The 54,383-nt window shown below is 71.6% G+C and carries 55 protein-coding genes (2 of these 55 cut by a window edge); 28 read left to right on the top strand and 27 right to left on the bottom strand.

The window, feature by feature from the left end; genetic code table 11:
• Window positions 1-235, bottom strand: the 5' portion of a protein-coding gene (locus ACIPWY_RS18645) for a hypothetical protein (RefSeq protein WP_362907497.1). It extends 32 nt beyond the left edge of the window; the window shows 235 of its 267 coding nt (coding positions 1-235); it begins with the start codon at window positions 233-235; its stop codon lies beyond the left edge, outside the window.
• A 103-nt stretch (window positions 236-338) separates the two neighbouring features.
• Here ACIPWY_RS18645 and ACIPWY_RS18640 point away from each other — a divergent pair, with 103 nt between their 5' ends.
• Entirely contained in the window at window positions 339-773 is a 435-nt protein-coding gene (locus tag ACIPWY_RS18640) for a MarR family winged helix-turn-helix transcriptional regulator (protein WP_362907499.1), read from the top strand.
• Window positions 774-802: 29 nt separating this feature from the next.
• On the opposite strand, the gene ACIPWY_RS18635 is transcribed toward ACIPWY_RS18640, so the two are convergent.
• Window positions 803-1,522 (bottom strand): GNAT family N-acetyltransferase, encoded by a 720-nt coding sequence (locus ACIPWY_RS18635; protein ID WP_362907501.1) that lies wholly within the window; start codon window positions 1,520-1,522, stop codon window positions 803-805.
• A 194-nt stretch (window positions 1,523-1,716) separates the two neighbouring features.
• Here ACIPWY_RS18635 and def point away from each other — a divergent pair, with 194 nt between their 5' ends.
• Window positions 1,717-2,349 carry a peptide deformylase gene (gene def / locus ACIPWY_RS18630; RefSeq protein ID WP_362907503.1) on the top strand — a complete coding sequence of 211 codons (633 nt, stop codon included), beginning with the start codon at window positions 1,717-1,719 and terminating at the stop codon, window positions 2,347-2,349.
• Between the two features lie 19 nt (window positions 2,350-2,368).
• Here def and ACIPWY_RS18625 read toward each other — a convergent pair whose 3' ends face one another.
• Window positions 2,369-3,160, bottom strand: coding sequence for a VOC family protein (locus ACIPWY_RS18625; RefSeq protein ID WP_362907505.1), 792 nt, complete (start codon window positions 3,158-3,160; stop codon window positions 2,369-2,371).
• A 227-nt stretch (window positions 3,161-3,387) separates the two neighbouring features.
• Here ACIPWY_RS18625 and ACIPWY_RS18620 point away from each other — a divergent pair, with 227 nt between their 5' ends.
• Window positions 3,388-4,413 (top strand): NAD-dependent epimerase/dehydratase family protein, encoded by a 1,026-nt coding sequence (locus ACIPWY_RS18620; RefSeq protein WP_362907507.1) that lies wholly within the window; start codon window positions 3,388-3,390, stop codon window positions 4,411-4,413.
• 47 nt (window positions 4,414-4,460) lie between these two features.
• Here ACIPWY_RS18620 and ACIPWY_RS18615 read toward each other — a convergent pair whose 3' ends face one another.
• Both ACIPWY_RS18615 and ACIPWY_RS18610 read right to left on the bottom strand, forming a co-directional pair.
• The gene (locus ACIPWY_RS18615; protein ID WP_362907509.1) at window positions 4,461-5,573 is read right to left on the bottom strand and encodes a HAMP domain-containing sensor histidine kinase; all 1,113 of its coding nucleotides are present in this window, start codon (window positions 5,571-5,573) and stop codon (window positions 4,461-4,463) included.
• Complete coding sequence (locus ACIPWY_RS18610) at window positions 5,566-6,399, bottom strand: response regulator transcription factor (protein WP_362907511.1); 834 nt, start codon at window positions 6,397-6,399, stop codon at window positions 5,566-5,568. The genes ACIPWY_RS18615 and ACIPWY_RS18610 overlap by 8 nt, the downstream gene beginning before the upstream one ends.
• A gap of 123 nt (window positions 6,400-6,522) precedes the next feature.
• On the opposite strand from ACIPWY_RS18610, the gene ACIPWY_RS18605 reads away from it, so the two are divergent.
• From ACIPWY_RS18605 to ACIPWY_RS18595, 3 genes are read left to right on the top strand one after another with little or no spacing between them, the layout of a single operon-like run.
• On the top strand, window positions 6,523-7,257 hold the full coding sequence (locus ACIPWY_RS18605; RefSeq protein ID WP_393700580.1) for a glycosyltransferase family 2 protein: 735 nt from the start codon (window positions 6,523-6,525) through the stop codon (window positions 7,255-7,257).
• On the top strand, window positions 7,254-7,922 hold the full coding sequence (locus ACIPWY_RS18600; protein ID WP_401533935.1) for a DUF2064 domain-containing protein: 669 nt from the start codon (window positions 7,254-7,256) through the stop codon (window positions 7,920-7,922). Before ACIPWY_RS18605 ends, ACIPWY_RS18600 begins: the two co-directional genes overlap by 4 nt.
• Complete coding sequence (locus tag ACIPWY_RS18595; RefSeq protein ID WP_362907517.1) at window positions 7,919-8,572, top strand: class I SAM-dependent methyltransferase; 654 nt, start codon at window positions 7,919-7,921, stop codon at window positions 8,570-8,572. Before ACIPWY_RS18600 ends, ACIPWY_RS18595 begins: the two co-directional genes overlap by 4 nt.
• On the opposite strand, the gene ACIPWY_RS18590 is transcribed toward ACIPWY_RS18595, so the two are convergent.
• Together ACIPWY_RS18590 and ACIPWY_RS18585 are read right to left on the bottom strand one after the other, a co-directional pair.
• Window positions 8,527-9,075 (bottom strand): hypothetical protein, encoded by a 549-nt coding sequence (locus ACIPWY_RS18590; RefSeq protein ID WP_362907518.1) that lies wholly within the window; start codon window positions 9,073-9,075, stop codon window positions 8,527-8,529. The two genes, ACIPWY_RS18595 and ACIPWY_RS18590, sit on opposite strands and share 46 nt — an antisense overlap.
• Window positions 9,072-10,307: a molybdopterin-dependent oxidoreductase gene (locus ACIPWY_RS18585; RefSeq protein WP_383883630.1), complete on the bottom strand. Its 1,236-nt coding sequence runs from the start codon at window positions 10,305-10,307 to the stop codon at window positions 9,072-9,074. Before ACIPWY_RS18585 ends, ACIPWY_RS18590 begins: the two co-directional genes overlap by 4 nt.
• 228 nt (window positions 10,308-10,535) lie before the next feature.
• Here ACIPWY_RS18585 and ACIPWY_RS18580 point away from each other — a divergent pair, with 228 nt between their 5' ends.
• On the top strand, window positions 10,536-11,876 hold the full coding sequence (locus ACIPWY_RS18580) for a hypothetical protein (protein WP_401534334.1): 1,341 nt from the start codon (window positions 10,536-10,538) through the stop codon (window positions 11,874-11,876).
• On the opposite strand, the gene ACIPWY_RS18575 is transcribed toward ACIPWY_RS18580, so the two are convergent.
• A complete protein-coding gene (locus tag ACIPWY_RS18575; protein WP_393700573.1) occupies window positions 11,863-13,608 on the bottom strand; it encodes a phosphatidylglycerol lysyltransferase domain-containing protein in 1,746 nt (581 codons plus the stop codon). The two genes, ACIPWY_RS18580 and ACIPWY_RS18575, sit on opposite strands and share 14 nt — an antisense overlap.
• A 157-nt stretch (window positions 13,609-13,765) precedes the next feature.
• Here ACIPWY_RS18575 and ACIPWY_RS18570 point away from each other — a divergent pair, with 157 nt between their 5' ends.
• Both ACIPWY_RS18570 and ACIPWY_RS18565 read left to right on the top strand, forming a co-directional pair.
• Entirely contained in the window at window positions 13,766-14,992 is a 1,227-nt protein-coding gene (locus ACIPWY_RS18570; protein ID WP_362907521.1) for an alpha/beta hydrolase-fold protein, read from the top strand.
• A gap of 104 nt (window positions 14,993-15,096) precedes the next feature.
• On the top strand, window positions 15,097-15,582 hold the full coding sequence (locus tag ACIPWY_RS18565) for a DUF4440 domain-containing protein (RefSeq protein ID WP_362907523.1): 486 nt from the start codon (window positions 15,097-15,099) through the stop codon (window positions 15,580-15,582).
• Here ACIPWY_RS18565 and ACIPWY_RS18560 read toward each other — a convergent pair.
• Complete coding sequence (locus tag ACIPWY_RS18560) at window positions 15,579-16,304, bottom strand: class I SAM-dependent methyltransferase (RefSeq protein ID WP_362907525.1); 726 nt, start codon at window positions 16,302-16,304, stop codon at window positions 15,579-15,581. The genes ACIPWY_RS18565 and ACIPWY_RS18560 overlap by 4 nt on opposite strands.
• Before the next feature lie 409 nt (window positions 16,305-16,713).
• Between ACIPWY_RS18560 and rho the strand changes: the two genes are divergently transcribed.
• The 10 genes from rho to ACIPWY_RS18510 all read left to right on the top strand — a co-directional run bounded on the left by rho (window position 16,714) and on the right by ACIPWY_RS18510 (window position 25,554).
• Window positions 16,714-17,874: a transcription termination factor Rho gene (rho, locus tag ACIPWY_RS18555; protein ID WP_362907527.1), complete on the top strand. Its 1,161-nt coding sequence runs from the start codon at window positions 16,714-16,716 to the stop codon at window positions 17,872-17,874.
• A gap of 59 nt (window positions 17,875-17,933) precedes the next feature.
• Window positions 17,934-18,422: a GNAT family N-acetyltransferase gene (locus ACIPWY_RS18550; protein WP_362907529.1), complete on the top strand. Its 489-nt coding sequence runs from the start codon at window positions 17,934-17,936 to the stop codon at window positions 18,420-18,422.
• A gap of 48 nt (window positions 18,423-18,470) precedes the next feature.
• Entirely contained in the window at window positions 18,471-19,010 is a 540-nt protein-coding gene (locus ACIPWY_RS18545) for an inorganic diphosphatase (protein WP_362907531.1), read from the top strand.
• A 198-nt stretch (window positions 19,011-19,208) separates the two neighbouring features.
• Window positions 19,209-19,922 (top strand): YoaK family protein, encoded by a 714-nt coding sequence (locus ACIPWY_RS18540; protein ID WP_393700567.1) that lies wholly within the window; start codon window positions 19,209-19,211, stop codon window positions 19,920-19,922.
• 91 nt (window positions 19,923-20,013) lie between these two features.
• Window positions 20,014-20,583: a hypothetical protein gene (locus tag ACIPWY_RS18535; RefSeq protein ID WP_393700565.1), complete on the top strand. Its 570-nt coding sequence runs from the start codon at window positions 20,014-20,016 to the stop codon at window positions 20,581-20,583.
• Window positions 20,584-21,126: 543 nt separating this feature from the next.
• Entirely contained in the window at window positions 21,127-22,824 is a 1,698-nt protein-coding gene (locus ACIPWY_RS18530; protein WP_401533929.1) for a sensor histidine kinase, read from the top strand.
• A 118-nt stretch (window positions 22,825-22,942) separates the two neighbouring features.
• Window positions 22,943-23,362, top strand: a complete 420-nt coding sequence (locus tag ACIPWY_RS18525; protein ID WP_362907536.1) for a roadblock/LC7 domain-containing protein — start codon at window positions 22,943-22,945, stop codon at window positions 23,360-23,362.
• Complete coding sequence (locus tag ACIPWY_RS18520; protein ID WP_401533927.1) at window positions 23,359-23,718, top strand: DUF742 domain-containing protein; 360 nt, start codon at window positions 23,359-23,361, stop codon at window positions 23,716-23,718. The genes ACIPWY_RS18525 and ACIPWY_RS18520 overlap by 4 nt, the downstream gene beginning before the upstream one ends.
• Window positions 23,699-24,313, top strand: coding sequence for an ATP/GTP-binding protein (locus ACIPWY_RS18515; RefSeq protein WP_362907539.1), 615 nt, complete (start codon window positions 23,699-23,701; stop codon window positions 24,311-24,313). Before ACIPWY_RS18520 ends, ACIPWY_RS18515 begins: the two co-directional genes overlap by 20 nt.
• The gene (locus ACIPWY_RS18510; protein WP_362907541.1) at window positions 24,310-25,554 is read left to right on the top strand and encodes a cytochrome P450; all 1,245 of its coding nucleotides are present in this window, start codon (window positions 24,310-24,312) and stop codon (window positions 25,552-25,554) included. Before ACIPWY_RS18515 ends, ACIPWY_RS18510 begins: the two co-directional genes overlap by 4 nt.
• Before the next feature lie 55 nt (window positions 25,555-25,609).
• On the opposite strand, the gene ACIPWY_RS18505 is transcribed toward ACIPWY_RS18510, so the two are convergent.
• Window positions 25,610-26,833: a cytochrome P450 gene (locus tag ACIPWY_RS18505; protein ID WP_362907543.1), complete on the bottom strand. Its 1,224-nt coding sequence runs from the start codon at window positions 26,831-26,833 to the stop codon at window positions 25,610-25,612.
• Window positions 26,834-27,485: 652 nt separating this feature from the next.
• On the opposite strand from ACIPWY_RS18505, the gene ACIPWY_RS18500 reads away from it, so the two are divergent.
• Window positions 27,486-27,986 (top strand): transglycosylase SLT domain-containing protein, encoded by a 501-nt coding sequence (locus ACIPWY_RS18500; protein ID WP_383883593.1) that lies wholly within the window; start codon window positions 27,486-27,488, stop codon window positions 27,984-27,986.
• Window positions 27,987-28,053: 67 nt separating this feature from the next.
• Window positions 28,054-29,190 carry an LCP family protein gene (locus tag ACIPWY_RS18495; RefSeq protein WP_401533923.1) on the top strand — a complete coding sequence of 379 codons (1,137 nt, stop codon included), beginning with the start codon at window positions 28,054-28,056 and terminating at the stop codon, window positions 29,188-29,190.
• A 10-nt stretch (window positions 29,191-29,200) separates the two neighbouring features.
• On the opposite strand, the gene ACIPWY_RS18490 is transcribed toward ACIPWY_RS18495, so the two are convergent.
• Window positions 29,201-29,629, bottom strand: a complete 429-nt coding sequence (locus ACIPWY_RS18490; protein ID WP_362907549.1) for a hypothetical protein — start codon at window positions 29,627-29,629, stop codon at window positions 29,201-29,203.
• Window positions 29,630-29,734: 105 nt separating this feature from the next.
• On the opposite strand from ACIPWY_RS18490, the gene ACIPWY_RS18485 reads away from it, so the two are divergent.
• Together ACIPWY_RS18485 and ACIPWY_RS18480 are read left to right on the top strand one after the other, a co-directional pair.
• Entirely contained in the window at window positions 29,735-30,796 is a 1,062-nt protein-coding gene (locus ACIPWY_RS18485; protein ID WP_393700555.1) for a nitrous oxide reductase family maturation protein NosD, read from the top strand.
• A 52-nt stretch (window positions 30,797-30,848) separates the two neighbouring features.
• Window positions 30,849-31,901, top strand: coding sequence for a methyltransferase (locus ACIPWY_RS18480; RefSeq protein WP_362907553.1), 1,053 nt, complete (start codon window positions 30,849-30,851; stop codon window positions 31,899-31,901).
• Window positions 31,902-31,988: 87 nt separating this feature from the next.
• Here ACIPWY_RS18480 and ACIPWY_RS18475 read toward each other — a convergent pair whose 3' ends face one another.
• The 7 genes from ACIPWY_RS18475 to ACIPWY_RS18445 all read right to left on the bottom strand — a co-directional run bounded on the left by ACIPWY_RS18475 (window position 31,989) and on the right by ACIPWY_RS18445 (window position 37,306).
• On the bottom strand, window positions 31,989-32,321 hold the full coding sequence (locus tag ACIPWY_RS18475; protein ID WP_362907555.1) for a TcmI family type II polyketide cyclase: 333 nt from the start codon (window positions 32,319-32,321) through the stop codon (window positions 31,989-31,991).
• Between the two features lie 25 nt (window positions 32,322-32,346).
• Complete coding sequence (locus ACIPWY_RS18470) at window positions 32,347-32,823, bottom strand: SRPBCC family protein (protein ID WP_362907557.1); 477 nt, start codon at window positions 32,821-32,823, stop codon at window positions 32,347-32,349.
• A 1-nt stretch (window position 32,824) separates the two neighbouring features.
• A complete protein-coding gene (locus tag ACIPWY_RS18465; RefSeq protein ID WP_362907559.1) occupies window positions 32,825-33,100 on the bottom strand; it encodes an acyl carrier protein in 276 nt (91 codons plus the stop codon).
• A gap of 26 nt (window positions 33,101-33,126) precedes the next feature.
• Entirely contained in the window at window positions 33,127-34,374 is a 1,248-nt protein-coding gene (locus ACIPWY_RS18460) for a ketosynthase chain-length factor (protein WP_362907561.1), read from the bottom strand.
• The gene (locus ACIPWY_RS18455; RefSeq protein WP_362907563.1) at window positions 34,371-35,639 is read right to left on the bottom strand and encodes a beta-ketoacyl-[acyl-carrier-protein] synthase family protein; all 1,269 of its coding nucleotides are present in this window, start codon (window positions 35,637-35,639) and stop codon (window positions 34,371-34,373) included. Before ACIPWY_RS18455 ends, ACIPWY_RS18460 begins: the two co-directional genes overlap by 4 nt.
• Window positions 35,636-36,115, bottom strand: coding sequence for a cupin domain-containing protein (locus ACIPWY_RS18450; protein WP_362907565.1), 480 nt, complete (start codon window positions 36,113-36,115; stop codon window positions 35,636-35,638). The genes ACIPWY_RS18455 and ACIPWY_RS18450 overlap by 4 nt, the downstream gene beginning before the upstream one ends.
• Window positions 36,116-36,181: 66 nt before the next feature.
• The gene (locus ACIPWY_RS18445; RefSeq protein WP_362907567.1) at window positions 36,182-37,306 is read right to left on the bottom strand and encodes a SchA/CurD-like domain-containing protein; all 1,125 of its coding nucleotides are present in this window, start codon (window positions 37,304-37,306) and stop codon (window positions 36,182-36,184) included.
• 230 nt (window positions 37,307-37,536) lie between these two features.
• Between ACIPWY_RS18445 and ACIPWY_RS18440 the strand changes: the two genes are divergently transcribed.
• Window positions 37,537-39,291, top strand: a complete 1,755-nt coding sequence (locus tag ACIPWY_RS18440) for an FAD-dependent monooxygenase (protein ID WP_362907569.1) — start codon at window positions 37,537-37,539, stop codon at window positions 39,289-39,291.
• A gap of 227 nt (window positions 39,292-39,518) precedes the next feature.
• Here the strand turns inward: ACIPWY_RS18440 and ACIPWY_RS18435 are convergent, their stop codons facing one another.
• Both ACIPWY_RS18435 and ACIPWY_RS18430 read right to left on the bottom strand, forming a co-directional pair.
• Complete coding sequence (locus ACIPWY_RS18435) at window positions 39,519-40,304, bottom strand: class F sortase (RefSeq protein ID WP_401533918.1); 786 nt, start codon at window positions 40,302-40,304, stop codon at window positions 39,519-39,521.
• Window positions 40,305-40,567: 263 nt separating this feature from the next.
• The gene (locus ACIPWY_RS18430) at window positions 40,568-41,638 is read right to left on the bottom strand and encodes a hypothetical protein (RefSeq protein WP_401533916.1); all 1,071 of its coding nucleotides are present in this window, start codon (window positions 41,636-41,638) and stop codon (window positions 40,568-40,570) included.
• Between the two features lie 648 nt (window positions 41,639-42,286).
• Between ACIPWY_RS18430 and ACIPWY_RS18425 the strand changes: the two genes are divergently transcribed.
• A complete protein-coding gene (locus tag ACIPWY_RS18425; protein WP_401533914.1) occupies window positions 42,287-43,678 on the top strand; it encodes an MFS transporter in 1,392 nt (463 codons plus the stop codon).
• A 57-nt stretch (window positions 43,679-43,735) separates the two neighbouring features.
• On the opposite strand, the gene ACIPWY_RS18420 is transcribed toward ACIPWY_RS18425, so the two are convergent.
• The 4 genes from ACIPWY_RS18420 to lnt form a co-directional block, all read right to left on the bottom strand.
• Window positions 43,736-45,679 (bottom strand): helix-turn-helix domain-containing protein, encoded by a 1,944-nt coding sequence (locus ACIPWY_RS18420; protein ID WP_401533912.1) that lies wholly within the window; start codon window positions 45,677-45,679, stop codon window positions 43,736-43,738.
• 90 nt (window positions 45,680-45,769) lie between these two features.
• Window positions 45,770-46,561, bottom strand: a complete 792-nt coding sequence (locus ACIPWY_RS18415; RefSeq protein WP_401533910.1) for a 3-hydroxybutyrate dehydrogenase — start codon at window positions 46,559-46,561, stop codon at window positions 45,770-45,772.
• A gap of 55 nt (window positions 46,562-46,616) precedes the next feature.
• A complete protein-coding gene (locus tag ACIPWY_RS18410; protein ID WP_362907581.1) occupies window positions 46,617-47,096 on the bottom strand; it encodes an NUDIX domain-containing protein in 480 nt (159 codons plus the stop codon).
• A gap of 10 nt (window positions 47,097-47,106) precedes the next feature.
• Window positions 47,107-48,705, bottom strand: a complete 1,599-nt coding sequence (lnt, locus tag ACIPWY_RS18405) for an apolipoprotein N-acyltransferase (protein ID WP_401533908.1) — start codon at window positions 48,703-48,705, stop codon at window positions 47,107-47,109.
• A gap of 224 nt (window positions 48,706-48,929) precedes the next feature.
• Between lnt and ACIPWY_RS18400 the strand changes: the two genes are divergently transcribed.
• Complete coding sequence (locus tag ACIPWY_RS18400) at window positions 48,930-49,994, top strand: O-antigen ligase family protein (RefSeq protein ID WP_401533906.1); 1,065 nt, start codon at window positions 48,930-48,932, stop codon at window positions 49,992-49,994.
• 30 nt (window positions 49,995-50,024) lie between these two features.
• Here the strand turns inward: ACIPWY_RS18400 and ACIPWY_RS18395 are convergent, their stop codons facing one another.
• On the bottom strand, window positions 50,025-50,576 hold the full coding sequence (locus tag ACIPWY_RS18395; RefSeq protein ID WP_362907587.1) for a hypothetical protein: 552 nt from the start codon (window positions 50,574-50,576) through the stop codon (window positions 50,025-50,027).
• Between the two features lie 105 nt (window positions 50,577-50,681).
• The gene (locus ACIPWY_RS18390; protein ID WP_362907589.1) at window positions 50,682-51,470 is read right to left on the bottom strand and encodes an aspartate/glutamate racemase family protein; all 789 of its coding nucleotides are present in this window, start codon (window positions 51,468-51,470) and stop codon (window positions 50,682-50,684) included.
• Window positions 51,471-51,528: 58 nt separating this feature from the next.
• Here ACIPWY_RS18390 and ACIPWY_RS18385 point away from each other — a divergent pair, with 58 nt between their 5' ends.
• Window positions 51,529-52,704, top strand: a complete 1,176-nt coding sequence (locus ACIPWY_RS18385; protein WP_362907591.1) for a glycosyltransferase — start codon at window positions 51,529-51,531, stop codon at window positions 52,702-52,704.
• A 13-nt stretch (window positions 52,705-52,717) separates the two neighbouring features.
• On the opposite strand, the gene ACIPWY_RS18380 is transcribed toward ACIPWY_RS18385, so the two are convergent.
• Window positions 52,718-54,004 carry a TerD family protein gene (locus ACIPWY_RS18380; RefSeq protein WP_401533902.1) on the bottom strand — a complete coding sequence of 429 codons (1,287 nt, stop codon included), beginning with the start codon at window positions 54,002-54,004 and terminating at the stop codon, window positions 52,718-52,720.
• A gap of 259 nt (window positions 54,005-54,263) precedes the next feature.
• Between ACIPWY_RS18380 and ACIPWY_RS18375 the strand changes: the two genes are divergently transcribed.
• Window positions 54,264-54,383 carry the start of a DUF6643 family protein gene (locus ACIPWY_RS18375; protein ID WP_362907595.1) on the top strand. 315 nt of this gene lie beyond the right edge of the window, so only the first 120 of its 435 coding nucleotides appear in the window; the start codon lies at window positions 54,264-54,266; the stop codon falls past the right edge of the window.

Genomic DNA, 54,383 nt, shown 5'->3' with positions numbered 1-54,383 from the left:
ACGGCAGCTCCTCGCCGTCGACCGTCACGGCCTCGACGGAGCGGGTGAGCGGGTCGATCTCCACCTGCACCCCGTCGCCCGCGAAGCACGGATAGCCGGACTCGCCGGACGATCCCGTGGCCTCGACGGCCACCACGCGCAGGGGGTTGCCGTGCACGGGGTGGCCGTCCTTGTCGGCGAGTTGGGGTTTGACCAGAACCGTGTAACGGGCGGGCACATCACTGGAGGCGCTCATGCTCAGGAGGCTAGCTCCGGGCACGGGAACGCGCCTGCCCGCGACTCACCCGCCCCCTCGGTTGTAGAATGCAACGAGCAGCGGGCGAGACAGAGGACAGCACGTGACAGACCGTGATACGGCCGTCGAGACCATCCAGCGCGAGATGACCTCCTTCGCGCGGCGCGCCAGAGCGATGGCCGGACGCATGCACCCCGAGCTGTCGCTCGTGTCGTACACCCTGCTCAGCCACCTGGAGGAGAAGGGTGGCTGCCGGGCGACGGACCTCGCCACGCACTACGCCCTCGACAAGTCGACGGTGAGCCGGCAGGTCTCGGCGCTGGAGCGGGCCGGGCTCGTGATGCGCCGGGTGGACCCGGACGACCACCGCGTCCAGGTCCTCCATCCGACCGAGGCGGGCGCCGGCATCCTCGCCCAGGTCACCGTCAGCCGCCGTCAGGCGTTCCAGGAGCGGTTGGGGGACTGGCCCGAGGAAGACCTCGTCCGCTTCGCGGACTATCTCCTGCGCTACAACGCGCAGGCCCAGGAAGAGGCCTGAGCCCGCCCGGAGACCGTGCGCGCCGTCGCTCAGCCGGCGGCGACGTGCTCGAACTCCGGGACCCGGGCCGCCATGAACTTCGTGGTGCGCCGCAGCCGGAAGCCCAGCGACTCGTAGAGCCGGACGGCGTTCGTGTTGCGCGCGGCCGTGTGCAGGAACGGGGTCTCGCCGCGATCCCTGATCCCCGCCGCCACGGCGAGGACGAGGCGGGCCGCGAGCCCCTGCCCCCGATGGTCCGGGTCCGTGCAGACGGCGCTGATCTCCGTCCAGCCCGGCGGGTGCAGCCGCTCCCCGGCCATCGCCACGAGCGCGCCCTGCCTGCGGATCCCGAGATACGTGCCGAGTTCGACGGTGCGGGGCAGGAAGGGGCCCGGCTGGGTGCGCGCCACGAGATCCAGCATCTCGGGCACGTCGGCGGCGCCGAGGAGCACGGCCTCCGCGTCCGGCGCCCCGGCCACGCCGTCGCCGACGAGCTGGACCCCGTCCATGCTCATCGTGAGTTCCCAGCCCTGCGGCGGCGCCGTGCGCATTCCGGGCAGGGGGACGGTCTCGCCCGGCCCGGCGAGCGCCGCGAGATCGGCCCAGTCCTCGGGGCCCGGCTCGTCCGGCAGCGCGAGCCACGGCGACACGTCGAGCGGGTACCGCACGACCCGGCCCCGCCGTTCGGCGAAGTGGGCGTGCGGTCCGGTGAGGGAGGCGTACGCGGGGTTGTCGAGCGGGTGGGCGGTGGCGGCGGCCGGGACGGACATACGGCGGGCTCCCAGGAGGCGGCAGTGGGCGTGCGGGCTGGTGGAAACGGCCGTGCCGACGACGGCCGCTCTCTGATGAAAGCCCATGTCATCGCCGTCTCATTCCCGCACCGGGGGATGTTCACGAGCCCGCAACGATGCGTGTGGCGCGGTGGACGTTGCCGACGCGCGATCCTTCTTGACATGCTGGCGCGATGCCCTCCGTACCCCTGAGTGACCGCGTCGAGGAACTGCTCGCGGGCGAGCACCCGTTGCCGGTCGTGGAGGCGGGCCACCCCGTCCTCCGGTCCCCCGCGCAGACCTACGACGGTCAGCTCGCGCCCGCGCTCCTGGAGCGCCTGATCACCGCGATGCGCGCGTCGATGCACGCCGCTCCCGGCGTCGGGCTCGCCGCACCGCAGATCGGCGTCCCGCTGCGGATCGCCGTCATCGAGGACGCGGCCGCCGTCCCCGACGAGGTGCGGGAGGCACGCGGCCGGGTGCCGCAGCCGTTCCGCGTACTGATCAACCCGTCGTACGTGCCCGTGGGGGCGCACCGCGCCGCGTTCTTCGAGGGCTGCCTGAGTGTGCCCGGCCTGCAGGCCGTGGTCCCCCGGCACCAGCGGGTGCGGCTGCGGGGCCTCGACGAGCGGGGCCACGCCATGGACGAGGAGTTCACGGGGTGGCCCGCCCGGATCGTGCAGCACGAGACCGACCATCTGCACGGCACGCTCTACCTCGATCGGGCGGAGCTGCGCTCGCTGTCCACCCGCAACACGATGGCCGAGCGCTGGACGCAGCCCACGGCGGAACTGGCCGCGGGCGCGCTCGGCTTCTCCCTTCCCTGAGGGCCGGTGCGTCCCGCCGTCAGGTGAGGCCGGGCATCTCGCCCTCGGTCGTGCTCAGGTCGATCACCGAGAACGCGGCGCCCTGCGGGTCCGTCACCGCCGCGAAGCGGCCGAACGGGGTGTCCGTCGGGCCGTAGTGGAGCTTCCCGCCGAGCCTGGTCACCGTGGCGACCGCCGCGTCGCAGTCGTCGACCGCGAAGTAGACGTTGACGTAGGAGGGGACCTGCGGCGGGAAGTCCTCGGTCATCTTGAAGCGGCCGAGCTGAGGCTGACCGTCGAGCTCCCAGATGTTGAAGTCGACGTTCTCGTCGGCGATCTTCTTGACCTCGAACGGGAAGGCGGCCTCGAAGAAGCCGTCGGTCTTCGCCGTGTCACGCGTGGTCACCTCGGCCCAGGCGAACGAACCGGGCTCGCCCACCTTCTCGAACCCCTCGTGCGTGCCCGGCTGCCAGAGGCTGAAGAAGACGCCCGCGGGATCCTGGACGGTGACCATGGAGCCGAAGTCGCGGACCTCCATGGGCTCCGTCACGAGGGTGCCGCCGGCCTCCTTGACGCGGGCCGCCGCGGCCTTGACGTCGGGCGTGGCCAGGTACAGGTTCCAGGCCGGAGGGGTGCCCTCCATGCCCGGCATCGTCGGTGAGAGGGCGCCGACCCGCTTGCCGTCCGACTTCGCCTGCGTGTAGTTGCCGAACTCCTCCTGCCCCTCCTCGAACGTCCAGCCGAGAAGCTCACCGTAGAAGGCCTTGGCGGCCTCCAGGTCGGGGAACATGGCGTCGGCCCAGATGGGCGCGCCCTCCGGTCGTGCGGCCATGGCGCGAACCCTTCTTCCGAGTGGTGGTTCCGGGGGAGGGTGGGATGTACCGGGCTACGGTGGCGCGTTCCGCGCATTTCACCGCGACTCCCCTGATTCCCCGTTTCACGCTAGTCGCGTACGGGCCCCCGCGCGATACCGAACTCTGTTCGCACAAGCCTTACGGAGTCGTGACACATCGGCGGGGAGCACGCTCGCGGGGTCCCGCCCCGCATAGCGTGGGCGGCATGCGTGTACTGGTCACCGGCGGTGCCGGGTTCATCGGGTCCGCGGTCGTGGACGCTCTCTCCGCGCGAGGACATGAGGTCGTCGTGCTCGACGTCCGGCCGCCCGGCCCGGACGGGCGGCACCCTTGGGTCGTCGCGGACGTACGCGACCCCGACGCCGTGGAGTCGGCCCTCGCCGGCGTCGACGCGGTGTGCCATCAGGCGGCGAAGGTCGGCCTCGGCAAGGACTTCGCCGACGCGCCCGACTACGTCTCCCGCAACGACCTCGGGACCGCCGTACTGCTCGCCGCGATGGCCTCCCGGGGCGTACGGGACCTGGTGCTCGCCGGGTCGATGGTCGTGTACGGGGAGGGCCGGTACGAGTGCGAGCGGCACGGAGTGGTGCGACCTGGGCCGCGGGCCGAGGACGATCTGCGCGAGGGCCGCTTCGAGCCCGCGTGCCCGCGGTGCGGCGCCGCGCTGAGCCCCGGCCTCGTCGGCGAGGACGCCCCCACGGACCCGCGCAACGTGTACGCGACGACGAAGCTCGCCCAGGAACACCTGGCGTCCGCCTGGGCGCGGTCCTCCGGGGGCCGTGCGATGTCGCTCCGCTACCACAACGTGTACGGGCCGGGGATGCCGCGCGACACCCCTTACGCGGGCGTCGCGTCGTTCTTCCGCTCGGCCCTGGCCAGGGGCGAGGCCCCGCGTGTCTACGAGGACGGCCGCCAGCGGCGGGACTTCGTGCACGTACACGACGTGGCCGCGGCGAACGTGCTCGCACTCGAAGCCATGAGCGACCGGCCGGCCGGCTCGTGCGTCGCGTACAACACGGGCAGCGGGGACCCGCACACGGTGGGCGAGATGGCCCACGCCCTCGCCGCCGCGTACGGCGGGCCGATGCCGGTCGTGACGGGCGAGTACCGGCTCGGCGACGTACGGCACATCACGGCGGACCCGGCCCGGCTGAGGGCGGAGCTCGGGTGGCGCGCCGAGGTGGGGTTCGAGGAGGGAATGACGGAGTTCGCCAAGGCGGAGCTGGGGTGACGTGACTGCCACGGGGGGTGTGCGGGTCCGTCCTGCGACCCCCGTGGTTACGCGCTCGCGGCCGGGAGCGTCACCTCGAAGCAGCAGCCTCCCGCCACGTTGCGCACGGCGGCGCTGCCCCGGTGGGCCTCGACGATTCCTCTGACGATGGCGAGTCCGAGGCCCGCGCCCGACGGGGGTGTGCGGGCGTGACTGCCGCGCCACCCCGTGTCGAAGACGCGGGGCAGATCCTGCTCGGGGATGCCGCCGCAGCCGTCCGTGACGGTGAGGACCACACCGTCGGTGGAGCCGGCCGCCGCCACCGCGACGGTACCGTCGGCCGGAGTGCGACGGATCGCGTTCACGAGGAGGTTGCCGAGGACGCGGCTCATCTCCTTGCCGTCGACCTCGACCGGAATCCTGTCGACGCGGTCGCCGACGAGGCGTACGCCGTGTTCGCGGGCGAGCGGGTCGGCGCCCGCGAGCGCGTCCCCCACGAGGTCGTGCAGGGAGATCCTCGACGGGCTCAGGACGAGGGTCCCCGCGTGAATGCGTGACAGTTCGAAGAGGTCGCCCACCATGTCGTTCATGCGCTCGACCTCGGTACGGATCTGGCGCAGATAGCGGTCCGGGTCGTCCGCCACGCCGTCCTCCAGGGCCTCGGACATCGCGCGGAGCCCGGCGAGCGGGGTACGCAGATCGTGCGAGATCCAGGCGACGAGCTCACGGCGCGAGGTCTCCAGGGCGCGCTCGCGGTCCCTGGAGGCGGCCAGTTTGGCACTGGTGGCCTCCAACTCCCTTGAAAGCGCGGCGAGTTCCGCCGTGGCGGGGACGAGGGGAGCCGCGAAGCTGCCGCCCTCGCCGAAGGAGCGGGCGGCGAGGGTGAGCGCCTTGCTGCGGGCGACGACCCAGCGGCCCAGGAGCAGCGCGGTGGCCAGTGACACGGTGGCGGCCATCGCGGCGACGGTCGTCACGACGGACAGGTCGTGCGGGGACAGGAACATCGCCCAGGCCACGACGAGCGTCCCGGCGAGCATCGCCGTCACCGCGACGGCGGCGACGACCGTGAGCGACACCGTCAGGGAGCGGCGGCGCAGCACGAACAGGGCGAGCGCGCCCAGCAGACCGGCACCGACGGCGCCGAGGAACGCGTAGAGGGCGATGAGGAGCATGTCATGCACGGGGTCCGGTCCAGCCTTCCGTTTCGCGCTCGTGTTCGCGGCCATGCTCACGGTCGTGCTCGCGGTCGCGCTGAGGAACGTCCGGCGCACGGTCGGCTCGATCGGCGTCGCCGTTCGGGCTCGGACCCGGGCCGGCGTCCAGTCGGTAGCCGACGCCCCAGACCGTCTGGATGAGGCGTGGCGCCGCCGGGTCGTCCTCGATCTTGCCGCGCAGCCGGCGGACGTGGACCGTGACGGTCGACAGGTCCCCGAAGTCCCAGCCCCACACCTGCTGCATGAGCTCCTCGCGGGAGAAGGCGCGGCCCGGGTGACGCAGGAAGAAGGCGAGGAGGTCGAACTCCCTTATCGTCAGGGCGAGTTCGGCCCCGGCCTTGGTGGCGCGACGGGCCGCGGGGTCGATGGTGAGGGCGGCCGCGCGCAGCGGTCCCGCCGCCTTGGGTGCCGTGGCCGCGCGGGCCCGGCGCAGCACCGACTCGACGCGCAGGACCAGCTCGCGCGGGCTGAACGGCTTGGTCACGTAGTCGTCCGCGCCGACCTCCAGGCCGAGGATGCGCTCGTCCTCGTCGCCGCGCGCCGTCAGCATGATCACGGGGACGGGACCGCGCGCACGGAGCCTGCGGCAGACCTCGAGGCCGTCCATGCCGGGCAGCATCAGGTCGAGGACGACCAGGTCGGGCCCGTGTGCGTCGGCGCGCTCGAGGGCGGCCGGGCCGTCGGCGGCGCGGTCGACGTCGTAGCCGGCGCGGTCCAGGTAGCCCGCGACGACCTCGGCGACGGTCGGGTCGTCGTCGACGACGAGGACGCGGCCGAGCGGTGGTGTCTGCATTCCACCAGCGTCGCACCCGGCCGCCCCCGCAGAAGCCGCCGGTGGGGCCGTTCGCGGTCGACGTCCGCGTTTCGTAAGGAGCCGAGGGCCGGAATGTCCCTTTTGGATTCGTAGGGTGACACTGTGATCCCCCCTGACTACCCCTCTCCCGCCGACCCGGCCCCCTCGGTCGACGTCGTGCTTCCCTGCCTCGACGAGGCCGCCGCGCTGCCGTGGGTGCTGGCGCACATCCCGGACGGCTGGCGGGCGCTCGTCGTGGACAACGGGTCCACCGACGGCTCCCCCGACATCGCCCGTTCCCTGGGCGCGACCGTGGTGACGGAGTCCCGGCGCGGCTTCGGGGCCGCCTGCCACGCGGGTCTGCTGGCGTCCGACGCGGACATCGTCTGCTTCTGCGACTGCGACGCGTCGCTCGACCCGGGGCTGCTCACGGCGTTCGTCCAGGACGTCATGGCGGGCCGGGCCGATCTCGTGCTCGGCCGACGCAGGCCGCAGGGCCGGGGCGCCTTCCCCGTGCACGCGCGCGCCGGGAATCTCGCGCTGGCGGGGATGCTGCGCCGGCGCACCGGGCTGCGACTGCACGACCTGGGCCCGCTGCGGTCCGCGCGCCGCACGTCCCTCCTCTCGCTGGACCTCACTGACCGGCGCAGCGGCTACCCGCTCCAGATGGTCGTCCGGGCCGCCGACGCGGGCTGGCGCATCGAGGAGCGCCCGGTGCCCTACCGCCCCCGTAAGGGAAAGTCCAAGGTCACGGGCACCTGGCGGGGCACCTGGCAGGCGGTACGGGACATGCGCGGGGTCCTCGCGGAGAAGCCGCGGACGGCGCTCCCCGCCCGCGGAGAGGCGGCGTCCCGGTGAGCGCCGGCGGATCGCCCGCGGCGCGGGGGCAGGGCACCACGCTCCTCGTCATCGCCAAGTCCCCGGTGCCCGGGCGGGTCAAGACGCGGCTCACGCCGCCGTTCACACCCGAGGAGGCCGCGCTCCTCGCCGAGGCCTCGCTCGTCGACACGCTGCACGCCGCGCTCGCCACGCCCGCGCGGCGTCGCGTGCTGGTGCTCGACGGGGCGCCCGGACCGTGGCTGCCGCCCGGGATCGACGTCGTCCCGCAGTGCGGCGGAGGCCTGGACGAGCGGCTCGCTGCGGCGTTCGCCGGGTGTTCCGGGCCCGCCGTCCTGATCGGGATGGACACGCCTCAGGTGACGCCCGCGCTGCTCGCTCCCGCGCTCGGGCCCGATGCCTGGCGGGACTGCGACGCGTGGTTCGGGCCCGCCGACGACGGCGGGTTCTGGGCGCTCGGGCTCGCCGAGCCCGATCCGGCGCTGCTGCGCGGTGTACCGATGTCGACGGCGCACACGGGTGCGGCCCAGCGGACCCGGCTCACGGATGCGGGGCTGCGCGTACGGGACCTGCCGGTGCTGCGGGACGTCGACACGGCCGACGACGCCACGGTGGTGGCGGCCGCCGCGCCGCACGGCCGGTTCGCCGCCGAGCACACGCGGCTGACGCGGGCGGTCCGCTCATGACCACGACGCACGAGGCGGCTCCGGCCTGGTGTACGGATCCGTACACCGACGCCGTGCGCAACGAGCGCGGCCCCCTCTTCCTGCGGCGCGCCGACGGGTGGCTGCTGCCGCTCGACGTGGAGCGCTGGTGCGCGGTCGCGGACGCCGCCGACCTGTCGGCGCTGCGCCGCTGCGAGGGCGCTGTCCTCGACATCGGCTGCGGCCCCGGCCGAATCGTCGCCGCACTCGCCGCGGCCGGGCACCGCGTGCTCGGCATCGACGTGAGCGAGGCGGCGGTCGCGCGGACGGTCCGCCTCGGTGGCGCCGCGCTGCAGCGGTCCGTCTTCGACGCCCTGCCCGGCGAGGGCCGTTGGGGGACGGCCCTCCTTCTCGACGGCAACATCGGGATCGGCGGCGACCCAGAGGCCCTGCTGTCCCGTGCCGCCGAACTCACCGCTCCCGGCGGGCTGTTGATCGCCGAGACCGCACCGCTCGACATGGACGAGCGGGTCGAGGTGCGGGTGGACGACGGGCAGGGGGCGGCCGGCTCGCTGTTCCCGTGGGCCCGGGTCGGCACACGGGCGCTGCTGCGGGACGCGCGCCCGCTCGGCTGGCGGCCGGTCGCTCAGTGGTCCGAGGGTGGGCGCTGCTTCGTCTCCTTGCGCCGCTGACGCTCGCGTTCACGCTCCCGCGCCCGCTCCTGACGGCGCGCCCTGTGCGCCTGCCTCCAGGGCGACGCGGGAGCGAGGAACGTGACGGACACGAACCACAGGGCCGACGCGGCGAACAGCGCGGCGGTCAGGAGCAGCCAGCGCGGCAGGAACGCGTCGCCCGAGTGTCCCGTCACGAGGGCGTAGTGGTCCTCTCGCGCCCGCGAGATCAGCGGGAACCACACCAGGAGCAGCAGGCCCGACAGGAACGCGGGGACGCGTAGATACCCCACCGCTGTGCGGTGCCGGTCGCCGAGCGCCTTCTGCGCCGCGCGGTCCGCGAGGGAGTACAGCGGCACGAGCAGCAGGTCGTGGACGAGGGCCGCGCCGACGAACCAGACCGCCACGGCGAACCAGTCGTTCTCCAGCAGCCGGACCCCCGCGTATCCCGCGAGGGCGAACGAGGCTGCCAGGAGCGGGAGTTGGAGCGGGCTCTCGCCGTACCAACGACTCAGTCGGTTCATCGCAGCGCTCCGAACGTCATGCGGGCGACCCACTTCGTGTTCAGGACGCCCGGCGCCGCTGGGACGATGACGCGGGCCGGGTAGCCGTGGTCCAGGGTGAGGTCGGCTCCGTTGACGCGCAGGGCGAGCAGGGAGCGCGGGTCGTGGACCTGGTTGTGCCGCAGGGCCGCCTTCCGGAAGGCGCCGCGTTGTTGCAGGGATTCGACGAACACGTCGGTGTCGCCGTCGGTCCCGGCGAGGGCGGCCAGGTCGCGCAGCCGTACGCCGCTCCAGTGCTGGTCGTCCGTGGACCAGCCTTCGACGCAGGCGATGGGCAACGCGGCGGTGTGCTGCGGGAGTCGGAGGAGTTCCTCACGGGTGAGCCGGTGGACGGCACCGTCCGGTCCGGTGACGACGAGCCGCCACGGCTCACCCGTGTCGGCGGTACGGATGCCCGCCACGGCGGCGGTCTTGTTGATCTGGAAACGCCCGGGGCCGGTGCCGGGGTCGGCGCCGCCGTGCGGGGCGAGCAGGGCGGTGCGGCGCCACACCCCGCCGATGCTCTGTCCGGCCGTCGTGACGAGCAGCAGGAGCGAGCCCGCGCCGACCATGGCGAGCGCCCCGCGCCGCGACACGGTGGGCTCGGCGGGCTTCGCCGGCAGCAGGTCGCCCGTCTCGGGCAGGCCCGCCTTCCGCTCGCGCAGCACGCGCAGCGCCTGCGGTACGCGCAGCACGGCGTGGACGACGAACGCGCCGATGAACACCCAGGCACCGTAGAAGTGCAGCGGATAGAAGGAGCCGGGGAACAGATAGTCGAGCTGGACGTTGAGGATGCCGGTCACGAACTCGAAGAGCGCGCCGCCCACGAGCAGGAGCAGCGAGAGCCGTTCCAGGGCGTGGCCGACGGAGCGCGCCGGTGGCATCTCGAACAGTTTGGGCACGACCGACCACAGCTTGGCGAGGAGTACCGGCACGAGTGCGACGCCCACGGTGACGTGCAGTCCCTGGGTGAGGCGGTACAGCCAGTGCGGGTCGGTGGGCCAGGAGAACAGGTAGAAGCCGAGCAGCCCCTTGCCGGGCGTCTTGTCGTTGACCGCCGCGAGGTTCGGGTTGTACGCGGCGTACGAGAGGAGTCCGGTCACGAAGAGCAGGGTCATCCCGGCCAGCAGGACGAGGCCGAGGACCGCGGTGAAGCGGGGGCCGCGCAGGGGGCTGCGCCACGGATCGGGGAGGGTGGGAGGAAAGTCGCCCATGTGGTTCGGTTCCTTCAGGCTGTGCGCGGCGGGGGCCCGCCGACCTGTTCCGACCGTATGGCGCAGGGCCCGCGGATCGGCGCAGGAAGATCTGACAGTTCGGTGACGCCACCGCGCATTGCCACCAGATAGTCGGTGCGGGCGCCTAGCGTTCCGGTTGTGAAGGTCGAAGCTCCCCCAGCCGCCCCCCGCTCCGCGCCACCCGCCACCGGGACGCGCCGTGACCTGATGGCGGCCGCTGCCGCCGTCGCCCTGGTCGCGGCGGCCGTCGTCGTGGGCCGGTACATCCAGGACCACTACGGCACTCTGCATGTCAACTGGGCACCCCTGTACGCCCATTGGGACCCGCACGTGGGTCCTGGCACCCCGGCGGCGATCTCGGTCGCCGTACTCGTCATCGCCTACGGGCCTCTGGTGGCCGAACGACTGCGGTGGCGGCTGCTGCTGCCCGCCGTGTGGGCCGCGTCGGCGGCGTGGACGTTCTCGCTCGCGCTCATCGACGGCTGGCAGCGGGGCATCGCCGGCCGCCTCACCACGTCGTACGAGTATCTGCGGGTCATCGACCGGTTCGACGACGTCGGCGCGACGCTGCGGGACTTCACTCATCACATCCTGCTGCAGTCGCCCGACCACTGGCCGGCCCATGTCGCGGGGCATCCGCCCGCGGCGACCCTGACGTTCGTCGGCCTGGACCGGATCGGGCTCGGCGGGGGCGCGTGGGCCGGGGTGTGGTGCATCACCGTGGGGTGCACGGCGGCGCTCGCCGTCCTCGTCGCGGTGCGCGCGCTCGCCGACGAGCGGACGGCGCGCCGCGCGGCGCCGTTCCTGGTGCTGGCGCCGGCCGCGGTCTGGGTGGGCACGTCGGCCGACGGCTACTTCGCGGCGGTCGCCGCGTGGTCGGTGGCGCTGCTCGCGGTGGCGGCCACCCGCGGCAGCCGCTGGGCGGCCCTCGGCAGCGGGCTCCTGTTCGGGCTCACCTGCTATCTGTCGTACGGGCTGACGCTGATGGTCCTCGTCGGGGCGGCCGTGCTGCTCGCGGCGCGGACGGTTCGGCCGCTGCCGCTTGTCGTCGTGGGAGCGGCCGTCGTGCCGATCGCGTTCACCCTCGTCGGGTTCAACTGGTGGGAGGCGTACCGGCTGCTGACGGTGCGTTACTACCAGGGTGCGGGCGGGATCCGTCCGTACTGGTACTGGGTGTGGGCCAACCCCGCCTGCACCGTGCTGATCGTCGGGCTGGCCACGGCGGCGGGGCTGCGGCGCGTTCCGGGACGCCTCCTCGGCGCGCGTGGGGAGCAGGAGGGGCGGCTCAGGCTACCGGGACGCGTCCTGCGTGCGCGTGCGGAGCCGGAGGGGCGGCTGGCGCTGGTCGTCACCGGCGCTGCGCTCGCCCTCCTGGCCGCCGATCTGTCGGGCATGAGCAAGGCGGAGACGGAGCGCATCTGGCTCCCGTTCGGCGTCTGGCTGATCGCGGCCACCGCGCTCCTGCCCGAGCGGTGGCGCCGCGGGTGGCTGACCGCGCAGGCGGTGCTCGCCCTGCTGGTCAACCACCTGCTGGTCACGGGGTGGTGACCTCCACCGGCTGCGCGTTCTCCTCGCGGGCGGCGGGCCGGTTCCTGAAGTGCTGACGCAGCCGCTCCGCCGGGCGCGGCAGGACGACGAACGCCTCCGCCTGGAGGCAGGCCCAGCTGATCCTGGGCAGGTCGCGCACCGTGGGGTAGACGACGAAGCGCGGCTCCCACTCCGGGCGGAACTTCGCGTTGAAGCGGTACAGGGACTCGATCTGGAACCAGCGCGACAGGAACACGAGCAGCCCCCGCCACACGCGCAGGACGGGGCCCGCGCCGAGGCGCTCGCCGCGCGCGAGAGCGGCCCGGAACACCGCGAAGTTGAGCGACATGCGGCGCACTCCGAGGCCGGGCGCGCCGCGCAGGGCGGCGACGATGAGGAGTTCGTTCAGACCGGGTTCGGCCGCGCGGTCGCGGCGCATCAGGTCGAGGGAGAGACCGTCCTCGCCCCACGGCACGAAGTGGAGCAGGGCCCGCACACGGTCGTTGCCCGCCGCGTCGTCCTGGTGGGCGGTGACGACGACACAGTCCCCGTCGCCGGGGTCGCCGAACCGGCCGAGCGCCATGGAGAATCCGCGTTCGGTGGCGCTGCCCCGCCACGCGGCGGCGGCCTCGCGCAGCCGCTTCTTCTCCTCGTCGGGCAGGTCGCGTACGCGCCGCATGCGGCAGGTGTAGCCGGCGCGTTCGATGCGGTTGACCATCTGCCGGACGTTGCGCATGGAGCGCCCGGAGAGGCTGAAGGCCGCGCAGTCGACGATGGCCTCGTCGCCCAGCTCCAGGGCCTTGAGGCCGCCTTCGCGGATCCAGACCTGTCCCCCGAGTTCGCTGCATCCCATGACGGCGGGGGTCCAGGCGTGCAGGGCGCACTGCCGCAGGAACTCCTTGATGGCGCCGGGCCAGGCCTCGTGGTCGCCGATGGGGTCGCCGCCGGCCAGGGCGACGCCGGACACCACGCGGTACGCGACGGCCGCCTTGCCGGAGGGCGAGAAGAGGACGCTCTTGTCGCCGCGCAGCGCGAAGTAGCCGAGCGAGTCGCGCCGCCCCTCGTCGGCGAGCAGGGCACGCAGTCGTTCGTCGCTGTCGGCCCGGCGGAGGGTCACGGGCCGCAGGGCGAGGTAGACGGTGGTGGCGGCGGTGACCACGCCGAGCGCGAGCAGCGAGAACTGGACGATGTCGCCGGCCCGGTCGCTGCTGTACGCGATGGGTCCGGACGCGCCGAGCAGTCCGTAGCCGACCTCCTGGACCCGGTCGGTGAACGTGATGGCGTGGCCGGCCTCCTGGCTCGCGCGCACACCGACGACGAGGAGACCGAGTCCGAAGCTGCTGCCGCCGAGGGCGACGAGGTTCCACAGGGCGCGGGTCCGGCCGCGTGGATCGCCGAGTGCGTAGAACTCCTCGCGGTAGGCGACGAGCGCGACGCACAGGACGACCGAGACCGTCGCGGGGACGAGGGCGTGATGGCGCACGCCCTGGACGAGCGCGCTCACCGCGAGCAGCCCGACGGCCGCCTCCCAGGCGCGCCTTTTGCGGCGGCGCAGGCCCCTGGCGAGCATCACGAGCAGCAGTCCCGCGGCGAGCGCGGCGGCGCGGGCCACCTCCTCGGCGAGGCCCGGCACATAGGGCGCGATGCGCTCTATGCGGGTCTCCTGCATGTGCGGGGAGATCGCCGACGCGATGTCCAGAATTCCGATGATCAGGCACGTGTGGCCTGCCACGGCGGCGGGGCGTTGTTTCACAGTGACTGAGCGTAGGAGCGCTCCGCCTCACTGGAGTAAGAGCGACACAGGAGCACGGTAAGAACGCGGTGGCCGGCAAACCCTCCGCGGCCGTCACGCCTCTTTCTCGGTGAAAACTGCCGAACAGCGCAGATGACGGCTGAAAGTTGAGGAAATCATGGGCCTGACGAGCCGGGCACTCGAATACGCGACGGTGCTGGCCGCCCTGGTGTGTGTGGGGCTCACGGTCTGGGTGTGGCCGCGGCTCGCCCGTCGCGGGCCCGCGGCCGTGCTCGGGCGCCTCGGCGTGATCGCCGCGACCCAGCTGACGATCCTCACCGCGTTCGCCGTCGCCGTGAACACGAGCTTCGACTTCTACGGCTCCTGGGACGAGCTGCTCGGCCATGTCGACAAGGCGCCCGCCGAGGTCACGGCGCTCGGCCACGGCGGCGTCTACACCACGGTCGGCGCGGTGCGCGGCGGTCTGGTGGAGCCCGCCGGGCCGCAGGGCCTCGATCGAGTGAAAGGGATTCCGCACGGGCCCGCGGCACAGGTCGGCCGGGTCGAGTCGGTCAAGATCGTCGGACGGCGCAGCCGGGCCGTGAACCCGGCCTTCGTGTATCTGCCGCCGCAGTACTTCCAGAAGCAGTTCCACCGCCAGCGCTTCCCCGTGATGGTCGCGATCAGCGGCTATCCGGGCGGCATCATGAACCTCGCCCAGTACCTCCAGGTCCCGCAGACCGCCGGCCGGCTGCTTCGGGCGAACGAGATGCAGCCGACGGTGATCGTGATGGTGCGCCCGACGATCGCGCCGCCCCGTGACACGGAGTGCGTGGACGTGCCGGGCGGCCCGCAGGCGGAGACGTTCTTCACGAAGGACCTGCCTGAGGCGCTCAAGCGGTCGTACCGCGTCGGTCACGACCCCAGCGCGTGGGGCGCTCTCGGCTATTCCTCGGGCGGCACGTGCGCGCTCCAGCTCGCCTTGCGCCACCCCGGTGTGTACACCTCGGCGGCCGCGCTGTCGGCGGACTACAGGATCGGGGACGACCTGACGACGGGCAGCCTGTTCGGCTCGGGTCCCGCCGCGGCGCAGCGGCAACGGGCGCACGACCTCGTCTGGCGTCTGCAGCACCTGCCCGTGCCGCGGGTGTCCATCCTCGCCGCCAGCAGCAGGTCGGGCGAGAAGGACTACGGCGACACCATGAGGTTCCTGCACGCGGTGAAGCCGCCCATGACGTCGGCTCAGATCATCCTGCCGCGTGGCAGCCACCACTTCACGACGTGGCAGCGGGAGATCGCCCCGGCCATGCGGTGGATGAGCGGCCAGCTGACGTTCCCGCAGGACACCACGCCCGCACCGCACCGCACGCCCACGACACAGGCCGCGAACCGGCCACACCCGTAACCACGCCTCGGCCCGACCGGGCACCCGTCACCGGCGACCCGTTACGGTGGCCTGGCATCGGCGCCGCCCCGGCGCGCCTCCCCGTCCGACCAGGAGCAGTCCTCATGCCCGAGTCCGCCGTGTCCGCCCGCCCCGCACTGGCCAGGCCGGGCGCGGCGCCCGGCGACGTGGCCGCCGTCTGGTCCGTCGTGACCGGCATGTACGAGGCGTACGCCACCGGGGACCGCGCCCAGATCGACGCGCGGCTCGACCCGGAGGCGACGATCTGGGACCCGGCCGCCGAGCCGCTGCTGCTCGGCAAGCCGGACCTGGACCGGGTGCGGGACGAGCGGCCTGAGGCCGGGGACGGACCCGTGGGCAGCGGGCTCCGCCCGTACGACCCGGTCGTCGACGTCTTCGGTGACACGGCGGTCCTGCGCTACTGGCTGCGCGTCGCGTACGCCCCCGGCCCGGACGGCACCCCGCTCCGTCCCGAACTGCTGCGGAACACGGCGGTCCTGCGCAAGGACCCCGCGGCCCGACGCTGGCTCATCGTGCATCTCCACGAGGACGTACGGCAGACGGGCGGGGCGCCCGAGACCGCTGCCTAGCGCGGCGCACCGGGCTTCGTGGCCACCAGGAGGCGGCACCTGGGGCTGCCGTCGGAGCGCTCGCCGAGTTCGGGCAGCGCCTGGAGCTCCACGTCGAAACCGGCCCTGACCAGCTCACTCCGTACGTCGCCGAGGCGGAAGCCGCGGTAGTACATGACGAAGGGCGGCCGCCACAGCGCGTTGCGGACCCGCATCGCGCCGTCGAAGGCCAGCATCGACCAGTAGCCGCGGGAGCCGGGCCGCGCGGGCGCCGGCACCGGGAACGCGAAGCGTCCGCCCGGCCTCAGTACGGAGTGGACCTGGCCGAACAGGGCGGGCCGCTGCCGGGGCAGGAAGTGGCCGAACGCTCCGAAGCTGACGACGAGGTCGAAGACCGGGCCGAAGGGCAGCGCGAGCGCGTCGCCGCGCACCAGATCCGCGCGGCTCCCGTGGGCCGCGCGCCCGGCGGTGAGCATGCCCGCGCTGATGTCGACCCCGACGGGCCGCTCCCGGCACACCCGCCGCAGCACGCCGAACCCCGCTCCGGTCCCGCAGCACAGGTCGAGCCCGCGCTCGAAGGGGCCCAGGCCGCGCAGGGCGCGCGTGACGGGTGCGAGGACGTATCGCGGCGTGCGGAACGGCGTGTGGTCGAACTTGGGGGCGAGCAGGTCGTAGCCGTGCTCGACGGAGGACAGCGCCTGGACGGCGAGCTCCCGGACCGTGGGGCCTTCGGATGCGAACATCAGGGCTCAGCATAGGCCGCGCCCGGGTTCACGGGGCTTTGTGCAAGGGTTCGAGCAGGGTTCGCGGGCGGCTTGGAAGGCAAGCCCGTGACGTAAGCCCTTGCGGGACGGCGCCCCCATGGTGTTATGGTGCGAGTGGCACGTGTGCTAGCCGCCTCTTCGGCGCCGGTGCCAGACTCCCTCTCCGAATCGCCGCTACGGCGGGATTCGTCGAATCGATGTCAGCGATGCGCCAGGCGGCGCCGACGCGCCGTACCCCGCATCGCTTCTCCCCGGCCACAGGCTTCTCTGGGCTTTCACGGGCCTCTTCGCCCGCCCGCCTCACGGGGCGTGCAGCCACCGCCCCGATCCCGCCGGATCCCACCTCACTCATGCTCTCGTACTTACGTCCTCGAAAGGACCGATTCCGATGACCACCACACTCGAACCCCCCACCACCACAAAGGCGTTCACGACGCAGCCGAAGGAGGTCGCGGTCCAGGCCGCGGGCGTCCTCGACATCTCGGGCAACGGGCCCGGGTTCCTGCGCCTCGCCGACCTCCTGCCGACGTCGCACGACGTCCAGGTGCCGGCCGCCCTCATCCGCCGACTCGGCCTGCGCAAGGGCGACTTGATCCAGGGGACGTGCGGCAGGCCGCGTGTCCTCGCCGAGGTCGACCGCGTCAACGGGCGCCCCGTCCAGGAGCTGCGCGGGCGGCCCGAGTTCGGCGGCCTCACTCCCCTGCACCCGCGGCAGCAGCTGCGTCTCGAAACCGCGAAGGGCGGTGTGACGCCCCGCGTCGTCGACCTGTTCACCCCCATCGGCAAGGGACAGCGCGGGCTGATCGTGGCGCCGCCCAAGACCGGCAAGACGGTCCTGCTCCAGCAGCTCGCCGCGTCCGTCGCCACGAACCACCCCGAGGCCCATCTGATGGTGGTGCTCCTCGACGAACGGCCCGAGGAGGTCACCGACATGCGGCGCTCGGTGCGCGGCGAGGTCTTCGCCTCGACCTTCGACCAGCCCGCGAAGGCCCACATCGCGCTGGCCGAACTGGCCGTGGAGCGCGCCAAGCGGCTCGTCGAGGCCGGCCGGGACGTCGTCATCCTCCTGGACTCCCTGACGCGTCTGTGCCGCGCCCACAACAACACGGCCTCGTCCGGCGGCCGTACGCTCAGCGGCGGTGTCGACGCCTCCGCGCTGATCGGCCCCAAGAGGTTCTTCGGCGCGGCGAGGCTCGCCGAGGAGGGCGGCTCACTCACCATCCTCGCCACCGCCCTCGTCGACACCGGCTCGCGCGCCGACGACTACTTCTTCGAGGAGCTGAAGAGCACCGGCAACATGGAGATCCGCCTCGACCGCAGCCTCGCCGAACGCCGGATCCACCCCGCCGTCGACCTCACCCAGTCCGGCACCCGCCGCGAGGAACTCCTCCTGCCCGAGGCCGAGTTGACGGTCGTACGCGGTCTGCGGCGAGCGCTTCAGTCGCGGGACGGGCACGCCGGGCTCGAGACGCTCGTCGAGCGGATGCGGCAGACACCGGACAACGCGACATTCCTGCGGCAGGTGCAGTCCACCGTTCCCACCGCGTGAGACGGGCGCCGTACACCGTCCCGGTCGATCGGCGCCGCAGGATGCGTAATACTCTCACTATGACTTCGAGCATTACAGCGGCGGGGAGCGCGGGGGACGGCGGGAACATCCGGGTGCGCAGGGCGACGGCCCGCGACGCCAAGCGGCTGACCAGGCTCGTCCGCACGTCCCGCGCCTACGAGGCCCCGTACGCGTCGATGGTGGCCGGCTACCGGGTGGGTCCGGACTACATCGAGGCCCATCGCGTGTTCGTCGCGGTCGGCGCCGACGACCTGGTGCTCGGGTTCTACGCGCTCACGCTGGTGCCGCCGGAGCTGGACCTGATGTTCGTCGCCGACACGGCGCAGGGGCTCGGCATCGGGCGGCTGCTGGTCGCCCACATGAAGGACGAGGCGCGCACGGCCGGACTCACCGCGGTCCGCGTGGTCTCGCACCCGCCCGCCGAGGGCTTCTACCGGAGCGTGGGAGCCGTCCGCACCGGCACGGCCGCCGCCAGCCCGCCCGCCGTGATGTGGGACAGGCCCGAATTGGAGTTCCCGATAAGCTGACGCGCCCGCGCTCCCAGGAGGACACTCTGGGTGGACGAGGAGGCCGGCTTGGACAACGAGGTCCGACACACCGACGCAGCCCACGGCACCGACGCGGTCCACGCGTTCGACGTCACCGTGGAGATCCCCCAAGGCTCCCGCAACAAGTACGAGATGGACCATTCCGTCGGCCGGATCAGGCTAGACCGGATGCTGTTCACCTCCACCCAGTACCCGGCGGACTACGGATACATCGAGGGCACGCTGGGGCGCGACGGCGACCCGCTCGACGCGCTCGTCCTGGTGGGCGACCCGACGTTCCCCGGCTGCACCGTCGAGTGCCGTGCGATCGGCATGTTCGTGATGCGGGACGAGAAGGGCATGGACGAGAAGGTCCTGTGCGTGCCCGCGCACGATCCGCGCCACACCTCCGTGCAGGACATCGAGGACATCCCCGAGTTCGACCGCCTGGAGATCACGCACTTCTTCGAGGTCTACAAGGACCTGGAACCCGGCAAGTCCGCCGAGGGCTCGCACTGGGAGGGCCGTGACCTCACGAACGCGGAGATCGCCGCCGCGCGCCGCCGGGCCGACGGCCAACGGGACTGAGGGACGGAACGGGACCGAAGGACGGAGCAGCCGGCCACGACGGCGCCCACGTGTCGGTGCGCGCCGTCCGTCGCACAGTGCTCGAGAAGGTCCGCGGTCACCGCGTCGACGACGCGGCTCGCGAAGGTCGAGGAACGCTGGGCCGTGCGGACCTGATCCGGCGGGCCGCCGAGGCCGGGACTCCGTAAGGTCGTGCGCGTGAGTGAAGCCAGCGTTCCACCGGCGGCGCCGGCGCCCGTGCCGCGCAGGTTCACCCTCCCCGCAGCCCTCACTGTCCTCACGGTCGTGAGCGGCTTCGTCGACGCGGTCAGCTATCTGGGCCTCGGCCACGTCTTCGCGGCGAACATGACCGGCAACATCGTCATCAGCGGCTTCGCCGCCGCGGGCGCTCCCGGGTTCTCCGTTCTCGGGTCGCTCACCTCTCTCGGTGCCTTCCTCGCGGGAGCCGTGTGCGCCGGGCGGCTGACGGGGGCCTTCGCCGGGCGGGCCAGGGAGACCTGGGTGCGGTCGGTGTTCATCATGGAGGCGGTCCTGCTGGCCGTGGCGACGGCCGTCGCGTTCGCGTGGCCGGGCGGGGCGGCGTACGCGCTCATCGCGGTCCTCGCCTGGGCGATGGGGCTGCGCAACGCGACGGTCCGCAAGCTCGCGGTCCCGGACATGACGACAACGGTCCTCACGATGACGCTGACCGGTCTCGCCTCGGAGTCCTCGCTCGCGGGCGGGACCGATCCCCGGGCGGGGCGGCGGATCGTCTCCGTGGTGGCGATGCTCGCGGGCGCCACGCTCGGCGCGCTCCTCCTGCTGCACCACGGCCTCGGCTGGCCGCTCCTCGTCGCCACCCTGCTCGTGACAGCCACGGCGGTGGCCTACCGCGAGCCGGCCGCCGAGGTGGACGACCTCCGATCGGCCTAGTCCTGCGGGCGCTGACCGCTCGGGCTCACTAGCGTCCTGACCAGGACCGCAGCTCCCCCTGCCGCTGCGGCACAGGGATCGGAGACGCCTCATGTTCTGCCCCATAGCCACCGTCATCACGACGACCGCCTGCCTGACCGCGCTCGCGCCCGGGACCGTGAGCGCACAACAGCCCGTCACAGCGCCCGTCTCGGTGACCGCACCCGGCGAGGTGGGCCGTACCGACGACTCGGTGGGCCTGACCGGCTCGTTGAGCCGCTCGGACTCGGGCGACGGGAACCGCGACCAGGGCTCCGGCAACGGGAACCGCAACCAAGGCAACGGCAACCGCGACCAAGGCAACGGGAACCGCGACCAGGGCTCCGGCAACGGGAACCGCAACGAAGGCTCGTACAACGGCAACCGCGACCAAGGCAACGGCAACCGCGACCAGGGCTCCTACAACGGCAACCGCAACGAAGGCTCATACAACGGCAACCGCGACCAGGGCTCCTACAACGGGACGTCGGACGGCGGCTCCAACTACCGCGGCGCACGCGCCGGGGTCGGCAGCACCGCGGGGGGCGGCGTGGACCTGGGCAGGATCGGCTTCGGCGCGGCGCTCGCGGGCGGGGCCGGCTACCTGCTGTGGCGCAGGACGCGCGCCCCGCACGAGGACTGACGGGTCCATCCGTCAACCGTCGCGCTGAAAGCATGTGCTCGGCACGCCCCTTCTGCCCCTCGCCAACCGCGCGTTGCCGACAATCTCCTTCATTACGACCGGCCGAACGGCACCTGCCCCGACTCCACATCGATGACCCATCACCGCACATCCGGCCGGGGTTGGCTGAAAACAGCCCTCGCCGGTAACGCGGGAGTCGCGCGGGACGGTCTTTCACCGGCCCGCGTGCCGGTGAAAGAGTCCCAATCCGAGCCCGCTCACGCCCGGCCGCGTCCAACACCCGTACGGACAGGCTGATTTGAGGCACTCTCTGCGGCGAGAGTCGTTACCACGGCCCTGTGACGGGCTGGCGACTTCACGACGAACTTCGCCGCCGGGCGCTCTGCGTTCATTGTCCCGGTTCTCTCACCGCGCGCGGTGGCTAGCATGAGCGCCACATACGTGCCGGAAGATCGCCATCCCCTTGGGTGGAGCCGGCCGTGCGGCCGGTCCGAGCCGATCGGCAACGACCTTCCCGCACGCAAGCACCGATGGGACCGCGGAATGCCAGTGCCTGCCCGCCCGAGGCCGCGCCGAACACCCACGTCGCGGCGCTCCACGCTCGCCGCCCCCCTCGCCGTCCTCGTGGTGGCCGGAGCGGCCGTCGGTGCGGTGACCGCCGTGGCTCCACAGGCCGCCCGCACCTGGGTGCTCGTCGCGCTCCTGGTCAGCTGGCTCTGCGTAGCCGCCTCCCTCCTCACGGCCGCGCTGCTCCAGCAGCGGGCCCGCGGCGCCGTGGCCGCCGCCCAGGGTGAATCGCTCGCGCTCCAGCAGCAGTTGACGCAGCGTGGGGCCGAGTCCGCCCATCTCGTGAACGTGACGCTGCCCTCCGTGTCGAAGCGCCTGCGCGACGGCGCGGGCGCCGAGGAGGCGCTCGCCGCCACCGCGCCACCCGCCGATCCCCAACTGCGCCTGGCCCTCGAAGCGTTCACCGCCGAACTCGACGACGCCGTACGGCGCGAGGCGTCCGCCGTGAGCGCCGCGCAGGACTCGGCCGGCCACATCGCCCGGACCGACCGCGACCTGGCCGAGCTGACCACGGCGACCCTGCCGGCCGCCGTCGCGGCGCTGCGCGAGGGCTCCACCGCCGACGCGGTCCTCTCGGGCCTCGGCCTCCCCGACGACGCGCACCTGCGCACCCTGACCGAGTCCTTCGTACGGGAACTCGCCACCAGCGAGCGACGTGCCGCGGCCGCCCAGTCCGCCAGTGCCAAGGCCCTCAGCCGGGTGCAGGCCAAGTCGGTCAGCATGCTCGCCGATCTGCGCGAGATGCAGGACCGCCACGGCGAGGAGGTCTTCGGCGATCTGCTCAGGCTCGACCACAACACCTCTCAGCTCGGCCTGCTCACCGACCGACTGGCCCTCCTGATGGGCGGCCGTGCCAGCCGCGCGTGGAACAAGCCGATCGTCATGGAGAGCATCCTGCGCGGCGCGGTCGGCCGGATCGCCGCCTACCAGCGGGTCAGGCTCCACTGCGCCACCAACACCGCGATCGCCGGGTTCGCCGCCGAGGGAGTCATGCACCTCCTCGCCGAACTCATGGACAACGCGGCGAACTTCTCGCCGCCCATCGACGAGGTCCATGTCTACGTCGAGGAACGCAGCGCCGGGATCGTCGTGACGATCGAGGACAGCGGTCTGAAGATGGCCGACGCGGCCATGCGCCGGGCCGAGGCGGCGGTGTCGGGCCGCGAGACGGACCTGGCCTCGCTCCAGGGGACCCGGCTCGGCCTCGCCGTGGTGGGCCGCCTCGCCGCCAAGTACCGGATGAGCGTGAACTTCCGGCCGTCCTCCCGCGGCGGCACCGGCGTCGTGGTCCTCCTTCCGCCGCAGTTGCTCGCCCAGCAGCGCGAGCCGGCCCCGCAGCAGCAGCCCCCGGTCCGACGCGCCGCCGCCCCGGCCGCTCCTGAGACGGCGCCGGCCCCCGCTCCGCAGGCGCCCGACGACACCACGCCCGGGATCCCCGCCCAGGCGGACCCGCCGCCCGCGACACCGGGCGGTCTGCCGGTACGGGCGCCGGGGCGCACCATGGCCTCGGCCGACCGTGACCGCAAGGACCGCGCCCCCGCCGACGACGCGCCCGCGGAGGAGTCCGCGCGTGCGCCGCGACGCGGCGCCGGTGAGCAGTTCGGCGCCTTCCATCGCTCGCGGCGCGCCCACGAGGAGGCGCCCACCCCCGCTGACGAGCCGCCGGCCGAGTAGCCCGTCCCGCTCCCCGTACGCGCCCGGGCACCGGCGCCCTCATCCCCCGTACGAGAACGTTTGATTGGAGGCACGGGCTGGTGATCCGGTTCGCCGGGCACAACCCGCCCCACACGCCATGCGGACCACTGACAACAGCCTGACCTGGCTCCTGGAGAACCTGCTGGACGGCACGCCCGGGACGCGCCACGCCCTGGTGCTCTCCCGGGACGGTCTGAAGCTGTGCTGGAGCGAGCACCTGACCCTCGACCAGGCCGACCAGCTCGCGGCCATCTGCTCCGGCATCCAGGCGCTCGCCCAGGGCGCCTCCATGGAGTTCGGCGACGGGACGGGCGGTGTGCGGCACTCGATGACCGAGTTCCACGGCGGTCTTCTGTTCATCGTCGAGGCGGGCGAGGGCGCTCATCTCGCGGTGATCGCCGAGGACGGGGCCGACCCGGGTGTGGTCGGCCACCGGATGAGCGAGCTCGTCGAGCAGATCGGCGAGCACCTGCGGGCCGAGCCACGGACAGCCGACGGCGAGAGCGCGTCCTCATGACGCGCGGGACCGTCGACACCGGTGACCCGGACCGGCTGTACACGGTCACGGGTGGCCGCAGCCGGGCCGACGACGACACCTTCGACCTGGTCACCCTGGTCGTCGCCGAGTGCGAGCCCACGCCGGGGATGCAGTCGGAACACGTCCGCATCCTCGAACTGTGCCGCGATCCGGCGGCCGTGGTCGAGATCTCCGCCGAGATGAACCTGCCGATCACGGTGGTGAGGATCCTGCTCGGCGATCTCCTCGCGACGGGCCGTATCACCGCCCGGCATCCACGCGCGGCGCGGTCCGTCGCCTCGCTCCCCGACTCCGCCCTTCTCAAGGAGGTGCTGCATGGACTCCGCAACCTCTGAGCTGCCCTCCCGTACGCCGCTTGCCGACGTCGCCGAGACCGGGCTCAAGATCGTCATCGTGGGCGGGTTCGGCGTCGGCAAGACGACCCTCGTCCGGTCCGTCAGCGAGATCCGGCCGCTGAACACCGAAGAGGTCATGACGCAGGCGGGCGTCGGCGTCGACGAGCCGGCCGCGGTCTCCTCGAAGACCACGACGACCGTGGCGTTCGACTTCGGGCGCATCAGCCTCACCGAGCGGATGGTTCTCTATCTGTTCGGCGCCCCCGGGCAGGAGCGCTTCTGGTTCCTGTGGGACCGGCTGTTCTCGGGGACGCTCGGCGCGGTCGTGCTCGTCGACACCCGGCGGATGAGCGACTCCTGGTACGCCATCGACCGGCTCGAACACCACGGGACGCCGTTCGTGGTCGCCGTGAACAGGTTCGACGACGACGGGACCCGTTTCTCCCTCGACGAGATCCGCCAGGCGCTCACGCTGCCCGAGCACGTGCCGCTGATCGACTGCGACGCGCGCGTCAGGTCTTCGGGCAAGCACGTCCTGATCACCCTCGTCGACCACCTCTACGAACTGGCCATGGCCCGGGAGAAGACACCATGACCGACGTGACCCCGCCGCCCGGCTGCCCCGCCCACCCCGGGGCGGTGGCCCTCAGCGGCCTGGAGTACCAGCAGACCCCCTCGGAGCTGTACCGCTCCCTGCGCAGGGAGCACGGCGCGATCGCGCCCGTCCTGCTCGACGGGGACATCCCCGCGTGGCTCGTCCTCGGCTACCCCGAGGTCACGTATGTCACCAGCCACGACGAGATGTTCGCCCGGGACTCACGGCGCTGGAACCAGTGGGAGCACATCCCGGCCGACTGGCCGCTGATGCCGTTCGTCGGCTATCAGCCGTCGGTCCTGTTCACGGAGGGCGCCGAGCACCAGCGGCGCGCGGGCGTCATCACGGAGGCCCTCGAGGCGGTCGACCAGTTCGAACTCGCCCGCGACTGCGAGCGCATCGCCGACCAGCTCATCGACGCGTTCGCCGGGAGCGGCCGCGCCGAGCTGATGGCCGCGTTCGCGCACGCCCTGCCGATGCGGGCGGCGGTGCAGTTCTGCGGGATGCCCGCGGGCAGCACCGACACCGAGCAGCTGGTGGACGATCTGCGGATCTCGCTGGACGCGGCGGAGGGCGACGACCCGGTGGCGGCGTACGGCCGGGTGGGCGCGCGTATCCAGCAACTCGTCAAGGAGAAGCGGGAGTCGCCGGGTCCTGACGTCACGTCACGGATGCTCGCGCACCCGGCGGGCCTCACCGACGAGGAGGTCGTCCAGGACCTGATCTCCGTCATCGCGGCGGCGCAGCAGCCGACGGCCAACTGGATCTGCAACACGCTGCGTCTGCTGCTGACCGACGAGCGGTTCGCGCTGAACGTGTCCGGCGGGCGGCTCAGCGTCGGTCAGGCGCTGAACGAGGTGCTGTGGCTGGACACGCCCACACAGAATTTCATCGGTCGGTGGGCGGTGCGCGACACGCAGCTGGGCGGTCGGCAGATCCGGGCGGGCGACTGTCTGGTCCTGGGCCTCGCGGCGGCCAACACCGATCCGCAGATCTGGCCCGAGTCGCAGGTGGGCGCGGAGAACTCGGCCCATCTGTCGTTCAGCAACGGCGAGCACCGCTGCCCGTACCCCGCCCCTCTCCTCGCGGACGTCATCGCGCGTACGGCGGTGGAGACGCTTCTGGAACGCCTCCCCGACCTGGTGCTCGCCGTGGAGCCGCACGAGCTGACCTGGCGTCCGTCGATCTGGATGCGGGGACTGACCGCGCTGCCGGTGCAGTTCACTCCCGTGTCGCACTGAGGCCTGCGGACATGAGCGTCCGGGACCGGTCAACCACCGCTCCCGGACGCGTAGTTCACGCCGTCACGGGGGTGAACCGCACCGGCAGGGACTGCGGGCCCCGGGTGAACACCCCTTGTTCCACCGGGTCGAATCCGTCGGCGAGCCGCAGGCCGGGCATCGCGTCGAGGAGCTGGCTGACGCCGGTCTCGACCTCGGCCTTGGCGAGCAGCGCGCCGACGCAGAAGTGGCGGCCGAGCGCGAAGGAGAGATGGTCGGCCGCCGCCGAGAACGCGTTCGTGGCGGTGAGGTCCTTGCGGAAGATGTCGAAGCGGTCGGGCTCCGCGTAGCGGTCCGCATCGCGGTTGGCGGCGCCGATCAGGCAGGTGACGGTCGCTCCCGCGGGTATCGTGCCGCCGCTCACCTCCACGTCGGTCGCCGACTGGCGCATGATCATGTGGACGGGCGGGGTGTAGCGCAGCGTCTCGGCGAAGGCGCGGGCGATCAGCGTGCGGTCCTCGCGGACGGCTTCGAGCTGCTCGGGGTGGGTGAGCAGGTTGGCGAAGATGCTGGCGATGGCCTTGTCGGTGGTCTCACCGCCGGCCGCGAGGAGCAGGCTGCAGAACGCCTTGATGTCCTCGTCGCTCATGCGGACGCCGTCGACCTCGGCCGCGCAGAGCGAGGAGAGCAGGTCGTCGCCGAGGTTGTCCCGGCGCTGCCGGATGATCGGGATCATGTACTCGGCGAACTCGACGCGGGTGCGCTCACCGGCCTCCGCGACGTCCTTGTCACCGGACAGGTTGCCGAGGAACGCGATGACGGTGGTGTACCAGCCGTGGAAGCGCGCGTGGTCCGCCTTGTCCAGGCCCAGCATGTCGGCGATCACGTTGACGGGGAACCGGGTGGCGTACGCGTCCACGAGGTCGACGGAGCCGGTGGCGCGGAACGTGTCGATCAGTTCGCGGGAGTTGCGCTCGATGACCGGCAGGAACTTCTCCTGGAGGTCGCTGCCGCGGAACGCGGGTGCGACGAGGGCGCGACGGACCGCGTGCTCACGCCCGCTGAGCTGCAGGATCGTCTTGCCGTGCACCGGCTCGATCTGCCAGTTGTAGTTGTCGGTCGTGAACTGCGACTCCTTGTCCTTGAAGACGCGCTCGACATCGGCGTACCGCGAGATGACGTAACTCTGCGTGGCCTCGTGCCAGATGAGCGGAGCGTGCTCACGCATGGCCGCGTAGGCCGGGTACGGATTCTCGGCGAACTCCGGCGACAGTATGTCGGGGACCTGTGCGGTGGACATGAAGCTCCCTCGGTGGGTAACAGGCAACGCCCACCAGGTTATTGATCATCCGTCGGCGGAGACAGACCCCCCTCATGGATTCGTCGGTGCAATCGGCGTGGCAGGTCCGGCGCTCCATGGTGTTGCCCGGGGCGGCTGCGGTGACGGCCCCGCGCACCTGCGGCCGGTCGGCGCCGGTCACGTACTCGCGGGGAGGGCCTTCTTACGCACCGATGCGGACTTTCCCGCTCTTTCCCCGGACAGCGAGCGGCTTCTTGCCTCGGGCGGCGAGTGTCCGGACCGCCTCCAGAGGGGGCTGTACGCGTGGCCCGGGTCACTTAAACCGGGTCGAGGCTGTGAGGCGCCCCATAGGGGCCAGATCACATACTAGGCGTGGTAGTAGCGAGCCGGGCCGCCCGACGAACCCCAGGGGAGCCTCCGTCCGGCCATTTCGGACATTCCCTCCGTAGCGGGGTAGTACGTCACATCCTTGCGCCCTCTCTCGGGCATCGCTAACTATGGCTGTCGTCCCGGAGAGCAGGTCGGTACACGAGCGACGGAGCTCGATCCGATCCCCGGGTCAGGACACGGATTCCCACTCCGGTCCGGGTGCCACCGCAATGTTTGTTCGGCGCCTTACGACGTCCCCATGAACATGAAGAGGTAATCCCGCATGACTTTCTCCGCCCCGATCACCGCTGCCGCTCGCCCCACCCGCTTCAAGCGCGCCACCGTCACGGTCCTGGCCGCCGCCGGTCTCGCGGGCGCAGCACTGACCTTCGCCCCGTCCCCCGCGCAGGCCGCCGAGGCGCCGAAGGCCGCTCACACGCTGTCGACCAAGAAGGCCGGCTACGCGAACAACCTGGACGGCTGGATCAAGGAAGCCCTCTCGATCATGAAGGAGAAGGGCATACCCGGCTCCTACCAGGGCCTCCATCGCAACATCATGCGCGAGTCCTCCGGTAACCCGAACGCCGTCAACAACTGGGACATCAACGCGATCAACGGCATCCCCTCGAAGGGTCTGCTGCAGGTCATCCAGCCGACCTTCGACCGCTACCACGTCTCCGGCACCGCCAAGAGCCTGACGGACCCGGTCGCCAACATCACCGCGGCCGCCAACTACGCCGCCGACCGCTACGGCTCCATCGACAACGTCAACTCCGCGTACTGAGTCGTCGTCATCGCAGGCCGTAACTGATCCACGGCACATCACAACCCTCGAACGGAGGGCAGCCCCCATGCCGCACACCAGTGGAGACGAAGGGCACGCGCCCTCAGCCGATGCCCTTGACCACCCCGACTACGGGGCCGCGAACCTGCACCGCTCACGCGGCAGGTCACGCAAGAGGCGGCTGCGTGTCATCACGTACACCGCGCTCGGAGCCGTCCTCGTCGGCGGCGGCGGTGCCGCCTACGCGTGGTCACACCTGAACGGGAATCTCAAGGGCACGGACATCAACGCCGCGCTGGGCAAGAACCGTCCGGACGCGGGCCACGACGGGGCGATGAACATCCTCCTCCTCGGCTCCGACTCACGCGCCGGCACACACGGCAAGTACGGCACGGGCGTCACCGGCGCCCGCTCGGACACGGCGATGGTGCTGCACGTCGACAAGAGCCACAAAATGGCCTCCGTCGTCAGCATCCCCCGCGACACGATGGTCGACCGGCCGCAGTGCGCGAAGCCGTCGGGCGGCACGGCCCCACGCGAACGTCAGGCGATGTTCAACGCTGCCTACCAGGTGGGCGGCCCCGCCTGCACCGTGAAGACGGTGGAGAAGATGTCCGGCGTCCGCATGGACCACTACCTCGAGGTCGACTTCAAGGGCTTCCAGAAGTTCGTCGACGAGCTCGGCGGTGTCGACATCACCACCCACCGGGCCATCAAGGACACCGGCAGCCACCTGTCCCTGAGCGCCGGCAAGCACACCCTCAAGGGTGAGCAGGCCCTGGCCCTCGTGCGGACCCGGCACGCCGTCGGCGACGGCAGCGATCTGGGCCGCATCCAGCTCCAGCAGACCTTCATCAAGGCACTGATCCACCGCGCCGAGTCGATCGGCGTGGTGAGCAACCCCGCCAGGGCGTACGAGCTCGCCGACACCGCGACCAAGACCGTGAGCGCCGACTCCGGTCTCGCGTCCGCGGACAAACTGCTCGGCCTGGCCAAGGACCTGAAGGGCATCAGCCCCGACCACATGAACATGGTCACCCTGCCGGTCAGCTACGACGCCCAGGACGCCGGCCGCGTGCTGCCGCTGGCCAAGGCCTCCCACCAGGTCTGGCAGGCCCTGCGCGACGACCGTCCGATCCCGAAGTCCGCGACCGAGAACTCCGTCGCCGCGCGGACCGACTCACCGGTGTCCGCCGGCGCCTAGGCGCGCGCCGTCACGGCAGGTCGGTGCGGCCCAGCCAGGCCGGCTTCACCGGCACCCCGTCCTCGTACCGGTCGACAGTCGCTCCGGAGGGCGCCTGCGCGATCTCCTCGGGCGGAGCGGTGGTTGGGGTGCCGGCGTGCGCGGCCGCCGGCTGCGGCTCGGGCGCGGCACTGTCCTTCACCAGCTCCGCGACCGTGAACCGGGAACTGAAGGACTGCCAGGCACCGTCGATGACGAGCAGGAATCCGTCGGCGGTGCGGAAGATGCGGCTGCGCTTCGGACTGCGGGGATGCTCCGGCGTATAGCGCCCGATCCGCTCCGCCAGCTCCGCGAGGGCCTGTTCCCGCGAGCCCTCCACATGCCCGAGCACGGACGCCTCCACGTGCTTGCGCTCCCCCGTGCCCACCGTCATCTCGACGATCAGCCCCCAAGTGGCCATGTGCCGCCCCCTTCTCCGCTCGTTCGGCTCACCTACAGCGTAGGGCGCTGCCCACCTGGGCGATCAGCGGTGGCGGGCCGGAACGCCCGCTCGTAGCTTCGCCATATGACCAAGCGACAGATTGCGTACCTCGCATGTACCGCGGCCGTCGTCGCGTCGGGGGTGGCGGCTGCGGCCTCGTCCGCCGACTGGCAGACGGTGCACCGGGTGAACCGGGGCGAGTCGATCCAGAAAGCCGTGAACGCGGCAAAGCCGGGAGACATCATCTCCGTCTCCCCCGGCACCTACCACGAGAGCGTCAGCATCACCGTGTCCGGAGTGACGCTGCGGGGCGCGGGCGCCGAGTCCACCGTCATCGTCCCTGACAAGGCATCCGCCGACAGCACCTGCGCCAAGGCCGGCAACGGCATCTGTGTGACCGGCACGCAGAGCAAGCCCGTCGAGGACGTCACCGTTCGCTCGCTGACCCTTCGTGGTTTCAAGAAGAACGGTCTGTTCGCGACCGGGACCGATCGCCTCCGGGTCGAGAAGGTGACCTCCGAGAAGAACGGCCAGTGGGGCATCGGCCAGGAGAGGTCCGTGCGCGGGGAGTTCCGCCACGACACCGTCCAGGCCAACGGCGACGCCGGCCTGTTCCTGGCCAACACGGTCGACGCCGAGGAGGGGGCCGTGGACTCCAAGGCTGTGATCAGCGACAACCGGCTGCTCGCCAACCGGATCGGCGTCACCGTGCGGCGACTGCGGAACGTGCGCGTCGACAACAACGAAGCGACCGGCAACTGCACCGCGATGTTCCTCGTCGGTGACGAGAACAAGCCGCGCCCCGGGGCGCTGAGGGTGACGGACAACTACGTCCACGCCAACAACAAGTTCTGCGCCAAGACCGCGCGTCTGCCCTTCCTCCAGGGGTCGGGCATCATCCTCACCGGCATCGAGGACTCGCTGGTGGCCGACAACCGTGTCCAGGACAACGTGGGCAAGGCCCCTATGTCGGGCGGCATCGTGCTCGCCAAGAACTTCAAGGGCGCCCTCAACCAGCGCAACGACATCCGCGACAACGTCGTGCTGCGCAACGGCACGGCCGACCTGGCCAGCCAGGACAAGGGCAAGGGCAACACGTTCCGCGGCAACCGGTGTGCGGCCTCCGTGCCCGCCGGAATGTGCTGAGCGTCCGCACCATGCCCGCACACACATCACGCCAGCAGAAGCGAGGCAACAGATGACGACCGTCGATCAGGCTCCCCAGCCGACCGTTGATCAGGCTCCCCAGCCACCCATGCGCCTGCGGGAGCTGGTTTTCGGGGCCGCGTGCGCCGCCGCCGTACGCGCGGCCGCGCGACTGGGTGTCCCCGACGCCCTGGGCGACACTCCCATGAGCGTGGAGGACCTGGCGGCTGCGGTGAAGACCCAGCCGACGACACTGCGCCGGCTGCTGCGCGCACTGTCCAGCCAGGGCGTCTTCACGGAACGCCCGGACGGCACGTTCGCGCACACGGACATGTCCCGGCTCCTGCGCGAGGACGACCCGCACAGCCTGCGCTACATCGCGCTGTGGTGCACCGAGCCGTGGACCTGGAACGTCTGGCCGAAGCTCGACGAGGCGGTGCGCCACGGCCGCAACGTCTTCGAGGACGTGTACGACAGGGAGTTCTTCACCTACCTCAACCAGGACGCCCCCGAGTCGGCGCACGTGTTCAACCGCGCCATGACCACGTCCAGCGCGCAGTCCGCGCGCGACGTCGCCGACCTCCTCGACCTGCGGGGCGTCGCCTCGGTCGCGGACATCGGGGGCGGGCACGGGCATGTCGTGGCCAGCCTGCTGGAGAAGCACCCCGAGATGCACGGCACGCTGCTCGACCTGCCGGGTGTCGTCGAGGACGCCGATCCGCGCCTGCGCGAAGGCGGCTCGCTGGCCTCGCGGGTACGCATCGTCGCCGGTGACTGCCGCAAGGACATCCCGGTCCAGGCCGATGTCTACATCATCAAGAACATCCTGGAGTGGGACGACGACAGCACCCGCAGGGCGCTGGCCAACGTCCGCAAGGCGGCACGGCCCGGTGCCCGCGTCATCGTCATCGAGAACCTCGTGGACGACACCCCGTCGATGAAGTTCACGACGTCCATGGACCTGCTGCTGCTCCTCAACGTCGGCGGCGCGAAGCACACCCGGCTGAGCATGGTCGAGCGGCTGACCGACGCGGGTCTCGTCCTCGGCGAGGTCCGTCCCGTCAACGCGTATCTGCACGCCTTCGAGTGCACCGTCCCCGCCTGACCCCGGCACAAGCTCCGGACACAACCCGAGGCCGCCGGCTCCGCGTCAGACGCGGGACCGGCGGCCTCGGGTTTGTCGTGCCCTCGGTCAGGAGGAATTGTTCCGGTTCCAGTGGTAGAAGCGCTGCGCCATGGCGTCCTTGGGGCTGCGCCAGGTCTGCGGGTCGTACGCGCTGACGTACGCCGACAGCTGCTCGCTGACATCGCGGAACTCGGGGTGCTTGGCCACCTTCGCGATGGCGGGCGACGGGTCCTTCTCGGATTCGATGAGGTGCAGGTACACGTCGCCGAACTGGAACAGGCTGCGGCTGTTGACACCGATCAGGTGCGGGAGCTCCCCTCGGTCGGAGGCCGCGAACACGTCGGAGATCGCCGGCGCCGAACCGGGCGCCATGCGGGCGACGATCAGGGCGTGATGCATCGGGTTTTCCTTCCTGTGCGGGCGATCAGCGGGATACGGCGGCGTTCTGCCGGTCACGGGCGACGCGCTCGATCCGGTCGCGGATGAGGCCCATCTGCGTGACGGAGTTGCGGTTGATGTTGTCCGTCATCCAGGCGTCGTCGACCGGGGCCTCGGGCTTCATCGCGAAGTCCTGCACCCAGTCCATGCGGGTGCCTTCCGGGGTCTCCGTGTAGTCCCACCGGATGTCCATGTGCGCGAAGGGACCGGTCTCGACGCGGCGGGCACGCACGCTCTGCTTGGCGCGGTCCACGGTCCGCTCCGAGACCCAGCTCCAGACCTTCCCGTTGTCGTCCGGGTGCATGGTCAGGCGGAAGGTCGTCTTGTCGCCCTCACGGGAGAGGACTTCGAGGGACGCGTACTCGCTGAAGAGCTGCGGCCAGTTCTCGATGTCGTTGGTGATGTCCCAGACGAGGTCGAGGGGGGCGTCGATGGTGATGCTGTTCTCCGTGTGTCCTGACATGTCAGGCTCCCGCCTTGAGGGTGCTGTTCCTGAGGGTGCTGTTGACGAGGTCGATGAACTCGCGGGGCGTCTTGCAGCGCTCCGAGTCCGGGGGAAGCGACTGGCCGGAGCGGTTCTCGAGCTCGCCCACGATGCCGAGCAGGCCGAGCGAGTCGAGGCCGACGGAGTCGAACGGGGAGTCCGGCGACTGCTGGAGCAGCACGGGGTCCACGGTGACTCCGGCCGCCTTCTTCATCAGGCCGGCCAGTTCTTCGAAGGTCAGTTCTGCGGTGATCATGCGAGTCTTCTCCTTCCCGCCCGGTCCTACCGGGCGGAGTCGCCGCCGCGGCGCAGTACCAGCGCCGCGTTGGAGCCCATGAGTCCCCTGCTGAGGACCAGGGCCGTGCGCAGCTCGGCGGGGCGAGCGCGAGACATCACCAGGTCGAGGTCATGGCAGATGTCGAACACGTTGGGGGTGGGGGGTACGAGGCCGCTCTCCATCGCGAACACCGCGGCCGCGACGTCCAGCACGGGTGCCGCGCAGTAGGCCCGCCCGATACCCGTCTTGGGTGCTGTGACGGGAACGCGGCTGCCGTGCGCGCCCAGGGCGTCGACGATGGCCAGCGCCTCGGCACGGTCCGCCTCCGGGACGCCCATCGCGTCGGCGAACACGACGTCGATCTCCTCGGGGGCACAGTTCGCCTCGTCGAGTGCGCCCTTGATCGCGTGGGCGAGCCCCTCTCGGGACTGCTCCCAGCGGGAGGCGCCGGTGAAGGTGGCCGAGTGGCCGGCCACCACGGCCCGGATGTCCACCCCCCGTTCGCGGGCGCGGGTCCCGTCCTCGACGACGAGCATCGCGCCGCCCTCGGCAGGCGCGAACCCGCGGGCTCCCTTGGTGAAGGGCAGGTAGGCGCGGTCGGGTTCCTCGGCGGTGCTGAGCTCGGGGTAGCCGAGCTGGCAGACCATCGAGTACGGGGCGAGGGGCGCCTCGGCGGATCCGACGACCATGGCGCCGGTTCCGCGGTTCACGTCGCGGGCCGCGTGCGCGATGGCGTCCAGGCCTCCGGCCTCGTCGCTCGCGACCACTCCGCACGGCCCCTTGAAGCCGCTCCAGATGGATATCTGTCCGGTGCTGGCGGCGTAGAACCAGGCGATGGACTGGTAGGGGCCCACGAACTTGGAGCCCTGCCCCCACAGCTTCTGGAGCTCTCGCTGCCCGAACTCACCGCCACCGGATCCGGCCGCCGTGACCACGCCTATGGAGTACGGGTCCGCGGGGTCACCGCGGCCGAGCCCGGCGTCGTCGAGGGCGAGCCCAGCGGCGGCCATCCCGAAGTGGGTGAACCGGTCCGTCTGGACCAGGAACCGCTCCTCGATGAGGTCCGCGGGATCGAAGCCGCGGACCTCACCCCCGACGCGGAGCGGCAGGTCCTGGCATCCCTCATGGGTGATCCGGTCCAGGGCGCCGAGGCCCTCCCGGACAGATTTCCAGTAGGCGTCGGCATGCAGTCCGTTGGGCGCGATCACACCGATTCCGGTGATGGCCGCGCCGCGGGCGCGTTCCGTGCTCATCGTGTCCTCCCACCTGGTTCCGTCAGGAGCACCGCGGACTGGAATCCGCCGAATCCGCTGCCGACGGAGAGCACGTTCCGCAGCTTTCGCGGACGCGCGGTGCGCGGTACGTAGTCGAGGTCGCACTCGGGGTCGGGTGTCTCGTAGTTCGCCGTGGGCGGCACCACCTGGTGCTTCATGGCCAGGACGCAGGCGACCACCTCGATCGCGCCGATCGCGCCCAGGGAGTGCCCCACCATGGATTTGATGGAGCTCATGGGTGTCTCGTACGCGTGGGCCCCCAGGGACACCTTGACGGCGGCCGTCTCGTGGCGGTCGTTCTGTCTGGTGCCCGAACCGTGGGCGTTGACGTAGTCGATCAGCGTGGGGTCGATACGGGCCTGGCCGAGCGCGCTGTCGATCGCCCTCGCCATTTCCAGCCCTTCGCTGGTCAGACCGGTCATGTGGTAGGCGTTGCCGAAGGTGGCGTAGCCGCTGAGTTCGCAGTAGATGTGCGCGCCGCGGGCACGGGCGTGCTCGTAGTCCTCCAGGACGAGCACCGCGGCGCCTTCACCCATCACGAAGCCGTTGCGGTCGGCGTCGAAGGGGCGGGAGGCGTGCGCGGGATCGTCGTTGTTGGGCGACGTCGCCTTGATGGCGTCGAAGCACGCCATCGTGATCGGGGAGATCGGCGAGTCCGACGCCCCTGCGATGCAGATGTCGGCCCGGCCTTCCTCGATGGTCTGGAAGGCGTAACCGACCGCGTCGAGCCCGGAGGTGCAGCCCGTGGACACGGTCTGCACCGGGCCCTGGGCACCGAACTGTTCGGCGACGACCGAGGCGAGTGTGCTCGGCGAGAACGCCATGTGGAGTTTCGGTTCGGCGGCGCGGTGGTCCACGTCCCACCGCTGCCCGCCCGCGCTGACCCGCACGTAGTCCTGCTCCAGGCGGGTGGTGCCGCCGATGGCGCTGCCGAGGGAGACGCCTATGCGCCAGGGGTCCTCGACTCCGGTGTCGAGTCCCGAGTCCGTGACGGCTTCTCCGGCGGCGATGACCGCGAACTGTATGTACCGGTCGGCGTGTTCGACCAGGTCGGGGTCGAGTCCGTGCGCGACCGGGTCCAGGTCGCATTCGGCGGCGATGCGTGAGCGCAGGCCCACCGGGTCGAACAGCGTGATGCCTCGGGTCGCCGTACGGCCGTTGGCCAGAAGGTCCCAGAACGCGCTCGCCCCGATACCACCCGGGGCGACTACACCGACTCCGGTGACAGCCACCCGCCGGGTCACCTTATGGCCCCACTTCGCTCGGACACCTGTCCGTTGTCTGGCGCGGACACGTCCGGGCCACCGGTGATGAACCCGGGGCCGGATTCGGCGCCCTCGGTCACCTCCGTGTCGACGTGGCCGAGGCTGGGACGCGGGGCGAGCGGGCCGAGGTGGAAGACCATACGGGCCTCCACGTCGCCGACGTTGCGGAAGCGGTGGCGCATGTTGATCGGGATCAACAGGCCCTGGTCCGGGCGGAGTTCATGTGTCTCGCCGTCCAGGTCCACCTCGAGGGCGCCGTTGACGACGTAGACGAACTCCTCCGAGTACGGGTGGTAGTGCTCGCCGATGCGCTCGCCGGGCTGGACGATGGCCAGGCCCATGAAGCCGCTGGTGGAGCCGACCGTCGCCGGCGTGAGCATGGCCCGCAGATCACCTCCTCGCCGGCGGTTGGGTTCGGTCTCGCTCAGGTCCACGATGTGTGGATTCTTGGTCATGGTTGATACCTCCGGGTGCGGCGGTGGCGTCCGGGGCCGTGCCCTCGGACACCCCGCAGTTGTCCGTCAGGAACCCGCCGAGCTGCGGTCGGTGATGGGCATCATGTCGGCGTGCGACAGGAGCCGGTTGATGTTGCGCTCCGTCTGCAGCGAGCCCTCGACGCCGATCGCGGCGCCGTCGAGGAGCCGCTCGAGCTCCGCGCTCTTCTTCCCGCCCTTGAGGCCGAGGGAGGCGGCGGGGTCGCTGTCCAGCTCACCCGTGATGTCGATGAGACGCACCACGATGTCGTCGCGCTGGAAGACCGTGCTGCCGTACACCGGGTTGTCCGGGTCGTCCGCCGCGGTCGCGTCCTGCTGCGACAGCAGCCGGGCGAGGTCCATCCCGCAGCCCTTCTTGGCCGGGTAGAACAGGGCGTGACGCCGCAGGTCGGCCGGTACCGGAATGTCGGACACCACGTGGTGGACGGCCGGGAGCGCGGCCCGGGTGAAGAAGACGCGCGCCGAATCGTCGTCGGTCAGGTCCCTGTGCTGTTCGAGGTAGGGGTTGATGGCTTCCTCGACCGCCCGCACCTCGGGCTGACGGGCAACATGGCGCAGCGCGGCGGGGAGGTCGCCCTCCACCTCCACGGCCCGCACCACACGGTTGCCGTGCATGAAGAGCGAAGTGCGGCGCAGGCGCGTGGAATCGTCGACCTGGGCCTGGGGCGACTGATACCCGGCCAGGATCTCCGCGACCTTCGACTCGGAGCCCGGCTTGACGGTGAAGGTAAGTGCATGACGCGCCGCGCCGTCGCCCACCCGGGCCGCCACCGCGTTCGCCGCCGCCGGCGCGGACGTGACCGGGTCGGCGGGGTTGGTCTCCCGGAGGATGCTGTAGCGCATCGAGCGGGTGTCCTTGACGCAGCTGTGCATCGGCCTGACGGTCTCGACGTGCTCCTCGCTGTTCACCCACGCAAGGAAGGGCGGGGCGCTCTCCCACTCGCTGGTGATGAGCCACTGCGAGGGGTTCTCGATCGACTGGCAGAGCTGGTCACTGAGGTGACCGGGCACGGAAGCGACCTGATTGCGCATGTGCTCGTACGCGTCCAGGAACTGCTGCTGGGCTCCCTCGTACAGATCGAGCAGAAGAATCACTCGCAGCCTGGAACCGTCGAAAGCCGACTGCGATATGCGTCCTGAGATCGGGGTCATACGGGACACCTCTCCTCTTCGTCACAGAAGATCAGGAACGACCACCGCGTCCGAAATGCCGGGGTCGCCATGAGCCGATCGTTGATCGCGCCCTCGGGGGGCGCGAACCGCGGGCGCCGTATGGGTGACCAAGGCACCCATCCGGGTGCGCCAGAGGGCGAAGCGACACGGTGCGGCATGGACTGGTTCCCCACCCCCGACTCACCCGCGGCTGCAGCTGGAGGCAATCAATGAACCGATCGGAAGAGGACCACGAGGGCGTTCAGCACGTGCCGGTGCTCGTGGTCGGTGGCTCCCTGGTGGGCCTGTCGACCTCGCTGTTCCTGGGGCGTCTCGGCGTCCCGCACATGCTCGTCGAGCGCCACTCGGGCACGTCGATCCATCCCCGTGGGCGTGGCAACAACGTGCGCACGATGGAGTTGTTCCGGGTGGCCGGGATCCAGCAGCGCATCGAGGACGCCGCGTCGGTCCTGGCCGACAACCACGGCATCCTGCAGGCGCCGACCCTGGTGGGCGACGCCGGCGAGTGGCTGTTCAAGGAGATCGACCCCGGTGGCGGGCTCGCCCGCTTCAGCCCCGGCGGATGGTGTCTGTGCAGCCAGAACGACCTCGAGCCGGTACTCCTGGAGAGCGCGCGCGAGCTGGGCGGGGATCTGCGGTTCCACACGGAACTGATGTCTTTCGAGCAGGACGACCAGGGTGTGACCGCGCAGCTCAAGAGCCGCGACACGGGCGAGCACACCACCGTCCGGGCGGACTACCTCGTCGCGGCGGACGGCCCGCGCAGCCCGATCCGTGAGCGGCTGTCCATCGGGCAGAGCGGTCCGGGCGATCTGTTCCACAACGTGAGCGTCACGTTCACCTCGCGCGGCCTCGCGGAAGTCGTCGGCGACCGGCGCTTCATCGTGTGCTACCTCACGAACCCGGAGGCCGACGGCGCGCTCCTGCCGGTCGACAACCGTGAGCACTGGGTGTTCCACGCTCCCTGGCACCCCGAACACGGGGAAACGCTCGAGGAGTTCACCGACGAACGCTGCGCGGAACACATCCGGCGGGCCACCGGAGTCCCGGACCTCGATGTGCAGATCACCGGCCGGGCCGCCTGGCACGCCGCCGAGAGGGTCGCCGAACGGTACTCGGACGGCCGGGTGTTCCTCGCCGGCGACTCGGCCCACGAGATGTCCCCCACCGGAGCGTTCGGCTCCAACACCGGCATCCAGGACGCGCACAACCTCGCCTGGAAGCTGGCCGCCGTGGTGGGCGGCTGGGCAGGGCCCGGTCTGCTGGATTCGTACGACCTGGAACGCCGGCCGGTCGCGGAGGCGACGAGCGCCCGCGCGTCGTCGCGATCGGTCGAGCACAGCCACCCGGGATACACCCCTGGCCCGGAAGCCGGGGGCCCTGGAGCCGGAGGCCCGGGAACTGGGCGCCCTGGCGGGCCGGGAGCCGGCGGACCCGGTGGACCGGGCGGACCGGGAGCCGGCGGACCGGGCGGACCCGGCGGCAAGAAGGGCGGAATCCTCAACGTGGCGCTGGGCTACCGCTATACGCGCGGCGCGGTCCTCGGCGCCGACCGTGCGACACCGGTCGTACCCGAGGGGCTGCGGTTGACGGGCGAGCCCGGGAGCCGCGCGCCCCACATGTGGCTGGACCGTGCCGGCACCCGGATCTCCACCCTCGACCTGTACGAGCGGTCGCTGGTGCTCCTGAGTTCAGGGAACGGCGACGGTGCCTGGCACGACGCGGCGACGGCCATCGCCAAGCGGCTGTCCGTGCCGCTCGACTCGTACCGGATCGGCAGTGGGCCCGACGCCGAGGTGTCCCCCGCGGGCGATGTGGACTGGGCGGAGGTCCACGGCATCACTCCGGGCGGTGCGGTTCTTGTCCGCCCTGACGGGTTCGTCGCGTGGCGGTCCGAAGGCCCGTCGCAGGCTCCCGCGAAGGAGCTGCGGGACGCCCTCGCGGTGGTCCTGGACCGAGACTGACAACTACGGCCGACCTCGGACGAGATGGACTACACCGGGCTACCGGTGTAGTCCATCTCGTCTCGGTCGTACTCCCCCGCGCAGGCCCGCGAAGGACGAGTTCCCGGTGATCGTGTCTTGGCGGGTTCGTCGCCCGGCCGCGCGAAAGGGCGTCGCAAGCTCCTGGGAAGGAGCTGCGACGCCCTTTCGCGGTGGTCCTGGACCGGAACCGACAACTACGGCCGACCTCAGACGAGATGGGCGAAGACCACCAGGTTGTCGGTGTAGTCCTTCTTCTTGTGGTCGTACGCCCCGGCACAGGTGATCAGCCGGACCTGGGCCTGAGGCGTGTCCCCGTACACGCGCTCGTTGGGGAAGTTGTTCTTCGCGAACGTCTCGACGCTGTCGACCACGAAGGAAGCCGTGGTCGCGTCGTCCCTCTTGACCGTGAAACGGTCCCCCTTCTTCAGGGCGCTGAGGCCGGCGAACACCGCGGCGGACGTCTTCGTGTCGACATGCCCGGCGATGATCGAGGTACCCGTCTCGCCCGGGGACGGGCCGTCGGCCTGCCATCCGACCAGGTTCGTGTCAGCGGCGGGCGGGGGCTGGAGCTGGCCCGTCGGACCGATGGCGAGGCTGGTGAAGGGGGCGTCCACGCCGATCTTCGGGATGCTCAGCCGCGTCGGCGTGGCCCGCGGAAGATGCTTCCCGACAGGCACCACGGGCGCTGCCGGCGGCGCGACCTGCGAGGGTGGCGCCGCCTTTGACGGCGGCGCGACCTGCGAGGGCGGCGCGACCTCTGCCGGCGGCGCGACCTCCGAGGGTGGCGCAACCTCCGAGGGCAGCGCTTGCGCCACCGCGGGGCGCGATGCGCCGGAGGAGTCGGAGGTGTCGGACGACTCGCCATGACCGCTGAGCAGATTCACCGCCATGAGGACGATGCCGACGGACCACACGACCCACGCGCCGAGGCGGAAGAGGCGCCCGGGCGGCACGGACTCGGTCTGTTTGGGAGAAGGCAACCGGGATGCCATCTGACACCACCTCACTGGAGCGAGCAGATCGGGAAAAGGACAGGAAGATCGGGTTCAGTGCAAAAAAGTTAGGTACCGGCGCAAGCGGTTCGGAACCGCGTAAATGATTCGGGAACGTCAACGCGTATGTGCACATGCGCACATACGCCCATGGGCCGACGGCTTCGAAGAGGAACAGAGCGGCAGGGAAGCCCGGCCGGGAAGCCAGCCGGGCCGCCGCGACGTGTGAACGCGGCGGCCCCGGCCGCTATGACGGGCATCGGTCAGGAAGCACGGTTGGACGCGCTCTTACGGCGCATCGCGTACGCACCGGCCGCGGCGACCGCCAGGACCGCCATGCCGCCTGCCGTGATACCCGGCGTGCTCCAGTCGTCACCGTTCACCGTGGAGAGCGCACCGCCGCCGGCGTGCACGCCGCCACGGGCCTTGTCGTGGCCGCCGGAGCCGTAGGAGTCACCCCTGCCGTAGCCGCCCTTGCCGTAGCCGCCCTCGTCGTCCTTGCCGTAACCGCCCTTGTCTCCCTTGCCGTAGCCGCCCTTGTCGCCCCTGCCGGAGCCGTGCTCGTCCGAGTTGCCGTAGCCACCCTTGTCACCGCGGCCGGAGCCGCCCTCGTCCTTGCTCCAGTCGTCACCGTTCACCATGGCGAGCGCGCCACCGCCGGCGTGCACGCCACCACGGGCCTTGTCGTGGCCGCCGGAGCCGTAGGAGTCGCCCTTGCCGTAGCCGCCACGGTCGCCGCCGCGGTCACCGCCACGGTCGCCGCCCCTGCCGTAACCGCCCTCGTCGTCCTTGCCGTAACCGCCCTTGTCGCCCCTGCCGGAGCCGTGCTCGTCCGAGTTGCCGTAGCCACCCTTGTCACCCCGGCCGGAGCCGCCCTCGTCCTTGCTCCAGTCGTCGCCCTTCACCATGGCGAGCGCGCCACCGCCGGTGTGCATGCCACCACGGGGCTTGTTGTGGCCGGAGCCGTAGGAGTCACGCTCGGAGTCACCCTTGCCGTAGCCACCGTGGTCACCGCCACGGTCACCGCCGTAGCCGCCGCGGTCACCGCCACGGTCACCGCCGTAGCCGCCACGGTCACCACCGCGGTCGCCACCGCGGTCACCACCACGGTCACCACCGCGGTCACCACCGCGGTCTCCGCCCTGGCCGTGGTCTCCGCCCTGGCCGTGGTCTCCGCCCTGGCCGTGGTCTCCGCCCTGGCCGTGGTCCGAGCTGTAAGAGGAGTCGTCGTCGTTGTTCCAGTCGCCGGCGGCGAGGGCATACGCGCCGGGAGCAGCGATCGCGATTGCGGCCGTAGCCGTCGCGGTAGCGAGGAGCATGCGGGCTGAACGCATCGTCGAAGTCCTTCCGCCGCAGCCAGGCCGCTAACACTTCGTCAGCTCGAATTACCCGGCCCCGACCTGATCACCGTCAGCCAGATACGAGTCGCGCACCACTCGAGCGGCCCGCCCGGCGGAGAGACACGCCGTCACTCAATCGGCCTCCAACCGCCCGGCTCATGGACGGGCCACAGATCCTGACCAGGCATTTCGCCATAGGCCTCACGTCACTTCCGCCCCCGCAAACCGCCGCGGGCACAACCCGATCGGCCCCGACACGTGTGCGCGCACCCAGCCCCTCGAATGCACCGGCCGGGCGCACCCGAATCGCTGACGCAGGGTCGGATCCGCGCCCGTCTGATCCCTGACGACGGGTCTGATCCGCCAGGCCCGCATTCCTGACGCCGGGTCCGATCCGTCCTCCCCGGTCGCTGACGGTCAGTCTGATCCACCTGGCCCAGTGCTACGGGGGTCCGTGGCGGTGGCGCTGTCGCGACACGCCGACCCGCGCTGAGCTCGGCGCTGTTCACCGTCTCCTCATGGTGGCCCCCCGCATAGCACCGCCCAAAACTATGGTGCCCCACCACATGTGCCGTTGACCTGCGCCTTTCTACCTTGTGCCGACACGTACCCGTCCCCGCCCAACGCCTGGAAGTGGTCCACATGGCCTCCGCAGCAACCGCTCCCCCACCGCCCGCGAGCCTCAGGCGGATCGTCGCCGCGAGCCTCATCGGCACCACGATCGAGTGGTACGACTTCTTCCTCTACGGCTCAGCCGCCGCACTTGTCTTCAACAAGCTCTTCTTCCCCAACTCCGACCCGCTCGTCGGCACGCTCCTCTCGTTCCTGACGTACGCGGTCGGATTCGCGGCCCGGCCGATCGGCGCGCTCGTCTTCGGTCACTACGGCGACCGACTCGGCCGCAAGAAGCTGCTGGTCCTGAGCCTGCTCATGATGGGCGGGGCGACGTTCGCGATCGGCCTCCTGCCGACCTACGGCACGGTCGGCGTGGCCGCTCCGGTGCTCCTCACCGTGCTCCGCCTCGTCCAGGGCTTCGCGCTGGGCGGCGAGTGGGGCGGCGCCGTGCTCCTCGTCTCCGAGCACGGGGACGCCGAGCGCCGCGGCTTCTGGGCGTCCTGGCCGCAGACCGGCGCGCCCGCGGGGCAACTGCTCGCCACCGGCGTGCTCTCCCTGCTGACCGCGCTCATCTCCGACTCCTCCTTCACCTCGTGGGGGTGGCGCATCCCGTTCCTGCTGTCCGGCGTACTCGTCATGGTCGGACTGTGGATACGTCTCTCTGTCGATGAATCACCTGTCTTCAAGGAGGCGCTGGCCCGGGCCGAGGCGCGCAAGGCCGCGCAGGGCGGCGCGAGCGAGAAGACGCCGCTCGTCGCCGTACTGCGCCACCACTGGCGCGACGTCCTCGTCGCCATCGGCGCCCGCATGGCCGAGAACATCAGCTACTACGTCATCACGGCCTTCATCCTCGTGTACGCCACCACGTCGGCCGGCGTCTCCAAGCAGACCGCGCTGAACGCCGTACTCATCGCGTCCGCCGTGCACTTCGCGGTCATCCCGGCCTGGGGCGCGCTCTCCGACCGGATCGGCCGCAGGCCCGTGTACCTGCTCGGGGCCGCGGGCGTGGGCCTGTGGATGTTCCCGTTCTTCTCGCTCATCGACACCGGCAGCTTCGGGAACCTGATCCTCGCCGTGACCGTGGGCCTCGTGCTGCACGGTGCGATGTACGCGCCGCAGGCGGCCTTCTTCTCCGAGATGTTCGCGACGCGGATGCGCTACTCGGGCGCCTCCATCGGCGCGCAGTTCGCCTCGGTCGCCGCCGGAGCGCCCGCGCCGCTCATCGCCACGGCGCTCCTCTCGGACTACGGCACCTCCACCCCGATCGCCCTGTACGTGATCGCCGCCGCCGTCCTGACGCTCATCGCCGTGGGCGTCGCGAAGGAGACCCGGCACCGCGACCTGGCCCATGTCGAGGAGGACAGCGCCGTAGGCGAGAAGTCGGCCGCGGCCCGCTCGGCGGACGCCCGCACCGCCTGAGCCGGCGCCCCTCGCTCCCCCGGCCCCCGTACGAGCTCCGAGTACGGGGGCCTTCCGTCAGCCCGATATCGCCCCGGCCAACCGGTGCAGCCGCAGGGCGAGTTGGATCTCAAGGGCACGCGCGGGCGACTGCCAGTCGGGGCCGAGCAGGCGGCCTATACGTTCGAGGCGCTGCGCCACCGTGTTCACGTGCACGTGCAGGGCGTCCTTGGTGCGGGCCGGGCTCATGCCCGAGGCGAAGTACGCGTCGAGCGTGCGCACGAGGTCGGTCCCCCTGCGGCGGTCGTACGTCACGACCTCGCCCATGGTGCGTTCGACGAACCCCGAGATGTCCCGGCTCTCAGCGAGCAGCAGGCCGAGGAAGCCGAAGTCCTCGGCGGCGGCGCCCTCTCCCGCTCTGCCGAGCAGGCGCAGGGCGTCCAGACAGCGCTGTCCCTCCGCATAGGCGGCCGCGACGGTGTCGGTGCGGGTGGTCAGGTCTTCCACGGGCGCCGACGCGCCGACGGTGACCTGCTCGTGGACCGCGGAGGAAAGGTGCTTGGCGGTGCGGCGGGCGAGGTCGGAGGCCCGGTCCGCGGATCTCAGGGGCAGCAGCAGGACCGTGCCACCGTCGCGCGCGGCGGCGAGACCGTGCCGGGTGGCGGCGAGATGGGACGCGGCGGACCACAGGCGGCGCCGTGCGGCGGCCTCCTGTTCGGCGTCGGCGCCCGGGGTCTCCAGACGCGCGGCCAGGACCACATGGGTGGCTTCCAGATCGGCGTGCAGCCGGGCGGCGCGCTCCCTCAGCAGCCGCGGGTCCCGGTCCCGCGCGTCGAGCAGGTCGTCCAGCAGCTCGCCCCGTACGCGCTGTTCGGCCTCGGAGGCGGAGCGCCGGGCGAGCAGCAGGAGCGAGGTGACCATCGCGGCCCGCTCCAGGGTGCGCTGGTCGACGGGGTCGAGTCCCGGGTGGCCGCGCAGCACGAGCGCGCCGAGGAGTTCGCCGCCCGCCGCGACGGCGGCGACCCAGTCGTCCCCGTCGCGCACTGCGTGCCCGTCGGCGCGGGAGGCGTCGAGGGGTTTGTCGGGGGCGGTGACCACGTCGGCGAACTCCACGGTCCCGTCGAGGACTTGGGAGACGGCTGCCGCCACGTCGTGGACGCCGCCGCCCCGCAGGACGAGTTCGGCGAGGCGGTCGTGGACGTCGGACGCGCGCTCGATGACGTCGCCGCGGTCCCGGATGATCTCGTTGGCGCGCTCCAGCTCGCCGAGCGCCTCCCGCGTCTCCGAGAGCAGGTTCGCGGTGTCGATGGCGGCGGCGGCGAGCGCCGCGAAGGAGCCCAGCAGCGCGATCTGCTCCCGCTCGAAGACCCGCGCCCGGCGGTCCGCGGCGAACAGCACGCCGATGACATGAGGGCCCAGCATCAGAGGCACGCCCAGGATCGCGACGAGACCTTCGTCGTGGACACCGGTGTCGATGGTGTGCGTGTGCTTGAAGCGGACGTCGTGCGCGTAGTTCGCGGTGACGTACGGCCGGGCGGTCTGCGCGACGAGTCCGCCGAGCCCCTCGCCCATGCCGAGCCTGAGCTGCTGGAAGTGCGCGGCGACGGAGCCCTCGGTGACGCGCATGTAGGTGTCGCCTCTGGCCGGGTCGTTCAGCGTCAGGTAGGCGACGTCCGTGCCGAGGAGGGAGCGGGCGCGCTGCACGATGGCCTGGAGGACGGCGCCCAGGTCGCGCAGGCCCGCGAGGTCGTGCGCGGTCTCGAAGAGCGCGGACAGCTCCGCCTCGCGGCGGCGCCTGCCTTCGAGGTCGGCACGGACCCGTAGGGCGAGTCCCTTGGCGTGTTCGAGCGCGTCGACCCGCTCCTGCGGCTCGCCCTCGGCGCGGGCGATCAGCACGGGCTGTTCGTAGGCGTCGGCGGACGCGCCCCGGGCGAGCAGCTCGAGGAACGGTGCCTCGGCACTCGACGCTGGGCGGTCAGGGCCTGCGGGGCCTGACGGGGACTGTGCTGGATCGTGCGACATGCTCACCAGGATTACCCGTCGTACGGTCGGCCCCGCCAGCCCTGTGGACAACTCAATGGATCAGAGAATCGCCGCCACCCGCGAGGGTGATCAGTGTGCGGTCCAGCCGCCGTCCATAATGAGCGACGTCCCGGTGATGAACGAGGCCTGCGGGCTGCACAGATACGCGACCGCCTCGGCGACCTCGTCGGGTTCGATGAGCCGCTTGAGCGCGCTGTCCTGGAGCATGACCTCGGCCAGGACCCGTTCCTCGGGGATGCCGTGGGCAGCGGCCTGGTCGGCGATCTGCTTCTCGACCAGCGGCGTGCGGACGTAGGAGGGGTTCACGCAGTTCGAGGTGACGCCGTGCGGAGCGCCTTCGAGCGCGGCGGTCTTGGAGAGTCCTTCGAGGCCGTGTTTGGCTGCGACATAGGCGGACTTGAACGCGGAGGCGCGCAGGCCGTGGACCGAGGAGAGGTTCACGATGCGCCCCCAGCCCTGCTCGTACATGTGCGGCAGGGCGCCGCGAATCAGGCGGAAGGGTGCCTCCAGCATCACCGTCAGGACGGTGTGGAAGACATCGGGCGGGAACTCCTCGATGGGGCGCACCAGTTGGATGCCCGCGTTGTTGACCAGGATGTCGGCGCCCGCGCCGCACTCCTCGGCCGCGTCCAGGTCGGTGAGGTCCAGGACGCGCGGCTCGATGCCGCCGGGGGTGGCGTCGGCCTCCTCGGCCAGCGCGTCGAGCCCCTCCCGGTCCCGGTCCACCGCTCTCACCTTGGCCCCGGCCGCGGCGAGCCGCAGCGCGCAGGCGCGGCCGATGCCGCCTGCGGCGCCGGTGACGAGTGCGATGCGGCCGCCGAGATCGAGCGGCGCGGTGAGGGGTGCGTTGGGCGTGGTCATGTTCCGCACCTTAGGCAGCGCTCGTACCCCGCCCGATGTGGTCAGCACCCATACTTCAGCGCTCGGACATGGTCTCGAACCATGTCGGCCCGTCGGAGGCCGCCTGCTTGATCCGGAGCAGACAGAAGTCGCCCAGCGGCGGCAGCGCGTCCAGCGCGAACCAGCCCACATCGAGGGACTCGTCGTCGTTGACCCGGGCCTCGCCGCCCGTCGCCCGGCAGCGGAAGGAGATGTCGGTGAACTGGCACTGGTCGCCGTTCGGGTACGTCACCGGCTTGAGGGTCTTCACCAGGACGACCCGCTCCGGCACGCACTCGACGCCTGTCTCCTCGTACACCTCGCGTACGGCGGCCTCGGCAGGCTGCTCCCCCGGCTCCGGGATTCCGGCGAGGACCGCCCACTTGCCGGTGTCGGCGCGCTGCCCGAGCAGGACCCTGCCGTCGTCGTCGAAGACGACGGCGCTCACACCGGGCAGGACAAGAAGCTGGTGGCCGGCGGTGGCCCGGATCGTGCGGATGAACTCTGGAGTAGCCATGCCCGCGACCCTATCCGGCGGCGGATGTGCCCCGGCGGGAGCGCACCACGGCCCAGCCGAGACCGCCCACACCGACGGCCACGAGCAGCAGTTCCGGCCATCCGCCCAGGCGGGTGGCGAGGGTCAGCGAGGTCCGCTTGGGCACCTCGGCGACCAGGGTGTCGGCGACGAACATGCCCGTGTGCTGGGCGACGGATCCGTCGGGCCTGATGACCGCGCTGACGCCGCTGGTCACCGGCACCATCACAGCGCGGCCGTGCTCCACGGCGCGCACGCGGTCCATGGCGAGCTGCTGGTAGGTCATCTGACTGCGGTCGAAGGTGGCGTTGTTGCTGGGCACGGAGAGGATCTGCGCCCCGGCCTCCACCTGGTCGCGCACGACGGAGTCGAACGCGGCCTCGTAGCAGGTGACCGGGCCGATCCTGGTGCCTGCCATGTCGAAGACGACCGGCTTCTTGCCGGCCACGAAGTTGCCCGCGCGGTCGACGTCCTTGCTGAAGATGCGGAAGAAGCTGCGGTACGGCATGTACTCACCGAACGGCTGGAGCTGCCGCTTGTCGTAGACGGCGCCGGGGCCCGTCTTCGGGTCCCAGAGGATCTGGCGGTTGCGCGGCGTGCCGTCCTTGAGGGTGACGACGGCGCCGACGGAGATGGGCGCGCCGACCGCCTTGGCCGCCTTGTCGATCTCGGCGTACGCGTCGGGGTTGACGTAGGGGTCGATGTCGGAGGAGTTCTCCGGCCACAACACGAGGTCGGGCCTCTTGACCTGGCCCGCCTTGATCTTCGTGGCGAGCTTCATCGTCTCCCGTACGTGGTAGTCGAGCACGGCCCGGCGCTGGGAGTTGAAGTCGAGGCCCATGCGCGGCACGTTGCCCTGGATGACGGCGACGCGCGCGGTGCCGTCCTCCGCCCCGGTGGCGACGAAGGACGCCGCGGCCGCTCCGGCGACGATGGGCGCGACGGTGAACGCGGCGGCGAGGGCCACGCCCCGGTCACGTACCCCGCGTACGTCCTTGAGGCGCAGCGCGAGAGCGGTGAGGCCGAAGCCACACAGGACGACCGCGAAGCCGAGCAGCGGGGTGCCGCCCAGCGAGGCGAGCGGCAGGAACACGCCACTGGGCTGTCCGAACGCGATCTTGCCCCAGGGGAAGCCGCCGAACGGGAAGCGTGCCCGCAGCGCCTCGTCGGCGATCCATACGCCCGCGGCCCACAGCGGCCACAGCGGCAGCCGTGAGACATAGGCGATGCCCAGCCCGGCCAGGGCCATGACCAGCGATTCGGCGAGGGCGAGGGCCAGCCACGGCAGCGGCCCGACGTCGACGCCCGTCCACGACAGGAGCGGCACGAGGAAGCCGAGGCCCATGAGGAAGCCGAGGCCGAACCCCGCGCGCAGCCGCCGCCCGTACACGGAGGCCCCGAAGAGAGCGAGGGCCAGGGGCGCGAGCCACCACAGCTCACGGGGTGGGAAGCCGGCGTACAGCAGCACTCCGGAGAGCACCGCTGCGGCGGCCGGAGCGATCCGTCGCGGCAGGCGGGCCCAGCGCGAGGCGGGCGCCGACTGCGGAGCGAGCTGTTCCGGCTCGTCTACGGAGGTTGCGGTGGCGGTCACTCGGGGAGTGTACGGCGGGTCATCCGCTGGGCGACACGGCGGTCCACGGGGGTAGCGCCCGCCGCGCGGACCACTCCGTGCAGCATCGTTCCTGCGCAACCCGTCCACAAACCGGTGCATCAGCCGTTACCGTGTGCCCCAGTCCCCGAGGAACGGCCGGATCCGGCCACGACGCTCGGGGCCCGTCACAGTCGGGGGGCGACGGGGTGGTGGGGACCACGGGGATGTCGTCGACGGCCGGTCCGTCGACGGAGGACGAGCGGCGCAATGTCGCCGACGCGGCGGGCATCGTCGCGCTGGGGGCCTGCGCTGTCTGGTCGCTGATCACCGCGACCGCCCACGCGGGCAGACCCGAGGGCGTGCTGCTCGCGGTGCTCGCCGTGGCGGCGGGCTACGCGTGCGGGCGGATCTGTGGCGCGCTGCTGCCCATGGCGGCACCCTGCACCGCGGCCTTCGCGGGCCTCGGACTCGCCCTCGCGCCCCCGCACGCGATGCCCGACACCGGCTCTCCGCTCGGCCGCACCGGCGCGACGGCCGCACTCCTGGCGCTCTCCACCGGGGCCGCCTGCTGCGCGGCCTGGGCGACGCGGCGCCTGCCCGTGCGCGCGGCCCTGTTCCTGCTGGCCGGCGGCATCGCCGCAGCGGCTGCCGCCGTCGGATCGATCGCCGGTGTCGCCACGTGCACGGGCGTGCTGCTGTGCTCCCTCGCATCGGTCGGGATGCGGCACAGACGGGGCCTCGGCCTCGCCGGCCTGGGCCTCGTGACCGGGCTGGTGAGCGGACTCACGCTCGCTCTGCTGAAGGGCGTACTGCCCTCGGGACTCGCCGCATCCCTGGAGGGGCAGCTCACGCAGCACAGGGTCCTCTTGTGGCAGGACGCGCTGCGCCTGACCGAATCGGATCCCGGCCTCGGCGTGGGTCCGGGCCGCTTCGGCGAGCTCAGCCCCACGGTCGGCGAGACCCTGCTGCCCGACGGCAAGCCGCACTCCGCCCCGCTCCAGCAGGCCGCCGAACAGGGACTCGTAGGCCTCTGCCTGCTGGCCGCGGTGTTCTGCTGGCTCCTGTACGCCCTGTGGCGGTCGGCGCGCTCCACGCCGGTGGTGCTGACGGCGGGCGCGGCGCTGACCGCTCTCGCCTGCCTGGCGACACTCGGCAACGCCCTGAGCTTCACGACCGTCACGGCGGGCGCGGGCCTGCTCGCCGGGGTGGCGACGGCGAGACCCTGGGGCGACGAGACCCCGTACAGCACTACGGCCGCCCCGGAACGTGTCCGGGGCGGCCGTGTGTGAGTGTGCGGGTGCCCGTCAGGATGGGGCTCGTCAGAGGATGGGGCCGATCGAGGTGGGATCCAGCCGGGCGTGAATGGCGCGGACCGCGGCCTCCGCGTTGTCCACGGTCACGGTGAACTTCCTGCCGTCGCCCAGGATCAGCACGACGCCCTCGCCGCGCCGGACGATGACAGCGGTGCCCTGCTCGGGGCGCCAGCGGTAGCCCCAGCCACCCCACTGGCGGGGCGTGACTCTGGGTTCGAACTCGGCGCCCACCACATGGGCGAGCAGGATACGGCGGCGCGGGACTCCTATGTGGCCGCACCGCACTTCCAGGTAGTCCTTGTCGACCTTCACGGCCACATGGACGAAGGCGAGGGTCCCGAAAAGGATCAGGAGACCCGCGGCGATACAGCCGACCACCGACATCACCAGTGCGGCGATCCCGGAAGTCCACTGGGAAGCAACGGCGAGCTCGATGCCGAGCGCCAGGCACGCTGCGCCGCCCAGAGCTGCCAGCCACTGCACGCGGTTGCGTGCACGGCCTGTCCAGACCTCGGGGACGACGGTTGCGCGCCGCTCACTACCGGAGTGGTGCCTCATGGAATCGAGACTACTCATGTTCCGCAGTGAAGGCACTGGGCAGCGGAGAGTGATTGCGCACAGCCCCGGGGCGCCTGGGCCGTGCCCGCAATCCGGGCTCCGCCGTCACTGTGCGTGGCTGACGGTGGCCTGGAGCAGCCTGCCCTCCGCGTAGGCGAGTGCGGCGGGCGGCAGCGCGGAGGGGCGGCCGCTGAGGAGGACGGTGAGGGCGCCCTGCGCACCGGTCTCGGCGTCGAGCCCGGCGCCGATCCTGCGCAGTGCCTGCGCGGCGACGGCTCCGGCGCTGCCGTGCAGGGCGAGCGGCGGCATGCCGGGCTGCTGGACGGCGGCGCGGATACGTTCCGCCACGAGTTCGTAATGGGTGCAGCCCAGGACTACGGCCCTTACATCGGTCGGGGTGAGCGCCGCGGCGGCCGCGATCGTCCTGTCGATGGCGTCCTCGTCCGCGTGCTGCACGGCGTCGGCGAGGCCCGGGCAGGGCACCTCGGTGACCTCGACGCCGTCCGCGAAGTCCCGGATCAGTCCCCGCTGGTAGGGGCTTCCGGTGGTGGCGGGGGTGGCCCAGATGGCGACGGGTCCGGCGCCGGCGGCGGCCGGCTTGATCGCCGGGACCGTGCCGATGACCGGGATCCCGGGTTCGAGACGGGCCCGCAGTGCCGGCAGGGCGTGCACCGAGGCGGTGTTGCACGCCACGATCAGCGCGTCGGGGCGGTGCTCCGCGGCGGCCTCGGCGACGGCCAGGGCCCGCGCGGTGACGTCCTGCGGGCTGCGCGGCCCCCACGGCATCCCGTCAGGGTCGGAGGAGAGGACGAGCTCGGCGTCGGGCCGCAGGCGCCGTACCGCGGCAGCGGCCGCGATGAGTCCGATTCCCGAGTCCATGAGCGCGATCTTCACCCCGAAACCATAGACGATGGCCCTCACACCAAGGGCGCGGTGGGGCAGACTGCGGCGGATGGACGCCGTTGTGTGGATCACCGCAGCATCGCTGGCCGCGTGGGTGTGGCTGCTGGTCGGGCAGGGCTTCTTCTGGCGCACGGACCTGCGTCTGCCCCCGCGAACGGACCCGGCCGAGTGGCCCTCGGTGTGTGTCGTCGTCCCCGCGCGGGACGAGGCGGCGGTCCTTACGGAGAGCCTGCCCTCCCTCCTCGCGCAGGACTATCCGGGCCGGGCCGAGGTATTCCTGATCGACGACGGCAGCACGGACGGCACCGGAACCCTGGCAAGGGAGCTGGCCCTGCGGCACGGCGGGCTGCCGCTGACGGTCGGCTCACCGGGCGAGCCGCCGGCGGGCTGGACCGGCAAACTGTGGGCGGTGCGGCACGGGATCGGCCTGGCACGCGCGCGTGAGCCCGAGTTTCTGCTCCTCACCGACGCCGACATCGCGCACGAGCCGGACAGTCTGCGGGAGCTGGTGGCGGCGGCCCGCACAGGCGGCTTCGACCTCGTCTCACAGATGGCGCGGCTGCGCGTGGCGAGCGTGTGGGAGCAGCTGGTCGTCCCGGCCTTCGTGTACTTCTTCGCCCAGCTGTACCCGTTCCGCTGGATCGCCCGGAAGGGCTCGCGGACGGCGGCGGCGGCCGGTGGCTGCGTGCTGCTGAGCACCCGTGCCGCGGAACGTGCCGGGATCCCCGACGCCATCCGGCACGCAGTCATCGACGATGTCGCGCTCGCCCGGGCGGTGAAGGGCTCCGGGGGCCACATCTGGCTGGGGCTCGCCGACCGCGTCGACAGCGTGCGCCCGTACCCGCGTCTCGGCGACCTGTGGCGCATGGTCTCACGCAGCGCCTACGCCCAGCTGCGGCACAACCCGCTGCTCCTGGCCGGCACCGTGGCCGGCCTGGCGCTGGTCTACCTGGCGCCGCCGGTCGCGCTCGTCGCCGGGCTCGCCACGGGGCACGGGATCACCGCGGTGCTCGGCGGGCTCGCGTGGCTGCTGATGACAGCGACGTACGTCCCGATGCTGCGCTACTACGCGCAGCCGCTGTGGCCGGCGCCGCTGCTGCCGGGTACCGCGTTCCTGTATCTCCTCATGACGGTCGACTCCGCGGTGCAGCACTACAGGGGGCGGGGCGCGGCCTGGAAGGGACGTACGTATTCCAGGCCGGACCCGGCGCCGGAGCGGCAGTAGCCGACTGACGCGACTACTTTCTGCCCGGCGTCCAGTTCATGCCCCACCCGTAGGCGTAGTCGACGGTGCGCTGCGGGCTCACGCCGCGCTCCGGCACGAGGTAGCGGGCCTCGCGCTGCACGGTCAGGTCGCTGCCCGTGTTCGTGATGAGCGCGAGGGCGCACACCGTCGACGGGACGGTGCACTCGTCCAGGGAGAAGTCGACGGCCGCGCCGAACTGGGGCTGGAGCGTGACGGTCGCGTGCAGGTCCGCGAAGCTGCGGGCGCCTTCGTAGATCGTGACGAAGATGAGGACGCGCCGCAGGTCCTTCATGTGGTCGAGGTTGATCGTCAGGTTCTCGCCGCTGGAGACGGCGCCGGTGCGGTCGTCGCCGTCGAGGTGGATGTACGGCGGCCCATTCAGGGCTCCGAAGGCGTTGCCCAGGGCCTGGACGACGCCCTTGCGGCCGTCGGCGAGTTCGTAGAGGGCGCACAGGTCCAGGTCGAGGTCCGCGTGCTGCGCGACGGCGCGGCCCAGCTTGCTGCCCCACCCCTTGAACTGCTTGCGCACCTCCCAGTTGAGGTTCACGCGCATCGAGCCCGACGTGCCGCCCTGCTTGGCCAGGGAGACGGAAGGCGCCGCCTTGGTGAGCGTCACCTTGGTGAGGCGCACGGGCTGCGGGGGCGTGGCCGGGGGCGGCGGCGCGGTGACGGGGGACGCGACCGGCGGTGCGGGGGCGGGCGTGACCACGGGCGCGGGAGGGGACACGGGCGCGGGTGTGGGCGCGGATGTCTGGGGTTCGTCGACGGTGATCCCGTAGTCGGTGGCCAGGCCCGCCAGACCGCTGCCGTATCCCTGGCCCACCGCGCGGAACTTCCAGGCGCCCTGGCGCCGGTAGAGCTCGCCGAGGACGAAGGCGGTCTCCACGCTCGCGTCGGCGCTGTCGTAGCGCGCGATCTCGGCGCCGCTCGCCGCGTCGAGGATCCTGATGTACAGCCCGGGGACCTGCCCGAACGTGCCGCCGTCCGACGACGCGGCGAGCACCATGTTCTCGATCGCGGGCTCCACGCGCGCGAGGTCGACCGAGATCGTGTCGGTCACCTGGCCGTCCGCGCTCTGCTTGCCCTCGTACCGCACGGCGCCCGAGGCGTGCGCCGGCTGGTTGTAAAAGACGAAGTCCGCGTCCGATCGGACCTTGCCGGACACGAGCAGCAGCGCGGAGGCGTCCGCGTCGGGCACCCCCGCACCTGAACGCCACCCCAATTCGATCCGCACGGCCGGCGCCGGCACGACGACATTCGAACCTTTAGACATTGGCATGTCCGCCCCCAACAGAGATCTCCAGCTTCCTGGTCAACCTATTCCCCGTGGCCGAAAGCGGCACAGGGCACACGTTCGATGATCACTGGCCAACCGCCGGTAACCCTTCAAGGACTTGCCTTTACACGATCCGAACGCCGAACGACGACCGATTTTGCCAAGTTCGCTCGCATTGGGGATCTCGAGTCACTGCCGACACGCAAAACAACCCTCTTATCGGTCTCCCCAACCAGCACATCGTGGGCTTAACTTATGTGCCATGACCTCCCCCCGCTCCACCTATGGCGGCGGTTACTACTCCGCGCCGTCCTTCCCGGACACTCCGATCTACGACTCCCTCGTCGCAGAGCGGGGCACACCCCAGATCGCCCCGATCCGG

It is taken from the genome of Streptomyces sp. NPDC090032 (assembly GCF_044748025.1).
Classification (GTDB): domain Bacteria; phylum Actinomycetota; class Actinomycetes; order Streptomycetales; family Streptomycetaceae; genus Streptomyces.
This window is presented reverse-complemented; position numbering and strand designations above follow the sequence as displayed.

What these genes read in the sequence shown, in the direction of transcription:
- ACIPWY_RS18635 (WP_362907501.1), bottom strand. Translation starts at nt 1,522, where the DNA reads ATGTCCGTCCCGGCCGCCGCCACCGCCCACCCGCTCGACAACCCCGCG.
- def (WP_362907503.1), top strand. Translation starts at nt 1,717, where the DNA reads ATGCCCTCCGTACCCCTGAGTGACCGCGTCGAGGAACTGCTCGCGGGC.
- ACIPWY_RS18625 (WP_362907505.1), bottom strand. Translation starts at nt 3,160, where the DNA reads ATGGCCGCACGACCGGAGGGCGCGCCCATCTGGGCCGACGCCATGTTC.
- ACIPWY_RS18620 (WP_362907507.1), top strand. Translation starts at nt 3,388, where the DNA reads ATGCGTGTACTGGTCACCGGCGGTGCCGGGTTCATCGGGTCCGCGGTC.
- ACIPWY_RS18610 (WP_362907511.1), bottom strand. Translation starts at nt 6,399, where the DNA reads ATGCAGACACCACCGCTCGGCCGCGTCCTCGTCGTCGACGACGACCCG.
- ACIPWY_RS18595 (WP_362907517.1), top strand. Translation starts at nt 7,919, where the DNA reads ATGACCACGACGCACGAGGCGGCTCCGGCCTGGTGTACGGATCCGTAC.
- ACIPWY_RS18590 (WP_362907518.1), bottom strand. Translation starts at nt 9,075, where the DNA reads ATGAACCGACTGAGTCGTTGGTACGGCGAGAGCCCGCTCCAACTCCCG.
- ACIPWY_RS18585 (WP_383883630.1), bottom strand. Translation starts at nt 10,307, where the DNA reads ATGGGCGACTTTCCTCCCACCCTCCCCGATCCGTGGCGCAGCCCCCTG.
- ACIPWY_RS18580 (WP_401534334.1), top strand. Translation starts at nt 10,536, where the DNA reads ATGGCGGCCGCTGCCGCCGTCGCCCTGGTCGCGGCGGCCGTCGTCGTG.
- ACIPWY_RS18570 (WP_362907521.1), top strand. Translation starts at nt 13,766, where the DNA reads ATGGGCCTGACGAGCCGGGCACTCGAATACGCGACGGTGCTGGCCGCC.
- ACIPWY_RS18565 (WP_362907523.1), top strand. Translation starts at nt 15,097, where the DNA reads ATGCCCGAGTCCGCCGTGTCCGCCCGCCCCGCACTGGCCAGGCCGGGC.
- ACIPWY_RS18560 (WP_362907525.1), bottom strand. Translation starts at nt 16,304, where the DNA reads ATGTTCGCATCCGAAGGCCCCACGGTCCGGGAGCTCGCCGTCCAGGCG.
- rho (WP_362907527.1), top strand. Translation starts at nt 16,714, where the DNA reads ATGACCACCACACTCGAACCCCCCACCACCACAAAGGCGTTCACGACG.
- ACIPWY_RS18550 (WP_362907529.1), top strand. Translation starts at nt 17,934, where the DNA reads ATGACTTCGAGCATTACAGCGGCGGGGAGCGCGGGGGACGGCGGGAAC.
- ACIPWY_RS18535 (WP_393700565.1), top strand. Translation starts at nt 20,014, where the DNA reads ATGTTCTGCCCCATAGCCACCGTCATCACGACGACCGCCTGCCTGACC.
- ACIPWY_RS18530 (WP_401533929.1), top strand. Translation starts at nt 21,127, where the DNA reads ATGCCAGTGCCTGCCCGCCCGAGGCCGCGCCGAACACCCACGTCGCGG.
- ACIPWY_RS18525 (WP_362907536.1), top strand. Translation starts at nt 22,943, where the DNA reads ATGCGGACCACTGACAACAGCCTGACCTGGCTCCTGGAGAACCTGCTG.
- ACIPWY_RS18520 (WP_401533927.1), top strand. Translation starts at nt 23,359, where the DNA reads ATGACGCGCGGGACCGTCGACACCGGTGACCCGGACCGGCTGTACACG.
- ACIPWY_RS18515 (WP_362907539.1), top strand. Translation starts at nt 23,699, where the DNA reads ATGGACTCCGCAACCTCTGAGCTGCCCTCCCGTACGCCGCTTGCCGAC.
- ACIPWY_RS18510 (WP_362907541.1), top strand. Translation starts at nt 24,310, where the DNA reads ATGACCGACGTGACCCCGCCGCCCGGCTGCCCCGCCCACCCCGGGGCG.
- ACIPWY_RS18505 (WP_362907543.1), bottom strand. Translation starts at nt 26,833, where the DNA reads ATGTCCACCGCACAGGTCCCCGACATACTGTCGCCGGAGTTCGCCGAG.
- ACIPWY_RS18500 (WP_383883593.1), top strand. Translation starts at nt 27,486, where the DNA reads ATGACTTTCTCCGCCCCGATCACCGCTGCCGCTCGCCCCACCCGCTTC.
- ACIPWY_RS18495 (WP_401533923.1), top strand. Translation starts at nt 28,054, where the DNA reads ATGCCGCACACCAGTGGAGACGAAGGGCACGCGCCCTCAGCCGATGCC.
- ACIPWY_RS18490 (WP_362907549.1), bottom strand. Translation starts at nt 29,629, where the DNA reads ATGGCCACTTGGGGGCTGATCGTCGAGATGACGGTGGGCACGGGGGAG.
- ACIPWY_RS18485 (WP_393700555.1), top strand. Translation starts at nt 29,735, where the DNA reads ATGACCAAGCGACAGATTGCGTACCTCGCATGTACCGCGGCCGTCGTC.
- ACIPWY_RS18480 (WP_362907553.1), top strand. Translation starts at nt 30,849, where the DNA reads ATGACGACCGTCGATCAGGCTCCCCAGCCGACCGTTGATCAGGCTCCC.
- ACIPWY_RS18475 (WP_362907555.1), bottom strand. Translation starts at nt 32,321, where the DNA reads ATGCATCACGCCCTGATCGTCGCCCGCATGGCGCCCGGTTCGGCGCCG.
- ACIPWY_RS18470 (WP_362907557.1), bottom strand. Translation starts at nt 32,823, where the DNA reads ATGTCAGGACACACGGAGAACAGCATCACCATCGACGCCCCCCTCGAC.
- ACIPWY_RS18465 (WP_362907559.1), bottom strand. Translation starts at nt 33,100, where the DNA reads ATGATCACCGCAGAACTGACCTTCGAAGAACTGGCCGGCCTGATGAAG.
- ACIPWY_RS18460 (WP_362907561.1), bottom strand. Translation starts at nt 34,374, where the DNA reads ATGAGCACGGAACGCGCCCGCGGCGCGGCCATCACCGGAATCGGTGTG.
- ACIPWY_RS18450 (WP_362907565.1), bottom strand. Translation starts at nt 36,115, where the DNA reads ATGACCAAGAATCCACACATCGTGGACCTGAGCGAGACCGAACCCAAC.
- ACIPWY_RS18445 (WP_362907567.1), bottom strand. Translation starts at nt 37,306, where the DNA reads ATGACCCCGATCTCAGGACGCATATCGCAGTCGGCTTTCGACGGTTCC.
- ACIPWY_RS18440 (WP_362907569.1), top strand. Translation starts at nt 37,537, where the DNA reads ATGAACCGATCGGAAGAGGACCACGAGGGCGTTCAGCACGTGCCGGTG.
- ACIPWY_RS18435 (WP_401533918.1), bottom strand. Translation starts at nt 40,304, where the DNA reads ATGGCATCCCGGTTGCCTTCTCCCAAACAGACCGAGTCCGTGCCGCCC.
- ACIPWY_RS18430 (WP_401533916.1), bottom strand. Translation starts at nt 41,638, where the DNA reads ATGCGTTCAGCCCGCATGCTCCTCGCTACCGCGACGGCTACGGCCGCA.
- ACIPWY_RS18425 (WP_401533914.1), top strand. Translation starts at nt 42,287, where the DNA reads ATGGCCTCCGCAGCAACCGCTCCCCCACCGCCCGCGAGCCTCAGGCGG.
- ACIPWY_RS18420 (WP_401533912.1), bottom strand. Translation starts at nt 45,679, where the DNA reads ATGTCGCACGATCCAGCACAGTCCCCGTCAGGCCCCGCAGGCCCTGAC.
- ACIPWY_RS18415 (WP_401533910.1), bottom strand. Translation starts at nt 46,561, where the DNA reads ATGACCACGCCCAACGCACCCCTCACCGCGCCGCTCGATCTCGGCGGC.
- ACIPWY_RS18410 (WP_362907581.1), bottom strand. Translation starts at nt 47,096, where the DNA reads ATGGCTACTCCAGAGTTCATCCGCACGATCCGGGCCACCGCCGGCCAC.
- ACIPWY_RS18400 (WP_401533906.1), top strand. Translation starts at nt 48,930, where the DNA reads ATGTCGTCGACGGCCGGTCCGTCGACGGAGGACGAGCGGCGCAATGTC.
- ACIPWY_RS18395 (WP_362907587.1), bottom strand. Translation starts at nt 50,576, where the DNA reads ATGAGGCACCACTCCGGTAGTGAGCGGCGCGCAACCGTCGTCCCCGAG.
- ACIPWY_RS18385 (WP_362907591.1), top strand. Translation starts at nt 51,529, where the DNA reads ATGGACGCCGTTGTGTGGATCACCGCAGCATCGCTGGCCGCGTGGGTG.
- ACIPWY_RS18380 (WP_401533902.1), bottom strand. Translation starts at nt 54,004, where the DNA reads ATGCCAATGTCTAAAGGTTCGAATGTCGTCGTGCCGGCGCCGGCCGTG.